The organism is Falsochrobactrum ovis (assembly GCF_003259955.1).
Lineage (GTDB): Bacteria > Pseudomonadota > Alphaproteobacteria > Rhizobiales > Rhizobiaceae > Brucella > Brucella ovis_A.
This window is the reverse complement of the sequence record NZ_QLMK01000006.1, coordinates 1-57671: the sequence shown is the minus strand read 5'-3', so window position 1 is coordinate 57671 and position 57671 is coordinate 1. Positions and strand designations below refer to the sequence as shown.

Below are 57671 nucleotides of genomic sequence, written 5' to 3'. Positions count from 1 at the left end.
GCTTTGAAAATAGGCGGTGAAGGTAACGGCAATGACGATCTGACCAGTCGAGCATGGGTGCCACCGCAAAACGATGATCAGGATAATTGCGATTTTTATTTGTTATTTCAGTCATTTACACAATTACTCTAATAAGTAGATTCATCTTGCCCGGGTCTATATGAGGTTTCAGCAATGCAAAAGCCACAAAGCAGCAGATTATTCAAGTTTCCTAGCCTCATGGCAGATATGAGCTTGACTGCATCACAGCTATATTTGTGACTTTCGGCCGACTGTCATTATATGATTGGTGAACATTATTGACGCCGATTCCTTTCCCCGACATATAAGGAAAATTAGTGTGAGTGATCTCTCTGTTTTCGACACGAGTTTTGATGCCTTCCTGTTTGACATGGATGGCACCATTTTAAGTTCAATTGAGGCGACCGAACGTGTCTGGGGAAAATGGGCCGAAAGGCATGGAATTGACCCAGTCACATTTTTACCCACTGTACATGGTGTTCGCGCGGTTGAAACCGTGCGCAGACTAGGTATGCCGCATCTTGATCCGGAGCATGAAGCCAAAATCCTGCTTGAGGCTGAAATTGCCGACCTTGAAGGCATTGTGCCGATTGATGGGGCCACGGAATTTCTGGCTTCTCTTCCAACGGACCGTTGGGCCATCGTTACTTCAGCACCATTAGAGCTGGCTCGAAGCCGCCTTGGCGCGGCTGGCCTGTCGCTGCCAACCAATATCGTTACATCCGAGGACGTGCAACGCGGCAAGCCAAGCCCGGAATGTTTTCAGCTTGGTGCTAAGCGGTTGGGCTTTGATCCAAAAAACTGTCTGGTTTTTGAAGATGCGACAGCGGGAATTATCGCCGGGGAAACCGCTGGCTGCCACGTGCTCGTCGTAACCGCCACACATGAGACCCCACCTGAGACCTCACATTATTGCATAAAGAGCTATAAAGAGCTTGAGCTTCAGGTAGCTGAGGATGGCAGACTCTCTCTTAGCAAAGCGGTTTAAATAATACGCTGCCCTTCGCGCCAGACGGTGCGGATGATCGGTATGTCATCGATGAGTTGAACGCGTACCAGATCCGCACGTTTTCCCTCTATAATCTCGCCTCTATCTACCAATCCGACAGCTTTTGCAGGGTTGGTAGAAACAAAGCGAATAGCATCAGGCAATGAAATCGTTTCGGACACATTCGCAAGCGCAAACGCGGCTTGCATCATACTGGCGGGGATATAATCGGATGAAATAATATCAAGATGCCCGAGTTCCGCCAGTTCCCGGGCCGAGACATTACCTGAATGGGATGCACCGCGCACCACATTTGGCCCACCCATGAGCACAGACATGCCTGCCTCTTTGGAAGCTTTCGCTGCTATTTGTGTCGTGGGAAATTCAGCGATTTTAACTCCTTGCTCCTGAGCCTCTCTCACATGATCGATGGTTGCGTCGTCATGGCTAGCAAGGATAATGCCGCGCTCATGGCAAGAGTTTGCGATGATTTGGCGGTTCGAAGCGGAATTTTGTCGCGATTGCTCCTGCCGCATTTCGCAATAGTTTTGAAACTCGTCTTCAGATACTTTCAGCTTACGCAAATAATATAGTTTATAGGTTTCAATATCAGTGAACTGGCGTTGCCCCGGCGCGTGGTCCATCAATGAGACAAGCTTGACCAGCGGATGATCGCCAAAACGCTCAAATGCTCCACGACAATCAGGTGCCGAAATCTCACACCGAAGATGTAAAAAGTGGTCGGCCCGCAAGCGCCCAGCAGTTTTTCCTTCTGCAATAGCGGCGGACAGCTTGCGCATATCCTCAATACTGGTTTGGGCTTCATCATCAAAACCGATACGCAATGCATCAAAAACCGTAGTGATTCCCGATGCAGCAATTTGCGCATCATGTGCTTGCACTGCCGCTATCGGATTCCAGCGCACTTTCGGTCTCGGCGCATAATGGCTCTCAAGATGATCTGTGTGCAGCTCAATGAGACCCGGAGTGATGAAATCTCCGTCCATGTCCTTGCCAATGACAGAAGCACCCGAAGAAATATCATCTATTTTTCCATCAACGAGTTTTATGCTGCCTTTGATCACCTCATCAGCCAGCACAATATGGGCATTGGATAGCACGGTTTCAGTCTTCACGCTTTAACACCTCCCCATAGAGCGCACGGGCACTTTGGTCATTTTTTCTCCACCCGTCATAGGATGCAGTGAATGAATTTCGAATGGCGCGCCTGGCTCTTGTTCCACGAAGAGCGCCAGATTAGAAATTTCCAGCGGTTCATTCAAAACAGGTGCGAAAAACTCATCCAAAACACGATGGATTTGTGATTGCCTTGCCGGTTCTACAGCGCCAGTCAGCGTCATATGGAACCGAAACTGATCAAATATATACGGATATCCCCACCGATGTAGATTATGCCGCTGCACTTCATTTAATTGGTCCGGCTGTCGGCGTTCAATATCATAAGCACGCAAGGGTGCACGAAAACGATCGAGGGAAACCACCACATCATTCGCAAGCTGGTTTAGCTCGGGCACGGATGCGGTAGGCACGAGCGCAAAAAAAGAACCCAATGCGGCGATTTCCAGTCGAGGAATTACGAATGGCGCGCATAGGGATGCAAAATGCATAAGTGCAGATAGCAGCTCGCTCTCATCAAAAGCATCATCAAGCCGGAAAGGTGCTTTGAGTGTCGCATGAAAACCATAGCGTGCGGGATCTTTAGTCAGCTTCGCGATTTCATCGGCACTGAGGGCACATAGGGCGGGCCGTTTGACCAGTTCGCCACTAAAAGCGTCTCTTCCCAGCCAGTTAATCGCTACCTTATGAAGCGCATCACTTGGCGGCGGAGTGTAGTAAATCGCATATCGCATGATGATTCCTTTTCTGGCGGATGGTTACATGCGAATTGTGGCATGTCGATAAAGGCAGCACGCAGTGTGGATTCCGCAAGAACGTAATTTACATATCAGTATTTTCATATAGGCGTACATGAGTCAGTAATAAGGAGTGGGACTATTATGGGTGACGTTAAAGGCGGTTTCGCATCCATTGGCGAGTGTATGATCGAGCTTTCAGGCAATCACGGCGACCAATGGCGTATGGGTTTTGCAGGCGATACGCTTAACACTGCTTGGTACATGCGCGCACTGACCGACGAGACCTATCCTGTCGATTATGTAACCGCATTTGGTGAAGATGATTTCTCACGCAAGCAGCTAGCATTTCTCCATTCCAATAACATTGGAACTGCTAATAGTCCCATTATCAAGGGTGCCCATCCTGGGCTCTATGCCATAACGCTCGACGGAGCTGAGCGTTCATTTACCTATTGGCGCAATGATGCGGCGGCACGGCGTCTGGCTACCGATCGTGATGCTTTGAAAGCAAGTCTTGCGGGTCGTGACATTATCTATTTTTCGGGAATATCTATCGCTGTGGTATTTCCTGAACACAGAAATGTATTTTTTGAGGTTTTACGCGAATGTCGCGCAGAAGGTTCGAAAATCGCTTTCGATCCAAATTTCCGGCATCAGCTCTGGCCAGACCACGAAGTTGCTAAACAAACAATTAGCGAAGCCATGCAGCTTACCGATATAGCTCTGCCCACTTTTCCCGACGAACAGGCATTGTTTGGCGACAAAGACGCAACGACGTGCGCAGAACGATTGCAGGGGCTGGGCGTCAAAGAAATTGTTGTTAAAGACGGCACAGAACCCGCTCTTATTGTCGCTGACCGCGAGCGGGATTTTGTACCGTCAGTTAAAGCGAATGCTATTGATACGACGGGCGCTGGAGACAGTTTTAATGGCGGCTATCTTGCAGCGCGACTCAAAGGTTTTGCCCCCATTGAAGCGGCCAAAAAAGCCCATGCGGTGGCGGCCCGCGTTGTTGAAGCGCCAGGCGCCCTCGCCCCGATGGAAATAGCCCGCGCAGCTTTCGCGGGCTAAGTCGCTATTCCTTTGTAAAAGTGAAATGGCTCGTCTGGGCGTATATTTCGCCCGGACGCAAAATTGATTGTGGGAAATAGGGATATTCCAGCGAACCCGGCCAGATTTGTGGCTCAAGGCAAAATCCTGCGTAGTTTGCATAGGGTTTTCCAGTCAAACCGATACAGTCTGCGCCCATGGAGTTGCCGGAATAGAATTGAAGGCCCGGCTCGGTCGTTGCGACATCTAGTCTTACGCCGGAACGCGCAGCCTTGACCGAGGCGCATTTACGTAAAGGACGGCGCGCTGAGGAAAGACAGTAATTATTGTCGTATTCGAGCTGCTTTCCTTCAATCTCGTAGCGTATCTTGCGAAAACTACGAAAATCATAAGGCGTATCCTTAACAGGCAATACGCGCCCATCGGCTATAAGCTCTTCATTGACTGGCAGATATGCATCGGCCTCAATCTGGAGCTGATGTTCCAGAATGTCGCTTTCTCCACCATCATCGAGATTGAAATAGCTGTGATGTAGGAGGTTGCACACGGTCGGTTTATCCGTAACCGCTTCCAGCCGAACAATTAGCGTTCCGCTCTCATTGATCATATAAGTGCAATGCACATTGAGGTTACCGGGAAAGCCCATTTCTCCATCACTGGCTATGGTTGCCAGCGTTACAAAGTCGCGGCCAGTACCAACCACATTCCAGACACGATGGCCCAAACCTTTAGAACCACCATGGAGATTATGTTTGCCATTAAGGTTTGGTTCGACGTGGTAGATTTGGCCGTCAATCTCAAAACTGGCATTGCGAATCCGATTTGAAAAACGCCCGGCAATCGCTCCCAAATGTGGGGAATGTGCGGGATAATCTTCAAAATCACGATAACCAATTACCAATGGCGCAGCGTGTCCTTTGAGACGCAGATCCTGAATCGCGGCCCCCCAAGTGATTATAGTAGCCTCCAAAGCACCGCTGGAGATTGTCAATTTATGGACTGCTTGTCCGTCCGGTGTATAGCCAAATATGCTCGATTTCACGTCAGCCGCCTGTTAAAAAGATAGGACCTTATTGAGCCTGATTGGCTGATGCTACGCAAGGACTAGTTCATATAATCTTGCCCGCCATCGAATTGAAAAAGCGTTTTTAATTGTGTCGCACGAAGAAGATTTTAAATTTTTGCTTTTAGCTTTATGTTGCGTTTCACATGTTACGCACCTTATATGCCGTATTCGAGACTCGGGGATCGTGCAGCGAATAGGCCTTTCCCTGTATGGGGAAAAACGCTAGACACGCGCAGATACTCAGAAAGCATGCCGAAGAGGCATTGCCAGAATAAAGGAATCGAAACTTGTCCTCTACTTTTGACAAAGTCGCCGACATCATTGCTGAAACAAGCGAAATTGATCGTGACACCATCACCCCAGACAGCCACACTATTGATGATCTAGGCATCGACAGTCTGGATTTTCTGGACATTGTGTTTGCTATCGACAAAGCGTTCGGCATCAAGATTCCGCTGGAACAGTGGACGCAGGAAGTGAACGAAGGCAAGGCTCCGACCGAAGAATACTTTGTTCTGAAAAATCTCTGCGCCAAAATCGACGAACTGGTTGCAGCTAAAAAAGCCTGAATCAGGTCGTAATCTGACGGTATTGAAGGGTGAACATCCGTGTTCGCCCTGATTCCGTTTTTGGATCACTCGCAGCATCCACGGACAGAACCGAACCATGCATAGCAATAAAGTCGTCATCACTGGCATTGGCATCATCTCTTCACTGGGTGAAGGGGTCGACGCGCACTGGAACGCTTTTTCAAGCAGCTCGCCCGAGCCGAAATTGGAAAAAGAAGCCTTTGCGCCTTACACGGTTCATCCATTGGGTGAAATCGACTGGAGCCTGCAAATTCCCAAACGGGGCGACCAGCGGCAGATGGAAACCTGGCAAAGACTGGGTACCTATGCGGCAGGCCTTGCGTTACAAGATGCGGGAATCAAGGATGATGAAGCGCTTTGCTCAACAATGGACATGATTGTTGGCGCGGGTGGTGGCGAACGTGACATTGCCGTTGACATGCAAATTCTTGAAGAAGGCCGCACCAGCAATAATCGCGGTGTGATGCTCAACGAGAAGCTTTCCACAGAATTGCGCCCTACTTTGTTTCTCGCGCAGCTTTCCAATCTGCTGGCTGGAAATATTTCCATTGTCCACAAAGTTACCGGTTCCTCGCGCACATTTATGGGCGAGGAAGGATCGGGCATTTCGGCGATCGAAACGGCTGCTGCGCGCATTCGCTCGGGACAAAGCACACATGCGCTGGTCGGCGGATCATACAATGCCGAACATTTCGATATGATTCTCGGCCATGAGCTTGGCGGTCTTCTCAAACATGATGGCTGGTCACCGCTCTGGCAGCGCGAAGGCTCAGCGGGCGGCGGCATGATCTCTGGCTCAGGCGGCGTGTTTTTAGTGCTTGAAAGTGCAGAACATGCGCGGGAGCGTGGCGTGCGCATTTACGCAGAAATCGAAGCGATTGAGAGCGCACAAGTTCGTCGCGAAACAGATGATCTGGCAAAACTCATTCGTGAGCTTATTCTTGCGGTCAATGACGGATCAAAACCTAATTATGTCGTATCGGGTGCCTCGGGTGCACATATGGCAACCGGTGCGGAAAAAGCTGCGCTGAGTGAAATTGGCACAGCATATCGCGGCATTTCTGGCATTACGGGACATTTGCGGGAAGCGCAATTCCCGCTAGCCTTAGCGCTTGGCGCGATTTCGGTTTGGAAAGGTGAAGCTTTAGCTCCGCTTGATAGGACTGAAAAGCTGATTGATGGTCCCATCAGCGACGCAATTGTCACGACTATTGGTGCCACACGCGCAGAAGGCGCTGCAAAGCTGGTGAGAGCATAAGATGACCAAATATACAGACCATCTCGGCCGCCCCATCGTTGCAATAACCGGTGCAGGCGTTGTCTCCGCGCTGGGCCAGGGAAAAGATGACAATTGGTCGGCGCTGACCAGCGGTCGCTCTGGATTGCATGGAATTACCCGTTTTCCAACGGAGAACCTGAATACGCGTTTCGCCGGTACAGTGGATTTTTTACCGGAAAGCGAAATCGGCGCATCGGCGCTCTCTGAAGCGCTGGCACGACTAGCAGGCGAGGAAGCTCTCGCTCAATCTGGTCTTTCCACTACTAATTTTGGCGGTCCGCTGTTTCTCGCGGCTCCGCCGGTAGAACTTGATTGGAAAAGCCGTTTTGCACTGGATGCAAGCGTCAAGGACGAAGGACCGGCAAGCTATCAGCTCTTGCTTGAAGCCTGCCGCCGCATTCGTCAGGATGCCTTGTTTAATACAACGCAATTTGGCTTTCTTGCTGAACGGCTGTCTGAAACTTTTGGCACTCGTGGCCTACCAGTTACACTTTCGACCGCTTGTGCTTCGGGCGCAACAGCAATTCAGCTGGGTGTTGAAGCCATCCGCCGGGGCGAAAGTGATCGCGTTTTAGCTATCGGGACAGACGGCTCAGTTTCTGCGGAAGCCTTGATCCGGTTTTCACTGCTTTCAGCGCTCTCCACGCAGAATGAGAAGCCAGAAAAAGCATCAAAGCCATTTTCAAAAGATCGCGATGGCTTTGCCATGGCCGAAGGTTCTGGCGCATTTGTGATGGAATCGCTCGAAGCTGCAGTGGCTCGTGGCGCCAATGTTTTGGGCATATTGGCTGGTTGCGGCGAGAAAGCCGACGATTTCCATCGCACTCGCTCAAAACCTGATGCATCACCGGCAATCGGCACTGTTCGTGCAGCTTTGGCTGATGCAGGTCTTAGAGAAGATCAGATCACTTATATCAATGCACATGGCACTTCGACGCCTGAAAATGATAAGATGGAATATCTTACGCTTTCCAGTGTGTTTGGTGACGTATTGGATTCGATTCCGGTGTCGTCCAACAAATCGATGATTGGCCATACACTAACCGCCGCCGGTGCGATTGAAGCTGTGTTCTCTCTGCTAACAATACAGACGGGAACACTCCCGCCCACCATCAATTATGATAACCCGGATCCGGCAATTCCGCTTGATGTTGTGCCCAATATAAAGCGTCAAGCAGAGGTTTCTGCGGTTCTTTCTAACTCATTTGGCTTTGGTGGGCAGAATACCAGCCTTGTATTAACGGCAAATCCGAATTAATCGGATCACAATTGAGCACTCTTCGATAATCCCGGGCAGCCAGCGCTCTCCGGGATTATGTCGTAAAAAGGATTTTTCATGCGCGCTCTGCAGCTTCTCGATGACCGTCGCCTCGAAATGACTGAAATTGCTCCGCCCCCTGCCCCCGGCAATGGCGAAGTTACGGTTCGTATTAAGGCCGTCGCGCTCAATCATATTGATGTCTGGGGTTGGCGCGGCATGGCTTTTGCCAAACGCAAAATGCCGCTCGTAATTGGCGCAGAAGCTTCCGGCGTGGTTGATGCAATCGGTCCGGGTGTTTCAAATGTTCTCCCCGGTCAGCTCGTTTCAATTTACGGAGCGCGTACCTGTGGTCTGTGCAAAGCATGCCGAGAAGGTCGGGATAATCTTTGCGAGCATGTCGGCGGCGTGCACGGGTTTCATCTGGATGGATTTGCTTGCGAAGCGGTCAACCTCCCTGCCCGTTTGCTCGTTCCCGCACCTCCGGGCGTTGACGCAATTGGTGCTGCAGTTGCTCCGGTGACCTTTGGCACTGTTGAGCATATGCTCTTTGATAATGCGAAACTGCAGCCGGGTGAAACAATATTGATTCAGGCCGGTGGTTCTGGCATTGGCTCGGCTGCCATTCAGCTCGCCAAAAAAATGGGCTGCACCGTCATCACTACTGTGGGTTCTGACGATAAGATCGAAAAGGCCAAAGCTCTTGGTGCTGATCACGTCATCAACTATCGCGTCGATCGTTTTGAAGGTGTGGTGCGCAAACTCACCAAGAAAAAAGGTGTCGATGTTGTATTCGAGCATGTGGGTGCTGACACTTGGGCTGGTTCCATGCTTTGCATGAAGCGCGGCGGACGTCTGGTTACCTGTGGTTCGACATCTGGCGTATCAACCAATATGAATTTGATGCAGCTTTTCCAGCAGCAACTTAAAATTCTTGGCTCTTTCGGTTGCCGTATGGAAAATATGGCCGATGCAATGCAGAAAATGGCACAGGGCAAGGTTCATCCGGTGATCGACACCATTGTCGGCTTTGATGACATTGACACCGCTTTGAAACGTATGGAAGGCCGCGACGTCTTCGGCAAGATCGTCTTGCAGATCGACTAAGTTTTTGATGTTCAAGTTAAAGCTTCTTCTGTTCAAGTGGTCACGCAAGCTCAAGCAGTTCAACTATTGGCTCTGGGCGCAGATTGTGTTTTTGGCCTTGGCTCTGTTGCGGCTCTTGCCGGCCAAAAGTGCGATCCGCTTTTCTGCTTGGTTTGCGCGCCAGATTGGTCCTTTGACACCGCGCCACAAGGTTGCAATCGATAATTTGCGTCAGGCCTATCCTGAAAAAACCGAAGATGAAATTCAAAAGATCGCTGTCGAAATGTGGGATTCGATGGCGCGCCTTTTTGCAGAATACATCTTTTTGGATGCTATTTTCGACTTCGATCCTCATGCGACCGAACCGGGATTGATCGAAGTTGAAGGTATTCCGATTTTCGAGCGCCTGCGTGATGAGAAAAAACCACATATATTTTTCACGGCCCATACCGGAAATTTCGAGCTGCTGCCTATTTGCGCTGGCACGTATGGTCTTGATGTGACCGCGCTTTTCCGCCCGCCGAATAACCCCTATGTTGCTAAAAAGGTGCTGAAAGCACGACGCACGAATATGGGACATTTGGTGCCGTCAAAGGCTGGAGCGGCATGGTCGCTGGCCCGTATTCTTGATGAAGGCGGCAATGTCGGTATGCTGGTTGATCAAAAGTTTCAGCGCGGCGTGCGTTCGACATTTTTCAATCGTCCGGTAAAGACCAATCCGCTATTAGCCAAATTAGCGCGTCAGTATGATTGCGATGTTTACCCGGCCCGTTGCATCCGCCTGCCCGGTGGGCGATACCGACTTGAACTCTCTGAGCGAATGGAATTGCCACGTGATGAAAGTGGCGAGATTGATATTGCGGCAACAGCTCAGTTACTCAACGATACAGTTGAGAAGTGGGTTCGCGAATATCCCGGCCAGTGGATGTGGTTCCACAAGCGCTGGGGGTGATTATTTTAATTGATGAGCGTGCCTGATAAGCATGCTACCGGCAGTAAAAATGCCAAGGAGACAGCCATGCGTCCTATTGCCATCGCCCCATCTATTCTTTCCGCCGATTTCGCGCGTCTTGGTGAGGAAGTCGATGCCGTGCTAGAGGCAGGTGCCGACTGGATTCACATTGATGTGATGGATGGGCATTTTGTTCCGAATATTACCTTCGGACCGTCAGTGGTGAACGCAATTCGTCCGCGCACAAAAGCAGTTTTCGACACCCATTTGATGATTGCACCGTGCGATGCTTATCTGCCCGCATTTGCGGAAGCAGGCAGCGATCTGATCACTATTCACGCCGAAGCTGGCGCCCATACACATCGTTCGTTGCAATCTATTCGCGCTCTTGGCAAAAAAGCTGGCCTTGCGCTTAATCCAGCGACGCCTGCCGAGGCGCTGACAAATCTCATCGAAGATGTCGATCTGGTGCTCGTCATGACAGTCAATCCCGGTTTTGGCGGGCAGAAATTCATCACGCCGATGCTTGAGAAAATCAAGCGTGTGCGTGAAATGATCGGTGATCGACCGATTGATATTGAAGTTGATGGCGGTATCACACCTGAAACCGCTGGCGCTGTGGTTGCGGCTGGGGCAAATATTCTTGTAGCCGGATCTGCTGTATATAAGGGCAATTCGATCGAAAGCTATCGCGCCAATATTAAGGCAATTCGGGAAGCTGCAGAGGCTGCACGCTAAAGATTGAGGTGCAGCTTCCGCTCTGCTAAACCGCGCTTATTCTTGAACTCTCTCAAGCTGTGGGCCATCAAGAGGGTCCACCAAAACAGGATATAACCATGATCCCGCGCTATTCCCGGCCTGAAATGGTCGCCATCTGGTCCCCAGAAACAAAATTCCGTATTTGGTTTGAAATCGAAGCCTATGCTTGTGAAGCATTGGCAGAACTGGGCGTGATCCCTAAAGAAGCTGCCAAGACCATTTGGGAAAAGGGAAGCGTTGCCAAGTTCGATGTGGCCCGCATTGACGAAATCGAAGCGGTTACGAAACATGACGTAATCGCATTTCTGACCCATTTGGCGGAATTTATCGGACCCGATAGCCGTTTTGTGCATCAGGGCATGACGTCATCTGACGTGCTGGATACGACGCTCAATGTTCAATTGGTTCGGGCGGCTGATCTTTTGCTCGCTGATTTAGATCGCGTACTCGCAGCACTCAAAAAGCGCGCTTTTGAACATAAGGATACAGTGCGCATTGGTCGCAGCCACGGCATTCATGCTGAACCGACCACGATGGGCCTAACCTTCGCTCGCTTTTATGCAGAAATGTCTCGCAACCGTGCGCGTCTTGTTGCAGCACGGGGTGAAATCGCAACCGGCGCAGTTTCTGGCGCGGTTGGTACTTTCGCAAATATTGACCCGCGTGTTGAGGAATATGTTTGCAGCAAGCTGGGCCTTGAGCCTGAGCCGGTTTCGACGCAAATTATCCCACGTGATCGCCATGCAATGTTCTTTGCAACACTGGGCGTAATTGCTTCATCAATTGAGAATATTGCAACCGAAATCCGCCACATGCAGCGCACGGAAGTTCTGGAAGCAGAAGAATTCTTCTCTCCCGGGCAAAAAGGTTCGTCGGCAATGCCGCACAAGCGCAATCCCGTGCTGACCGAAAACCTGACTGGCCTCGCACGTCTGGTTCGCATGTCGGTCACACCAGCGCTTGAAAATGTCACGCTCTGGCACGAACGTGATATTTCACATTCAAGCGTTGAACGTGCGATTGGACCGGACACCACTGTGACTTTGGACTTTGCGCTTAACCGCTTGGCCGGTGTCATTGAAAAGCTGGTGATCTACCCAGAAAACATGCTCAACAACATGAACAAGTTCCGCGGACTGGTTCATTCGCAGCGTGTTCTGCTCGCCCTCACCCAAGCTGGTGTTTCTCGCGAAGATTCCTATCGTCTGGTTCAGCGCAATGCGATGCGGGTTTGGGAACAAGGTGCTGACTTCCTTGAAGAGCTCTTGGCCGATGAGGAAGTTCGTGCGGCACTCTCAGAAGAACAGATTCGTGAAAAATTCGATCTTGGCTATCATACCAAGCATGTTGATACGATTTTCCAACGCGTATTCGGCGAATCATAAGATCATAATTTGATTCAGCAAAAAGCCCCATCTTACTGAAAGTATGGGGCTTTTTTAATTTCCAATTACTCGGGAGATTTGACCGTGCGGATAGTATTTCCCCATGGATCTTCCAGTAATCGAGAATTTCCGCCCCTAGTGTCTTCTAGCTCAATCCAGGCAAGTCCCGACCGGTCTTTATCGCGTTTGGCCGCACCACCACTTTGCCAAGCATTGGCAGCGATGTGGTGGTGATACCCGCCGGTCGAGAGAAATACGGCCTTGTCGCCATAATGATTGACCGTATCAAACCCCATCTGATTGTTCCAAAAAGCTTCTGCGTCAGCTGCATTGCCAACACGCAAGTGTACGTGACCGATGACCGTATTTTGTGGTGCATCACTCCACTCGCCACCCTCGCGGTTTAGGAGATGCATCAAATTATCCACATCAAGCTGAGAATTGGACATCTTCACTTCGCCGTCAGTCCACTCCCATTCTTTAGCTGGTCGATCCACATAGATTTCGATTCCGTTGCCTTCAGGATCGGTTAGATAAAGCGCTTCGCTCACATCGTGATCTGCGGCGCCGCTAACCGGCAATTGCTTATCGATGGCATGGCGTATCCAGCGAGCCAAATCTTTCCGTTGGGGCAACAAAAAAGCGGTGTGATAGAGTCCGGCGCTGCGTGGATCATCCGGTTTTGCCGCAGAAAATTGCTCAATTTCCAGCAACTCCCGATCGCCCGCGCCCAAAATAATGGATGCGTCTCGTCTCGCCATTTCCCGCAAGCTCACCACTTGACGATAATATTCGGCCAAGTGTTCCGCATCTCGTGCTTTCAAGCCGATGCGTGCCACGCGGACTGGCGTTGTCATAGCAAATGGCAGTGGTTTGTTAGAGCCGCTGTTTATCCGGGCATTATTTTGTTGCAATATCGTCATCTCCTTCTCCTTCGGCGGCATATCTGCCGAGCGGATGGGAGGTTGTTCATGACTATTGGCACTGTTCAACCTAACTTAGCCCTACCGCGAACAAGCATGATCTCGTATTTCCCGCCCATTGTTAACCTTTGCGTTAGAGATCACAATTTGCTGAGAATTTCGCAAGATCACATTCAGCGAACAAGCTGTTTCATCATTTGCACCATTTGGCGCGCCAACCGCTTGAAGATGACGCAAAGCCCCTCTAAATGGGGACTATGAAAGTTAAAGACGCAGATATTCTAATCATTCCGGGTTATACCAATTCTGGCCCCGATCACTGGCAAACGCGCTGGGAGCAAAAGCTCTCCACAGCTCGCCGCGTGCAACAGGCGGAATGGAGCAAACCAGTTAAAGAGGACTGGGTTAGAGAATTGGTGAAGGCCGCAGATGAAGCGACCAAACCGATTGTGCTTGTGGCCCATTCACTCGGTGTTGCAACGGCTGTGCATGCCCTGCCGCAGATCGAACATAAGGTCGCTGGAGCATTTTTTGTCGCGCCGCCTGATGTTTCGAACGAAAAGATACGTCCCAAACACTTGATGACTTTTGGGCCTTATCCCCGTGAACGGCTGTCTTTTCCAACGATAGCAGTTGTAAGCCGCAATGATCCTTTTTCAAGCTTTGAAGCAGCAGAAGAAGTGGTCAAAGATTGGGGTGCACTATTGATTGATGCTGGCGAAGCAGGCCACATTAACGCCGAGTCTGGCCACGGGCCATGGCCCGAAGGCTCGATGGTTTTCTCTCAGTTTATGTCCAGACTTGAGCCAAATAAACGACATTAAATCAACATGTTACAGCGCCCTGTTATAAAGTAGATTCACAGGGCGCATGCTGATTTCACTGTCAGGCGTTAATCGCATCCACAATGGATTTTGCACCAATATGCATATAGCCTGCATCGGTACTCAGTGTCAGAAGCTGGTAACCAAGTGGAATATATCGACGGGCAAATTCAGCGGTTGGCGCATAGATGGCGGCAAATTTACCAGCCGCCGCAGCCTTTTTGGCAATCTTCGCCAAAGGTTCAACGATAGCATCGGAACTGGCATTAACTTCGCGTCCATTGCTCCAAGCAATCGAAAAATCTGACGGGCCGACAAAAACCCCATCAATACCGCGCACATCAAGAATCTCGTCCAATGCGTCGAGGGCTTCTTGTGTTTCAATCATCGCAAAGGCAAGTGTATCGCGATTGGTTCTGGTCAGAAAATCGTCCGATTGTGCAGCGCCATAATCTGCCGCTGGCCGGAACACACCGTAAGAACGCTCCCCAACTGGCGGATATTTCACTGAGGCCGCAAATTTTTGCGCGTCTTCAACGCTATTGATCATCGGCGCAATGACAGCTTCGGCACCGAAATCAAGCGCTCGACTGGCCATATCAAATCGCCCGACCGGAATGCGCACTAAAGCTGGTTTTTGCGCACTGATTACCGCGCCGATGCTGCTGAGAACGCTGCGTTCATCGTGGCCACCATGTTGCATATCCATCAGTACCGAATCAAATGCGGTACGGGCAAGTACTTCGACAGTCATGGGTTCAGGCAGTGAGGACCAAGCGGACAGAATGGTTTCCCCGTTACGCAGCCGTGAGGATAAAGACATTTTAGTTCCCTAAAAATGGACGCAGATAGTTACCTATACCGCTCTATAGTTCGGTTTTAGCTCTGTTTGACTTGCTGAATGGCCTCTTCGAGAAATGCCAACATTTTTTCGCGAATGGTCTCATCGGATTGTGAGACGCCAGCTGCATCAAAATCAGCCCTTATTTTACGAAAAACGTCTTCGTCTCCAGCTTCTTCAAAATCGGAAGCCACAACTTCAGCGGCGTAGGCCTCTGCATCTGCCGCTGTTTTGCCAAGCTGTTCTGCTGCCCACAGGCCAAGAAGCTTGTTGCGGCGCGCTTCTGCTTTGAAACGCAGTTCTGAATCAAGCGCGAATTTTTTCTCAAAAGCTTCACGGCGGCGGTCCATACCAGTGGTCATTATCAAGGCTCCCAGTCTTTAAATTATTCCCACAATGTCGAAGCATTCACTTGCCTAAAGCTGGAGCGCGGCGCAAAATTATGCAAGAGCGCAGATCTATTTTCTTGCTATGTTTGCTCCAAAAGGCGGAAAACAGGGATGCGTTCATAATGCAGGATTGTTAAAAGCACTTATTTGCTATAGGTAGCCCGCGAGAATAGCGGCTAATGCCGATCATTACAGTTTTGGAAATCCGAGAAAAGCCATGAACCGTCGCCGCCGTATTTACGAGGGTAAGGCCAAAATTCTTTATGAAGGTCCTGAGCCCGGCACACTTGTCCAGTTTTTCAAGGACGATGCTACTGCTTTCAATAAAAAGAAGCATGAGGTCGTTGATGGAAAAGGTGTGCTGAATAATAGAATTTCGGAGCATATCTTCACCCAGCTCAATCGCATCGGAATTCCGACTCACTTCATCCGCCGCCTCAATATGCGCGAGCAACTGATCAGAGAAGTAGAAATTATTCCTCTGGAAGTTGTCGTACGTAACGTTGCCGCAGGTTCGCTTGCCAAGCGTCTGGGCCTTGAAGAAGGCACGGTTCTGCCGCGCTCCATCATTGAGTTTTATTATAAGGCCGATGCTCTGGACGACCCGATGGTGACCGAAGAGCATATTACCGCTTTTGGTTGGGCCAGCCCGGCAGAAATCGATGATATTATGGCGCTGGCCATTCGTGTGAATGACTTCCTTACCGGATTGTTCCTCGGAATTGGTATTCAGCTCGTGGATTTCAAAATCGAATGCGGACGACTTTGGGAAGGCGACATGATGCGGATCGTAGTTGCCGACGAAATTTCGCCCGATTCGGCTCGTCTTTGGGATCTCAACACCAATGACAAGCTCGACAAAGACCGTTTCCGGCGTGATATGGGCGGATTGGTGGAAGCCTATCAGGAAGTTGCACGCCGTCTGGGCATTATGAACGAGAATGATACGCCTCGTCCTTCCGGCCCGACGCTGGTTAAATAATTAGATATAACAGCCCGGATAAAGAATCCGGGCTGCGCTTTTTCGGACAACAAACAGCAGGAACTATCAAGTGATCAAGGCACGCGTCACCGTTACACTTAAAAACGGCGTTTTGGACCCGCAAGGCAAAGCAATTGTCGGCGCACTCAGAAGCCTGGGTTTTGACGGAGTGGATTCCGTACGTCAGGGCAAGGTTTTTGATATTGAGCTCAATGGTACTGACAAGGCCAAAGCCGAAGCTGAACTCAAAGAAATGTGTGAGAAATTGCTGGCCAATACGGTAATTGAAAACTACAGCATCGCCATCGATTGATGATATAATAGCTGTCGCTACAACGGGCACCGACTAAATTGCCTGTTTATTTTCTGTTATCCCGCATGTTTCCAAAACATGCTTTTACGGGTTTTTGATCGTCATGAAATCAGCCGTTATCCTCCTCCCGGGCCTCAATCGTGACCGTGATATGATCGCGGCTCTGACCAAGATCAGCGGACGAGAGCCTGCTACTATCTGGCAAACGGATACTTCTATTCCAGACGATATTGATCTGATAGTGATCCCTGGCGGATACTCTTATGGAGATTATCTGCGTTGCGGTGCCATTGCTGCACGGATGCCTGTCATGCAGGCGGTTCGTGAAAAAGCCGAAAAAGGGGTCATGGTAATGGGGGTTTGCAACGGGTTCCAGATCTTGCTGGAAGCAGGATTATTGCCCGGCGCTTTGATGCGTAATACCTCGCTTAAGTTTGTCTGTCGGGAAGTGAAACTCGAAGTTTCGAATGCAAATACCTCCTTCACCCGCGGCTATACGCCTGGGCAAATCATTCGTTGCCCCGTGGCCCATCATGACGGCAACTATTTCGCCGATGCTGAAACACTCAACCGTATCGAAGGCGAAGGACAGGTCGTGTTCCGCTATGCGGAAGGTACCAATCCCAATGGGTCAGTTAACAATATTGCGGGTATTGTAAGTGCGCGTGGAAATGTCCTTGGCATGATGCCGCATCCGGAAAATCTGATCGAAACAGCCCATGGCGGTGATGATGGTCGTGCATTGTTTGCGGGTGCTCTGGGCATTGCAGCATAATTTATTGCGCTGATCAGTTTAAGAGTTTTCAATAACGGTCTCGTCACATGAACGGGGCCGTTATTTTTTAATAAGGCCGGGTTTTCAATTCTGCTTCTGTGGGTAAGAAGGACTGGCGCATGCATCAATTTCATGGCAGCCTATCGGTTGGAGATTTCGTTCTGCAATCAATAGGGGGAACATATCGATGCAATTATATACGCGGCCGCTCTCCCCCTATAGTGCGTTTGTCAGAAGCGTGCTTTATCTAAAGGATCTGAGCTTTAAACCGATTGTGCCGCCCTACCCTTTGCCGGCTGATTTTGGTGAAATAACACCTTTGAAGCGGCTACCGGTTCTGATCACCAATTCCGGCGAAACGCTTTTTGAGGCCGCTATTATCGCGGAATATATTGAAGAACATTATCCAAACCCGTCATTACTTCCAGGTTCCCCCCGCGAGCGGGCCGTTATTCGCCTGCTGGCGAGGCTTTGTGAGCTGGAGGTTCTTGGCCCGGCAATGAAGCTCTTTATTCTGCTTTCCAAAACCGAAAAAGACACGGCTTCCATCGAACAGCTGTTCAGCAAATTAGATAAAGGATTGCAGATTATCGAAACTCGCCTTTCGGATCAGGATTTTGCGATTGGCAATGAACCAACATTGGCAGATGCATGGTTGCTTCCAGTTCGCTTTCTGATGAATCCGCTCGGTAGACTCTCAGGAGTATCCGATCTTCTTCACGACTATCCGAAATTCGATGATTACAGTGCAAAAGCCGTTCAACTCCCGCCGCTCGAACGTGTCTGGAATGAAATGAGCGATGGCCTAAAGAATTTTATGCCAAATCTGGCTTAAAATCGCGGCTGCCACGATTAAACCGAATTTTCCAGCATAGCGAGAATTCTGTTTCTATCCGAAATTATCAGCAATTTTGCCTGCAATCCGCGTGAATGGAGTTTCCTCCTTGTCGTTCAAATACCGCCAATTCTTTGCAATTTCCTGCCTCATATTTCTTGCAGCTTGCAACAGTCGATCAGCGCCCGGACCCATTGCCATTGATTCCACAAAAGGCGCGTTGCCGACGATGGAACGCATCGCGCTCGGTGCGAATAAATGCTGGTTTAAGTCAAAGGACAAAGATTTCCGTGGCTATACTTTGGCGCCAGAACTCAACTCCTTTACCGGCCGCCCCCGAATTCTCCTCGTGCCTTCGCGTCAGCTTGCCGGACGTCCGTTACTGGTCGTACAGGCACAGGGCAATCCAGCTCGCGTTGAAGCCTTCGGCCCATTGATGCAGCAGGATCAGGGAATCCGCATCGCAGATGACGTCAATCGATGGGCTTCAGGACAATCGGGATGCTGAAGTTTGACTATTGGAGCTCTGATTTTAGCCAAAATGCGGGAAAAAACTTCAAATTCATGATAGTTGAGTATCAAAATAGCATTTTCCTGTCGCGCTTCCAGCAGAGTTGAGCTAAAGAGACCCCTTGAAACCTTAGGTGTCCGCCCTTCGGCAGAAGGTTTTGGATGCCGCATCCTGCGACGGGGTCCCTCATCCTCATGACTAATTCCAATCAGCGCGACATCACACCAGAACTGATCGAAGCGCACGGCCTGAAGCCAGACGAATATCAACGTATTCTCGATCTTATTGGACGCGAGCCAAGTTTTACAGAGCTGGGTATATTTTCAGCCATGTGGAACGAGCACTGCTCCTACAAATCATCTAAAAAATGGTTGCGGACTTTGCCGACAACAGGCCCCCGCGTTATTCAGGGTCCTGGCGAAAATGCTGGCGTTGTTGACATTGGCGATGGTGATTGCGTGGTCTTTAAAATGGAAAGCCACAACCACCCGTCCTATATTGAGCCCTATCAGGGTGCTGCCACGGGCGTAGGCGGTATTCTTCGCGACGTGTTTACCATGGGTGCGCGGCCAGTTGCCGCTATGAATGCGCTGCGCTTTGGCGAACCTGATCATCCGAAAACCCGCCACCTTGTTTCTGGCGTTGTCTCGGGTGTCGGCGGTTATGGCAATGCTTTTGGTGTTCCTACCGTTGGTGGTGAAGTCGAATTCGACAAGCGTTATAATGGCAATATTCTGGTCAACGCTTTTGCTGCTGGCCTGGCCAAGACTGACAGTATTTTCTATTCAAAGGCCGAAGGCGTAGGTCTCCCCGTTGTTTATCTGGGGGCTAAAACCGGTCGCGACGGTGTTGGCGGCGCGACTATGGCTTCGGCGGAATTTGACGAGACCATCGACGAAAAGCGCCCTACAGTTCAAGTCGGCGATCCGTTCACTGAAAAATGCCTGCTTGAAGCTTGTCTTGAACTGATGGCGTCTGGTGCGGTTATCGCAATTCAGGACATGGGCGCTGCGGGACTAACCTGCTCTGCGGTAGAAATGGGCGCTAAGGGTGATCTGGGCATTGAGCTTACGCTCGATAATGTTCCCGTTCGCGAAGAAAATATGACGGCGTATGAAATGATGCTGTCGGAGAGCCAAGAGCGAATGCTGATGGTTCTTAAACCGGAAAAAGAAGCGGAAGCTGAAGCTATTTTCCGCAAGTGGGGTCTGGATTTTGCTATTGTCGGCAAGACGACTGATGATCTGCGTTTTCGTGTTCTGCATCAAGGTGAGGAAGTTGCTAATCTTCCGATTAAAGAACTTGGCGATGAAGCTCCGGAATATGATCGTCCATGGTTGGAGCCGGGCAAGCATGGTCCGCTTCCAGCATCCAATGTGCCAGAAGTTGAAGACTACTCCGCTGCTCTTCTTAAACTGATCGGGTCTGCCAATCTTTGCTCGCGCCGCTGGGTTTATGAGCAATATGACACGATTATTCAGGGCAATTCCTTGCAGCTTCCCGGTGGTGATGCGGGAGTCATTCGTGTCGAAGGGCATGAAACCAAGGCATTGGCCTTCTCGTCTGACGTAACACCGCGCTATTGCGAAGCTGATCCGTTTGAGGGCGGCAAGCAGGCCGTGGCGGAATGCTGGCGTAATATTACAGCGACTGGCGCTGAGCCATTGGCAGCGACGGATAATCTGAATTTCGGCAATCCCGAACGCCCCGAGATCATGGGGCAATTGGTTAAGTCCATTGAAGGCATTGGCGAGGCTTGCCGCGCTCTGGATTTCCCAATCGTATCGGGTAATGTTTCACTCTATAATGAAACGAATGGTCAGGCGATCTTACCAACACCGACCATTGCTGGCGTCGGACTCATTCCCGATTGGTCGGTCATGGCTACTATTGGTGGCATGCAGGATGGCGACACTCTGGTGCTCCTAGGTGGAGATGGCACGCATTTGGGCCAGTCCGTTTATCTGCGCGATCTCTTTGATCGCGCTGACGGCCCTGCTCCGACGGTTGACCTGCTTCAGGAAAAGCGGAACGGTGATTTTGTACGCTCTGCCATTCGCAATGGACAAGTCACTGCCTGTCATGATCTTTCAGATGGTGGTCTTGCTATTGCTCTTGCGGAAATGGCAATTAAATCTGGCAAAGGTGCATCGGTTGAAATCGGCGACGGATCGCCGCATGCATTATTGTTCGGTGAAGATCAAGCCCGTTATGTCATCGCCGCGACACCTGAATTTGCCAAGCTGATTGCTTTGAATGCTGAGGGTGCTGGCGTACCATTCCGCATATTGGGTACTGTTGGCGGTGACCGTCTTAAACTTGATCAATATTGCGATGTCGCCGTAGCTGATCTGACGAAAGCCTATGAAGGTTGGTTCCCAACTTTCATGCAATAGCTGACAATCAAAGCCGCACTAATCACACCCTTGAACCGCTCGATTTGCTTTGCATATCGGGCGGTTTGCTTGTCGGCATATTAGACGATAGATTGTGAGCATTGACGTATCCGAATGGTACGATACGATTCGTCTGAGAATAACTAACAGCCGGAAGTGGCGGGAGAGTTTTGCATGGCTATGGATGCTCACGAGATCGAAAAACTGATACGCGAAGGTATACCCGACGCAAAGGTGACGATCCGTGACCTTGCCGGTGACGGCGACCATTATGCAGCAGAAGTGGTAGCCGAAAGTTTTCGCGGCAAGTCCCGTGTTCAGCAGCACCAGATGGTATATGACGCGCTGAAAGGAAATATGGGGGGCGCATTGCATGCCCTCGCCCTACAAACCAGCGTGCCAGATTAAGAAATCGCCGCCAGATCTGGCGGCGCTTTTCGTTCCGCAATGATCATATTTCCGCTTCGACACAAAAGTCGCGAGAATTTGACTTGCATCCCCATTATAGGGTGATAACCAACAAATAAATCGCTATATAAAGGGACCACCCCCTCCCTACACCAGCCGGTTTTTGACCCGGCGTGCTGAAAGGAAATTTGAATGACCGGGATTAACGACTTTATCGATAATGAAGTGAAGACCAATGATGTTGTGCTTTTCATGAAAGGCACACCTGGTTTTCCTCAATGTGGGTTCTCTGGACAGGTCGTTCAGATTCTTGACTATCTCGGCGTTGAGTATAAGGGCATTAACGTCCTCACTTCAGACGAAATGCGTCAGGGTATCAAGGACTACTCTAACTGGCCGACCATCCCGCAGCTTTATATAAAAGGCGAGTTCATTGGCGGCTGTGATATTGTCCGTGAAATGTTTCAGTCCAACGAATTGCAAACCCTTTTGAGCGATAAAGGTATCGCAACTAAGGCTGCCTGATCTGCACTGCCCTTTTACGGTTTTTCCGTATCGTGTTTAAAGGGCGCCGTTCAGCGGCGCCTTTTAGATTCTGTCGCAATTTCAGCTTATTGCGAGCGGCTCTCTGCCGCCTAAACCTCTTTATGCGTGCAACCAATATATTCGTTTCCAGGGAACTTAGTTTATGCCGCTTGATATTCAGTCTGGCTTAATGGATCAAAAGAAATCCACGCGCAGACGTACCGAATTTATCGGGCTGATTGCCGCAATAATGGCGATCAACGCTCTCGCCGTGGATATTATGTTGCCCGGCCTACCGCAAATCGGTGCTAGTCTTGGGGTTCAATCCGAAAATCATGTCCAGTTTATAATAACTGCCTATCTTTTTGGATTTGGTGTTTCGCAATTATTTTACGGCCCTTTGAGTGATCGGTTTGGTAGAAGAATCCCGCTTTTCTGCGGGTTTGCGATATTCATTGTTACTGCAATCTGTGCTGCATTTGTAACGAGTTTTGCGGCTCTGATTGTGTTACGCGCTTTGCAAGGCTTAGGTGCAGCCGCCACGCGCGTTATTGCGGTCTCGATTGTCCGTGACCGGTTTGCCGGGCGTCAAATGGCTGAAGTGATGTCGCTGGTGATGGTTGTATTTATGATACTTCCCATCATTGCTCCCGGTGCGGGTCAGATCATCATGTTTTTTGGCGATTGGCACCTGATCTTTTTAGGAATGGCGGTTTTCGCAGCCGTGGTATTTGTCTGGGCTTTTATCCGGCTTCCAGAAACTTTGTCAGTGGAACAGAGGCGACCCCTCACGGTGAGAAGTGTTGCGAGCGGTTTTAAAATCGTTCTTACCAACAGAACCGCTCTCTTTTACATGCTCGCCACATCTTTCATACTGGGCGCATTGTTTGGCTATATCAATTCAGCGCAACAAATATTCGTAGGTATTTACGAATTAGGGCCGCTGTTCCCACTCGCATTTGCTGGAGTGGCGATCACCTTATCATTGGCATCATTCCTAAATTCGCGGCTGGTCGGTCGCTTTGGAATGCGTCGCATTTCGCAGACAATGCTGCTTGTATTTACAACGGTAAGTCTAATCTGGATGGTACTTTCTATCTTGCAAGATGGTCACCTACCATTCGGATTATTGATGGCACTTTATATGACCATCATGTTTTCCTTTGGCCTTGCAACGGCAAATTTCAACGCCCTTGCCATGGAACCATTGGGCAGGGTTGCTGGCACGGCTTCCTCAGTGCTCGGCTTCACGCAAACGGTTATCGGAGCTGCACTTGGTGCCATCATTGGCCAAGCTTTTGATGGGACAACCACCCCAGTCGCTATCGGTTATTGTGTGCTAGGCTTTGTATCTCTCGCTTGCGTTATAATAGCGGAGCGAGGCAGGTTGTTTAATGCGCCAAACCAAGCTGAATGAATAAGACCCGCATGAAAAGGCCCGCGTGAAGCGGGCCTTTTCATTATTCTTGCCAGAGTGCAGTTTGGATCTCAAGCCAGCTTTCTTTATCAGGCGCAACCAATAGGCCTCCATCGACATGCGAGGGAAGATAGGCGCTGCCGTCCCAACGTGCCAAATATCCGCCGGCTTCCTGATGGATTAACGCTCCTGGCAGATGATCCCAAGGCATCAGCTTATTATAGACCGCAAAATGCGCTCCACCGGTCGCTATAATCCGGTATTCATGGGCGGCACAGCGGTAGCCAATTTGCGACAGGAATTTGGAATGATTACGAGCAAGACGAGAGCGCAATGGTTCCGCCGTATATTGCCAAGAAATCGAACCCGTCATCTGATCAATTGCAGCAGCTGGGGCAACCTTAACCGCACTCATATCGCCATTGATCTGGCGAATATGAGCGCCGCTACCTTTGGACGCCAGCAGCCAGTCTTTGCCCATTGGATCATAAATAATGCCAGCTACGGTTTCTCCTTTAACCACAACCGCCAGCATGACACCAAACAACGGAACGCCCGAAGCAAAATTGAATGTGCCGTCCACAGGGTCAATCGTGAAAGCCAAATCGGCTTCACCTAAGCCTTTGAGCAAATCCGGATTATCCGAACAGGCTTCCTCGCCAACAATCACTGCGTCAGGAAAACGTGACTTGAGTTCGGCTGTGATAAAAAGCTCTGCATTAACGTCGGCTTCGGTTACCAGATCAGCGGCTGAGGTCTTGAGGCGAATATCTCCCTGACCAAGCTTTCGAAAACGCGGCATGATTTCTTTTTCAGCCGCGTTTGACAGTAATTCCGCCAGCCAATCAATCTGCTTTTCATCGAAACGCAATCTTACTCTCCATTACCATCAAGGCTGGTTTGCAATCCAGCAAAGTCAAACAGTTTGCGATCAAGCAGATGACTTGGTCGCACATTGGTCATAGCACGAATCATCGTATCTTTTCGGCCTGGCATCCGCTTTTCAATATCGGCCAGCATTGCTTTCATTGCGTTGCGCTGAAGTCCATCCTGACTGCCGCAGAGATCACAGGGGATGATCGGAAATTGCATAGCATTGGAGAATTTCTGAAGATCCTCCTCGGCAACATAGGCAAGCGGACGAAAAAGCATCAGATCGCCTTCATCATTCAGCAATTTGGGCGGCATTGAAGCGAGCCGCCCGCCATGAAACAGGTTCATAAAAAAGGTTTCAAGAATATCTTCACGGTGATGACCTAGCACAATAGCCGAACAGCCCTCTTCGCGGGCAATTCGATAAAGATTTCCACGACGCAGACGAGAGCATAGCGAACAATAGGTCTGAGACTGAGGAACTTTCTCAGTCACGATTGAATAAGTGTCCTGATATTCTATCCGATGGGCAATCCCATATTTATTGAGAAAATCGGGAAGAATATGTTTGGGAAAATTTGGCTGTCCCTGATCAAGATTACAGGCAAGCAGCTCGACAGGCAGCAAACCGCGCCATTTTAAATCAAGTAGCACGGCAAGAAGAGCGTAGGAGTCTTTCCCCCCTGAAAGGCAGATCATCCAGCGCTCACCCGATTTGACCATGGAGAAATCTTCAATCGCTTGACGGGTCAAACGCAAAAGCCGCTTGCGTAATTTATTGAATTCAACGGATGTTGGGACATCACGAAATAATGGGTGGCAGCCGTCACTGCTCTTTTCTTCCGCGATTAATGGATCGAAAGCGTCCATGTTGCTTCCTGCGAATTGATGCAAACTGGGGTCTTCATACAGAAAAGCCGCCCATGAGGAAACCATGGGCGGCTAATTCTATATTTATTTGTGTTAATCGAGCTAAATGCTCAAGCTTAACGTGAGTAGTATTCGACTACGAGGTTCGGTTCCATCTGTACTGCATAGGGCACGTCAGAAAGAAGTGGAACGCGATTATAGGTAGCGACCATCTTATTGTGATCGACTTCGATATAATCAGGAACATCACGCTCAGCGAGCTGAACAGCTTCAAGAACGATAGCAAGCTGCTTTGACTTTTCGCGGACTTCAACAACATCACCGACCTTGAGGCGGTAGGACTGAATGTTGACGCGACGGCCATTCACATTCACGTGACCATGGTTGATGAACTGGCGTGCGGCAAAAATAGTCGGAACGAACTTTGCACGATACACGACTGCATCCAGACGCGATTCAAGAAGACCGATCAGGTTTTCACCAGTATCGCCCTTGCGACGAGCTGCTTCGTCGTAGGTCTTGCGGAACTGCTTTTCAGAAATATCGCCGTAGAAGCCTTTCAGCTTCTGCTTTGCACGAAGCTGGATACCGAAGTCAGAAAGCTTACCCTTACGGCGCTGACCGTGCTGGCCGGGACCATATTCACGACGGTTAACCGGGGACTTAGGACGACCCCAGATGTTTTCCCCAAGACGGCGGTCAATTTTATACTTAGCGGATTCGCGCTTACTCATCGCATTTCCTTCAAAATGTTAGGCGTCAATGACGCAGAGGAAACGCGCCCTCCTCTGCCCTTGATATTTCAAGAACTGACAGGACGAAGCGCGCGAGCTGCGACCTTCATCCACGGGACACGTCAAATGAAACGCCGGAGACGAACTCAAGCGATGGCGGCTTTTAGTCATGAGATGTAGGGATTGTCAAGGCGTTAAGCAGCTTTCCCAGCTTTTTAGCATGGTCGCGCTATTAAGGAAAATGTTTCCGGCCCAAAGTCCATAAAAGCAGTTGTACCATAACATGACAATTATTGAACCTGATGAGAATGGAGCACATAAAATCAATATGCATCTAGATTAAGCTTGCCATGAGAACGCTTGTCTTGCCACAATTTGCCAATAAACTAAGACCGCGCAAGAGATGAGCGCCAATATTGAGTAGTTCAGTATCCGCTAATGAATATTTATTTTGAGGAGTGATCCATTGAAATTAAGATATTCCCTTCTTTCTGTATTTTGTGCTTTTAGTATTGGGACATTAGCACATGCTGATCCGGCACCTCAACATAGTGCAGACTTCAACGCCAATTACGAGACTCTGACAAAAGATCAGAATGCTTCCCCTGCCGTGGCAGAATGTATTGCGTCCGCCTATGATTTTGTGAAGCAAAGCAAAGAGTTTGACCGTCTTGGCTTCACTGCGGGCGATATATCCGCAGCAAAAACCATTAATAAGACGGCTTCTTTCAGCAAGAGCGACCCTCGAAAAATATCAAAAGTGATAGAGGTTTCGGGAGAAGCGCGCCCGAAAAAAGCCAGCACGAAATGGAAATCGATTAAACTTCGTTGTGGCCTTAAAAGTGGAAAACTCAAAGCGATCGAGCTTAAGTCCTCATAGGCCGGCTAGGTAGCTAGCCGAACTATTTAGGCTCAGCTCAGACCAATTCCACTTCAACAACGCCGGGCACTGCCTTGATTGCACTAGCTAATTGAGGGCTCACGCGATAACGATGCGGCAGTTCAATCTCGATCTCGCGCTGCCCATCATCTTTAATAACAATCAAACTGACTTGCCCATCGCCTCGCGTATTAAAATGCTGGGTGATATATTTTACCGCTTCTGCTGAGCGCAGATAAAGGCGCAAAGCCTTTTGCATTCGGCATGCTTCGTCCTCAAGCGATTGGACTGTTTGGATTCTTAAACCAATACCTTCGGGTCTGTTTTCAGCGGCAACGGTAATCACCACTGATTTTCCGCTTTCGAGCAGATCCCGATATTGAGCCAGACCTTCAGAAAACAGCACTGCTTCATACTGCCCGCTGGCATCAGAGAGCTGCACAATCCCCATTTTGTTGCCGGTACGGGTCTTACGCTCTTGCCGAGCTGTGACGGTACCAGCAAGCCGTCCTGCATTGGCGCCACGTTTAACTGCAGCTGAAAAATCTGCCCAACTCTGCACCCGCATCCGATCAAGGACTGTGCGATATTCATCAAGTGGATGGGCTGAAAGATAAAAGCCCACGGCCTGAAATTCCCGGTGCAGTTTTTCCGACGGGAGCCATGGAGCTGCTTGGGGCAAGATCAATTTTTCTTTCGGCGCGCCGGACATTCCGAAAATGTCCGCCTGCCCGCTCGCAGCATTTTCCTGAGTACGTTGCGCAAAACCCATAATCCGGTCCATGCCAGCGCTCATCGCTGCTCTATCCCTGCCAAAGCAATCCATAGCGCCGGCATTGATAAGGCTTTCAAGCACGCGACGGTTTACGATACGAGGATCGATGCGATCACAGAAATCTTCTAGGCTTTCAAAAGGCTTTTCACCTCTGGCCTCGACAATGTGATCCACTGCTGCTTCGCCCACCCCTTTAATGGCTGCGAGAGAATAGAAAATTTTTCTCTCACCCACTTCAAACGTTCGGAAAGAAGTCTGAACTGAAGGCGGTACCACATCTATGCCGAGACGGTTGGCTTCACGACGGAAATCGTTGAGCTTATCAGTATTCGACATATCATATGTCATAGAAGCGGCCAAAAACTCGACCGGATAATGCGCCTTTATATAGGCGGTCTGATAGGAAACGATTGCGTAGGCGGCAGCGTGCGATTTGTTGAAGCCATAGTCAGCGAATTTTGCCAGCAAGTCGAAAATCATATTCGCCTGTGCTTTATCGACCCCACCTTCGACTGCACCTTTGACGAAACGCACCCGCTGCTGGTCCATTTCCGCGCGAATTTTCTTACCCATCGCGCGGCGTAGCAAGTCTGCTTCTCCGAGAGAATAGCCCGATAGCACCTGCGCAATCTGCATCACCTGTTCTTGATAAACGATGACGCCCTGAGTTTCCTCTATCAGGTGATCGATCTTCGGATGGATCGAGGCAATTTCCTCTTCACCATTTTTACGCGCATTATAGGTGGGGATGTTCTCCATCGGCCCGGGTCGATAGAGGGCAACCAACGCGATAATATCTTCGATACGGTCCGGCTTCATGCCAAGCAGCGCTTTACGCATGCCAGCACTTTCCACCTGGAAGACGCCTACCGTTTCGCCTCGCGAAAGCATTTCATAGGTGAGCTCGTCATCAAGGGGTAGATGAGTGAGATCGACCTGGATTCCCTTGCGCGCAACAAGATTGACCGCTGTCTGCAGAACAGTGAGTGTTTTAAGGCCCAAAAAGTCGAATTTTACCAGACCTGCCTGTTCCACCCATTTCATATTGAACTGGGTAACGGGCATATCGGATCGGGGATCGCGATACATCGGCACAAGTTCCGACAACGGTCTGTCGCCGATGACAATCCCGGCCGCGTGGGTAGAAGCGTGTCGATAAAGCCCCTCAAGCTTCATAGCCATGTCAAGAAGCCGTCCGACGACTGGCTCCTTCTCACGCTCTTCACCTATTTTGGGTTCTGTCTCTATTGCCTGGGCAAGCGAAACGGGATTGGCGGGATTTTGAGGTACGAGCTTACAGAGCCGGTCCACCTGACCATAGGGCATCTCCAGCACGCGCCCGACATCTCGCAAAACAGCTCGGGCTTGAAGTGTTCCGAACGTGATAATCTGGGCAACCTGATCGCGCCCATATTTTTCCTGCACATAGCGGATGACTTCTTCACGTCGATCCTGACAGAAATCAATATCAAAGTCGGGCATTGAGACGCGATCTGGATTGAGAAAGCGCTCGAAAAGGAGCGAAAAACGCAAAGGATCGACGTCGGTAATTGTCAGCGCATAGGCAACCAGTGACCCCGCACCAGAACCACGACCGGGACCAACCGGAATTCCCTGAGCCTTAGCCCATTTGATAAAATCCGCAACAATCAGAAAATAGCCGGGAAATTTCATCCGGGTGATGATACCGATCTCATATTCAAGCCGTTCAGTATACTGTTCCTGAGTATATCCTTCTGCCAACCCAACGGTGTCGAGACGCATTTTAAGACCTTCGCGAGCCTGTCGCGCAAGTTCTTCTGCTTCTGCGTGTAGCGCTCTCTCCGGGTCTTCTGAATCGCCGGTAAAGCGAGGCAAAATGGGCTTTCGCGTTTGCGTAAACCAGCTGCATCTTTCGGCTATTTCGACGGTATTATCTAAAGCCTCGGGAAGATCATGAAAGAGTTCGACCATCTCCGCTCGGCTTTTGAGATAATGATCGGGGGTCACACGCCGCCGGTCATCATTGGATATGATCTGCCCTTCTGCGATGGCTAAAAGCGCATCATGGGCTTCAAAATCTTCGGCTTTCAAGAAAAAAGCTTCGTTGGTCGCGACCAATGGAATATCCATTGCATAGGCCAATTCCACCGTTTTCGCTTCAAGACCGCGATCATAACCTCTATGCCGCTGAAGTTCGACATAAAGCCGGTCAGCAAATATTTGTTTCAGAAAATTAAGCCGCGCCTCGGCACGATCGGGCCTGTCGGCGGAAAAGGCGCGTCCGATAGGACCAAGCGGACCGCCCGAAAGCGCAATAAGATCTCCCGATAAATCTTTGAGCCAGCTTGCATTAATATGAACCGGGTCTCCAGCCGGGTTTTCCAAAAAGGCCCGGCTAACCAGGCGAACAAGATTGGTATAGCCTTGCTCGGTGGATGCCAACAGCACCACCGGAGCTAGATCAAGTACCAGCCTTCTATTATTGCTCCGGCTATTATCATTATGATCATTAAAAGCGATATCTAACTGACAACCAATAATCGGTTGCAAACCCTCTTTTGAGGCTTTTTGCGCAAATTCAAGGGCACCAAAAAGATTGTTAGTATCGGTGACCGCTATTGCTGGCGCGTCATCGGCGAGAGCTTGATTAATAATTTTGCCAATCGGCAGCGCGCCTTCCAGCAAAGAGAAAGCGGAGTGAACGCGCAGATGAACGAACCCCGGTGATAAACGGTTCTCACCCGCAGCACTGTTCATTCCTTCGCACATAACATTCCCGATCCTGCTTAACCTGATAAATGCTGGCCGCAAACGCGCCTTCGGGGCGATGCAATATCATTGCTAAACCAGCAGTGAAAGCGACTCTCAACGCTTTCACGCAGTTTCGAAGAACCGAACAATAAAGTCCAGTGCTGGCTATGCAGCCATAGCAGGATATGGGGATAACGGCGGTTAAATTGCACTCACCCAGATGGCAAAAGTAGCAATGAAGAGACTGATCGAAATAAATGACAAAATGTCATGGATGAGATCGGCCATAGGAAAAACTCCTCGTTGTTCACCTATGTTTGCAGTTTGTTCTAATTTTGTTCGGACGTCAAGCCCTTCTATCGCAGGATTTCAATAGGGTTTACAAAATATAAAACGCCGGAAAGGGCGTCATCCTTCCCGGCGTTTGCGTGATTTGAAATTCAAGTTTTCGTTGAGGTTAGATCTCTACGATTTTACCTTCACTCAGCGTGACCCGCCGATCCATTCTCTTTGCAAGTTCATGATTATGCGTTGCAATAAGCGCCGCCAAACCTGATTGACGGACCAAGGCCTCCAACGCACCGAAAACGTAGGATGACGTTGTGGGATCCAAATTGCCGGTCGGCTCATCCGCTAGCAAAACCAGCGGCGCATTGGCTACCGCCCGGGCGATGGCTACTCGCTGCTGCTCACCACCGGAAAGCTCAGCGGGACGGTGAGAAGCACGCTTGCCAATTTTCATATATTCCAGCAATTGTTGGGCACGGTCTGCCGCCTGCTTTTTGGTCAGACCGCGGATCATCTGCGGCATCATTACGTTTTCCAAAGCAGAAAACTCAGGCAGCAGATGATGAAACTGATAGACAAATCCTAGATCGTTGCGTCGGATTGCGGTGCGTTCGTCGTCCGAAAGCGCGCTGCACGAACGTCCGTCGAGTATCACATCACCCTGATCCGGACGTTCTAAAAGCCCTGCCGTATGCAGCAAGGTCGATTTACCTGCGCCTGAAGGCGCAACCAGAGCGACCATTTCGCCACGCCGCAACGTGAAATCGGCCTCCTTGAGGATAACCAATTCACGATCGACTTCTTTATAAGCGCGGCTGACCCGTTCTAACCGCAGAATAGGTTCTGCCGCCATTATTCATACCTCAATGCTTCGACCGGATCGAGTTTGGCGGCACGCCATGCCGGAAAAATTGTAGCGATAAATGAAAGGACCAACGCCATAACGATGACAGAAATCGTTTCACCTGGGTCCATCCGGGCGGGAAGTTGGCTTAAAAAATAAAGCTCTGGATTGAAAAGAGAGGTTCCCGAAAGCCATGAAAAGAACTCTCGCAACCGCTCGATATTGAGACAGACCACCACGCCCAGGGCGACGCCAGCGACGGTTCCGGTCACACCGATGGCGGCTCCGGTCATTAAGAATATGCGCATAATGGCGCCCCGTGTTGCACCCATTGTACGCAAAATCGCGATATCATGCCCCTTGTCTTTCACCAGCATAATCAGGCCAGAAATAATATTGAGCGCAGCAACCAGAACTATCAGCGTTAGGATCATGAACATGACATTTCGTTCGACCTGAAGCGCTGAAAAAAACGTCTGATTGCGCTGTCGCCAATCGACAAGCGACACTTGACGGCCAGAAGCTTCTTCTACTGGTGCGCGTAATGCATCGACACGATCCGGATCGTTGATAAAGATTTCCAGGGACTGAACCTGACCTTCCTGATTGAAGAAGAGCTGTGCTTCCGATAACGGCATCATGACGATCGACGCGTCATATTCAGACATGCCGATTTCAAAAATTGCGTCAATAGGATAGGCTTTTACCCGGGGGTTCACGCCAAAAGGTGTCACATCCCCATCAGGCGAGATTACCCGTAATGAATCTCCGATCGACAATCCGAGATTTTCCGCCATGCGCGTACCGATGGCTACCCCGCCGCTATTATCAAATCCTGCAATTGTGCCTTGCTTAATATTGCTCGAAATGAGCTTGAGCTTGTCCAAATCCTCTTCACGAAGTCCGCGCACCAAGGCTCCAGTGCCTGCACCGATATTGCCTTGAACAAGCGCCTGACCTTCAACCACTGGAATGGCGAATTGCACGCCCTGAAGGCCGTCTATCCGTTTAATCAGCTCTGCATAATCATCCAGCGGTCGATCAATCGGCTGCATGATGAGATGGCCATTAATGCCCAGTATCCGCGTTAGAAGTTCGGCACGAAAGCCGTTCATCACCGCCATGACGATAATGAGGGTCGCCACGCCTAGCATAATACCGGTGAAGGAAAATCCGGCAATCACAGAAATGAACGTCTCGCGCCGGCGCGCCCGCAGGTAGCGCCAAGCGATCATGCGCTCAAAAGCTGAGAACGGGCCGGAGGAAGGGGGTATGCCGTGCCCTTCCTTTAGTCCTGAAGTCTGTGCGGTCGTGGCGCTCTTCATGTTTTAAGCCGTCAACATTTTGATGGCAGCTTCAACAGACAAGTTCTGCCGTTCGCCAGTCTTTCGATCTTTGACTTCGACCTCTCCTGAGGCGATGCCACGTGGTCCGATAATGACTTGATAAGGCAGGCCGATAAGATCCATCGTTGCGAATTTGGAGCCCGGACGATTGTCTGTATCGTCGAGCAGCGGGTCCAAACCGGCATTTGTGAGAGCCTCATAAAGCTTTTCACTCACGCTGTCGCACGCCTCATCCCCGGTTTTCATATTGATGATCCCTACTCCGAACGGAGCGATGGCCTTTGGCCAAATAATGCCAGCATCATCGTGAAAAGCTTCGATAGCAGCAGCTACGAGTCGTGATGGACCAATGCCGTAAGAACCCATAGAGACAAAATGTTCCTTACCGTCCGGTCCTTGAACTTTTGCACCCATCGGCTCTGAATATTTGGTCCCAAAGTGGAAAATATGGCCAACCTCAATCCCGCGTGCTGAGAGCTGGCTAGCTGCATCGACCTGCGCCCATGCGGCTTCGTCGTGCATTTCGTCAGTGGCGGCGTAAGGCTTTGTCCAGCGTTCGACAATATCGGTCAGCTGCGCATCATTGCGGAAATCGGTATCCGCACCTGGGACCTCAAGGTCGAGATAGGCACGATCGCAATAGACTTGGCTTTCCCCGGTATCAGCGAGAATAATAAATTCGTGGCTCAACTCCCCGCCGATGGGGCCAGTGTCGGCTCGCATTGGTATGGCTTTGAGACCCGCGCGCTCAAACGTCCGTAGATAAGAAACGAACATGCGGTAATAAGCCATTTTCGCGCCTTCATAATCAAGGTCAAACGAATAGGCGTCTTTCATCAAGAATTCGCGCGAACGCATCACACCAAAACGCGGGCGCACTTCGTCACGAAATTTCCATTGAATATGATAAAGGTTGAGCGGCAGATCTTTATATGAGCGAACATAGGAACGGAAAATATCCGTTACCATTTCCTCATTGGTGGGGCCGAACAGCATTTCACGCTCTTGCCGGTCTTCAATGCGCAGCATTTCCTTACCATAAGCATCATAGCGACCACTTTCGCGCCAAAGATCGGCGGATTGGATTGTCGGCATCAGAATTTCATTTGCACCAGCGCGGTTCTGTTCCTCGCGAATAATGTTGCAAACTTTATTGAGAACCTTGAGCCCTATCGGCAGCCAAGAATAAATCCCAGCCGATTGTTGGCGAATCATGCCCGCGCGCAACATCAGCCTATGGGAGACAATTTCTGCCTCCTTGGGATTTTCTTTTAGAATTGGCAAGAAATATTGCGAAAGACGCATAGTGACCACCGATCAAGATAATGCCTGAATGCCCGCACAACGCTCACATAGAATCAGGCAAAAATTAAGCAAACTCCAAGGTTTCTTAACGGGTTCTACCGCTAATGAAAACCCGCCACACCCGGCTTTGAACGCGCTAAAGTTTCATTCCACAGAAGCCGTGATGAAAATTGTAATAAAGATAGCTAATGCGAAACGGAAAAATCATATTAATTTTCAGTACATTAAAATAATCAAGGCGGTTTTGGACCAAAATTACAGAGGTTTTGTGTCGGAATAGAATATTCTTGATGACAAATGATGTGTAGTACGCTATTTTTTCAATAATAAGCCTAACAACGGAACAAACCGTTGGTTCACGCGGTCAAGTCTTGGGAGGATGGATCCGGGCGCGATTTTCCGCAGCCGCCAGTAATTGGAATGGATCGAACGCGTATTTAAATTCAGCAAGGCGCAAGCCTTGCTTTTTTTTTAAGCACTCAAATATTTTGCTTTTGCATTAGTCCATAATGCTGCATCTATATTTGTAAGCATGGCGGTCGACCACAACTTACAGCTCGGTTGCCCAAAGCTTTCATAGTTATCTTTAATTTCTTGTCAGCTTTATGGAATGCTTAAAGGTCGGGATAAAAATGTGGAATATCATCCAGACCAAAACCCATAATTTGGGTCAAATAATAATAAAGTCCAAAAATCAAACTTGCTACGATGGTGGTACGGAAAAATGCCAATCCCACCCGTGGTTTCGCTGGCGCGCTAGGAACAGTTCCCAAAGTGACATTATCGTCTTCTGCTTGAGTCCGTAGCCCCAGCGGTAACAGCGCAAAAAGCGCCGTCCACCAGATTACAAAATAAATAGCTATTCCGGACATCAAAGACATGGTTACACCTCCTCTAACTCGATCAGCGTACCATTAAAGTCTTTTGGGTGCAGAAATAAGACCGGCTTGCCATGAGCGCCGCTTTTTGGTTCGCCGTCACCGAGGATACGTGCGCCTTGTTCTATCAGCCGATCCCGCGCAGCAATAATATCTTCAACTTCATAACAAAGATGATGCATCCCACCGGACGGGTTCTTTGCAAGGAAGGCTGCAATTGGCGACCCCTCGCCCAGCGGCTCCAGCAACTCAATCTTGGTGTTACCGACGTCAATAAAGACAACGGTTACGCCATGCTCCGGCAGTTGCTGAGGCTGGGAAATCTTGGCACCAAGCTTATCACGATATAGAGCTGATGCAGAATTAATATCCGGCACTGCAATGGCAACATGGTTTAGTCGTCCCAGCATCGGCGCCTTCCTTTCGGTTATCAAATGCGGTTAAGAAACACAGTTACAACTGGCTTTTTACCCCAAATCTCATTTGCGGCTGAACGAACTGCCCGGCGGGCTGCTTCCCTAACGACTTCGAGGTCTTTGCGCCGAGCCCGGGGGATGCTGTCAACCGCATTTATGACAGCATCGAGCAGTAGTTCTTCAAGCAGATCGCCATGCTGATCTTCTTCTGGTAATCCGAACGCCACTAAATCTGGTTCATCGAGCAGTTTGTAATCACGATCCAACAAGATCGATACTGACACATGTCCAACATAGGCGAGCTTGCGGCGTTCGACCATGCCGATCTCATCTTCGTCACCGATTAGCTTGCCGTCTTTATAGATACGGCCAACCGGTGCTTCATCGATAATTTCGGCTTTTCCTGGTGCTAATCGCAGAATATCACCGTCGCGGATCTGTGCAATTTCCTCAATGCCCGCCATTGCGCCAAGCGAGCCTTGGGCGACCAAATGTGCTGCTTCACCATGAACGGGCACAAGAATTTTTGGCCGAACCCATGCATACATTTGCTGAAGCTCGTTTCTACGCGGATGGCCGGAAACGTGCACAAGTGCGTCCTCGTCACTGATCAATTTAATGCCGCGATCGATCAGCTTATTCTTAATATCAAGAATAGCTTTTTCATTGCCCGGAATTGGACGCGAGGAAAAAATAACGGTGTCGCCAGGTGAAAGTGCGAGACTGCGCATTTCGTCGCGTGCAAGCTTAGCCAGTGCTGCTCTCGGCTCGCCCTGGCTACCTGTAAGGATCATCACGACATTTTCACGCGGAATATAGCCATAATCATCTTCGCTCAAAAATTCCGGCAGGCCTTCCATATAGCCTAGCTCGGCTGCGACTGCGATTGTTCGCTTCATTGAACGGCCAACCACCAGAACCTGCCGTCCAGCATCACGCGCAGCTTCGGTAATGGAACGAATGCGTCCGACATTTGATGAGAAGGTTGTAACAGCCACACGGCCACGCGCGTTTTCTATCAAATCACGCAGGCTGTCACCAACCTCACGCTCTGATGGAGAGACGCCGTCACGCATAGCGTTGGTCGAATCGCAAATGAGTGCAAGGACGCCCTCGTCACCCAATTGACGAAACCGCGCTTCGTCAATCAACGGACCCATAGCTGGGTCAGGATCCATTTTCCAATCGCCGGTATGAATTACCGTACCCAACTGGGTTGTTATCGCCAGCGATACAGGCTCAGGGATCGAGTGTGTAACCGCCAGCGCCTCGAATTTAAACGGGCCTATCTCGAAAGTTTCGCCTGCTTTATAAAGCGTTACCGGAATTTCCGGAGCATTATGTTCGGACTGGCGTTTTGCCTCAAGCAAGCCGGCTGCAAATGGTGTCGCGTAGACGGGGACCTTCAACCGCGGCCAAAGATCGAGCAAAGCGCCATAGTGATCTTCATGAGCATGAGTGATCACGATAGCGCGTAAATTGTGTTTTTCGGCTTCCAGAAAACGAATATCAGGCAGGATGAGATCAGCGCCCGGGTGTTCTGGTCCGGCGAAACTTACGCCCATATCGACCACAACCCATTCACGGTTATGTTCAGGACCATAACCGTACATGGCAAGATTCATACCGATTTCGCCGACGCCACCTAAGGGGAGAAAAACGAATTGCGTCGAAGGTGAGCGGGGCATAACGCCTCCTTGTTTGCCTTAGAGCCTTTCTCCAAACATTAAAGAATGGCTCTAACTAAATGATATCTCTGCAACGTGAGCGCAGCTTGTGCGCTCCTAATGGTGCTCATACGAATTAATATACGACCCACTATAGCTACAACTAATTGTTGCTAGCGCGTCCTTGGAGCTATTGGCATTATTTGTGCACAATATTCAATCAATAAGACGCTTTTACCGAAGCCGCATTTCCGAAATACACATCACCTGCCGTGATTGTTGTACAAATTCCATCGTCTTCCCGGATAACAAGCCGACATTCCGAATCAATTGTTTCAAACAACCCTTCAACGATGCGCTCGTTGAACCGAATTGCAACCGGCTCACCTAAACGATAAGCTTTTTTCAACCATTCGCTTCGGATGGCAGCCAGACCGTTGCCACCATCCCATAAACGATAATAATGGCACCATGCATCAGAAAGGGCGAGAAAAAGTGCAGCTGCATCCCTAGTACAGCCAAATTCTCTCAGAGAAGCAGCAGTCGACGGCAATCCTTCCGGTACGCCTACAACATTCGTGCCCATACCTATGGCAAGGGCGATCTTTCGGCCTTGCAACAATGCCGATTCAAGCAAAATGCCAGACAACTTAGCATCATTCAGCAACAGATCATTGGGCCATTTGAGGCTAAGTTTTACCGGATTGGCTACCCCCTGCGGCAGGATAGCTTCGACCGCGTCAGCTACAGCAAGGCCCGCGACGAAACCCAATGTCGCAGCGCTTGCAGGTTCAAATTCATCGATAAGGAGTAAGGTTGCCGCGAGATTTCCATCAGGCGCTGTCCAACTGCGACCTCGGCGTCCTTTTCCACTTTTTTGCGATGTGGTGACAAACCAGTGTAAACCCTGGTCACCATTTAGCGCCGATTGAATTGCTTCAGCATTGGTAGAACCGATTGAAGGAAAAACCTTCAGCCGGTAACCTAAAGTTGAAGCTACGGGGGCGAGTGTGAACTCCTCCCCCGTACCCGAAGTCTCTTGTATCTGCATATCAGAACAGTGTTTTCGCGGCAGTTAGCGCCAGACTACCCAGCCATCCACTGAACAGACCATAGAGAATTATGAACAGGCCGCTCGCTCCAAGAACCAGGCGCAGTTCCATAGCTGGAGCTACAAATCCCGCCGCGGGTTCATCGAACCACATGATTTTGATCAGACGGAGATAGTAGAATGCACCCACGACCGACGCGACGATACCAATGATCGCAAGCGGCAACAGGCCCGCTTCAACCGCGGCCATAAAGGTATACCACTTACCAAAAAAGCCAGCGAGCGGAGGAATACCTGCAAGCGAGAACAATACCGCTGTCATGATCACTGCGATCACGGGATTGGTGCGGGAAAGTCCAGCCAGATCGTCGATCTGTTCGACATTGCCTTCCTTGGTACGCATCATGAGAATGAACGCAAAGCTTGCAAGCGTCATGGCAAGATAAATCACCATATAAAGAATAACGCCCCTCACGCCGACCACGGTACCCGCAGCCAGACCTACCAGAGCGTAACCCATATGACTGATTGAAGAATATGCCATCAGACGCTTAATATTGCGCTGACCAATCGCTGCAAATGCACCCAGCACCATCGAAGCAATCGCCACGAAAGTGACAATTTGCTGCCAGTCGGAAGTGATCGGTGCAAAAGCATCTTCTACGACCCGAACAATCAGTGCAATTGCAGCCATTTTCGGGGCGGTAGCAAAGAAAGCAGTTACCGGCGTGGGCGAGCCTTCATAGACGTCAGGCGTCCACATATGGAATGGTACAGCAGAAATCTTGAAGCAGAGACCTGCGAGAATAAACACCAGACCAAATACGAGGCCGAGCTGACGGTTACCATCAGAAACGGCAGCTGCAATTTCTGCAAAACCAATGTGACCGGTATAGCCGTAAACAAGCGAGATACCATAAAGCATCATGCCCGAAGACAGCGAACCCAGCACAAAATATTTCAAACCAGCTTCGGTGGAACGCAGATTCTGCCGGTTGAACGCAGCCAACACATAAAGCGAAAGCGACTGAAGTTCGAGGCCCATGTAGAGTGTCAGCATATTGGACGCCGACACCATGATGAGCATTCCCAGGGTTGAAATAACAACCAGAACCGGGAATTCAAACTTATCGAGTTTTTCCTCGCGGGCAAAGCCGACGGACATAATCAGCGTCACGATGGAGCCGATTAGCGTCAGAACCTTCATGAAACGCGTGAATGCGTCACTGACTAAACTACCGCCAAAGGCTACGCCATTATTTGGGAAAATAACGACCATTGCCAGCGCAGCAATCAGAACAGCAGTCGCAAGTCCATTGACGAGGGTGGTGGCGCGCTCTCCGGAGAACACGCCGATCATTAGCAATGCCAGCCCGCTCAGCGCGAGGAAAACCTCGGGAGCTGCGAGAGACAGGGAAGCAATCAGGTCGGTTTGCATCGGGCCTTCGCCTTTACTTACTGCGCCAGCGTAGCGCTAACGGCATTGCCCAGCGCTGCGTCATATTGATTAATCAGAGCGTGCACGGCACCCGCGGTCACATCAAGGACCGGTACCGGATACACACCAAAGAAAATGGTGAGAACCACGAGCGGATAGAGAATGAACTTCTCACGCGGGCTCAGATCAAGAAGGGCCTTGAGGCTCTCCTTGGTCAGCGCACCAAACACCACCTTGCGGTAGAGCCAAAGTGCATAGCAAGCCGAGAAGATCACGCCGCTGGTTGCAAATACAGCAACCCATGTGTTCACACGGAACACACCAAACAGGGTCAGGAATTCACCAATAAAGCCAGAGGTACCCGGTAGGCCAACATTTGCCATTGTGAAGACCATAAAGGCCACCGCATATTTTGGCATATTGTTGACCAGCCCACCAAAGGCAGCAATCTCGCGGGTATGCATACGATCATAGATCACACCCACGCAAAGGAACAATGCACTGGATACGATACCATGCGAAAGCATTTGGAAGATCGCACCCTGTACGCCCTGTTCATTGGCGGCAAAGATACCCATCGTAACATAGCCCATGTGAGCAACGGACGAATAGGCGATCAGTTTCTTCATGTCGTCTTGTACCAATGCGACAAGCGACGTGTAGATGATGCCAATTACCGAGAGTACAAAGATAAATGGTGCAAAATCAGCGGAGGCCAGTGGGAACATTGGTAGCGAGAAGCGCAGGAAGCCATAGCCGCCGAGCTTCAATAATATACCGGCCAGAATAACCGAACCCGCTGTAGGTGCTTCAACGTGAGCATCGGGCAACCAGGTATGAACTGGCCACATCGGCATCTTCACTGCAAAGGACGCGAAGAATGCCAGCCACAGCCAAGTCTGCATATTTGCAGGGAAATCATGCTGAAGAAGCTCAACGATATTCAGTGTTCCAGCCTGCCAATACATCGCCATGATTGCGATGAGCATAAGCACCGAACCAAGCAAGGTGTAGAGGAAGAATTTGAAGCTGGCATAAACCCGGCGTTCGCCTCCCCATACCCCAATGATGATGAACATCGGAATAAGGCTTGCTTCAAAGAAGACATAGAACAGGAAGAGGTCGAGCGCGCAGAATACGCCGATCAGAAGCGTTTCCAGAATAAGAAACGCCACCATATATTCTTTGACGCGCTTATCGACGGATTGCCAACTAGCCAGAATACAGAACGGCATCAAAAATGCAGACAGCACCACGAATAGCACCGAGATACCGTCAACACCCATATGATAGGATATGCCGTTGTCGAACCAGCTAAACTGTTCGACCATCTGGAAGCCGGGATTTCCGTTATCGAAACCGGCCCAAATAACAAGTGTCAGGATAAAAACGAAAACTGTGGTGAGCAGCGCAACATTTTTGATGTTGCGACGCGCAGCTTCGCTGTCATCCTTAATGAGAAGGATCAACAAGGCGCCGACGAGCGGCAGAAATGTGACCGTAGAAAGAATTGGCCAGTCGGTCATCAGAAAGAGCTCCCGAGCATCATCCAGGTGACGAGCGCGGCGACGCCGATTAGCATCGCGAATGCGTAATGATAGAGATAGCCGGACTGTAACTTCACAATACGGCCCGTTACATCGAGGACGCGTGCAGAGATGCCATCAGGTCCAAGCCCATCGATGATTTTACCGTCGCCCACTTTCCAGAACAGCCGTCCAAGACAACGGGCAGGACGTACAAAAATGAGATCGTACAATTCGTCAAAGTACCATTTGTTCAAAAGGAACTGGTAGAGGCCGCGATGGCGCGCTGCGAGTTCCTTCGGAATTTGTGGTGAACGAATATAGAAGACCCATGCGGTGAAGAGACCAACTGCCATGGCGACAAATGGCGACCACTTAACCCAAAGCGGCACGTGGTGGTATTCTTCCAAGATCTGGTTATCAGGCAGAGTGAACAATGCACCTTTCCAGAACTCGCTATAATCGTTGCCGAAGAAGTAGCCGACGAAAATAACACCAGCAAACAGAGCTCCCGCACCCAGAATGAACAGTGGAACCAACATTACCGCAGGAGAATCATGAACATGTTTCATCACTTCTACAGAAGCGCGTGGCTTACCAAAGAAAGTCATGAAAATCAGACGCCATGAATAGAAGCTCGTAAACAGTGCGGAAATCACCAGCAAGGTGAACGCATATCCGCTCGCCGCACTTTGCGACGCGAAAGCGGATTCAATGATCGCATCTTTCGAGAAGAAGCCAGCGGTTCCGATCACAGTTCCCGGAATACCGACACCAGTGATAGCAATCGTACCGATGATCATCATCCAATAGGTTGTCGGGATCAGTTTGCGCAATCCGCCCATGCGACGCATATCCTGCTCATCGGACACCGCATGGATAACAGAGCCTGCACCCAGGAACAGCAATGCTTTAAAGAATGCGTGCGTAAACAGATGGAACACAGCCGCACCGTAAGCGCCTACACCAAGCGCAACGAACATATAGCCCAGCTGCGAACAGGTTGAGTAAGCAATCACGCGCTTGATGTCGTTCTGCACCAAAGCAACCGTCGCAGCAAAGAATGCAGTGGTTGCACCGATAATAGTTACGACCAGCAGAGCATCCTGCGACTGTTCAAAAAGCGGCGTCATGCGCGCGACCATGAACACGCCAGCGGTGACCATTGTCGCTGCGTGAATGAGTGCTGAAACCGGCGTTGGGCCTTCCATCGCATCAGGCAACCAGGTGTGCAGCAAGAACTGCGCCGATTTACCCATCGCACCCATAAAGAGCAGCAAGCAGACAACCGTCAGGCCAGTCTCTTTATGCAGTTCATAGCCAAGGAAGTTCAAAACAACCGCCTCGGAACCATCTGCAGGCAGGTAATTAGCGGCAGCTGCAAAAATCGTCGTGTAATCCACAGACTGGAACAGAACGAATACGCCGAAAATACCCAGCAGAAAACCGAAGTCACCGACGCGGTTAACGACAAACGCCTTCATCGAAGCTGCATTGGCAGATGGCCTTTGGAACCAGAAACCAATCAACAGATAGGATGCCAGACCAACGCCTTCCCAGCCAAAGAACATCTGCACCAGATTGTCAGATGTGACGAGCGTCAACATCGCAAAAGTAAAGAGCGACAGATAGGCAAAGAAACGCGGACGGTGCGGATCATTGTGCATATATCCAATCGAATAAATATGCACCAATGCCGATACCGAGTTAATGACGACGAGCATTACACCCGTCAGCGTATCTATGCGAAGAGCCCAATCGAAGGAAAGCGCCCCAGACGTCACCCATTCAAGTACCGTGATACGAACCAGTTCTGTTTCGCCCAACGGGATTTGAAAGAATGCAATCCAGGAGAAGATGGCAACAATGACCATCAAGCCTGAAGTAACGTATTCGCTCGCTCTAGCGCCAATCTTATTGCCGAAAAGCCCAGCAATAAGAAAGCCGATAAGCGGAAGGAAGACGATCGCGTAATAGAGCATCTGCCCGTCAACCTTTCATAACACTGACGTCTTCCACCGCGATCGAACCGCGATTACGGAAGAATACAACGAGAATGGATAGACCAATTGCCGCTTCAGCTGCGGCAACAGTCAGTACGAAAAGGGCGAAAACCTGCCCGACCATATCGCCGAGTACTGAAGAAAACGCCACCAAGTTAATATTGACCGAGAGAAGAATGAGTTCGACCGACATCAGAATAACGATGACGTTCTTGCGGTTTAAAAAGATACCGAAAACGCCAAGCGTAAACAGGATCGCCGAAACGGTCAGATAATGAGCAATACCGATTTCCATATGTTTGTCCTCAGATGCCTTTACCGGTTTCGACCTTTTTGATCTCAATAGCCGTTTCCGGCGTGCGAGCAACCTGATCAGGAATTGACTGGCGTTTGACATCAGGCTTGTGACGCAAGGTCAGAACAATCGCGCCAATCATCGCTACCAGCAGAATTATTCCAGCAATCTGGAACTGGAAGACGTAATCCGTGTAAAGAATGTCACCCAGAGCTGCGGTATTGGTACGTTCAGCAAGATCCGGGATCGGAACAGCCCCCTGCCCTAGTTCAGGTTTGAACATGGAACCAGCAAAAACGACTATCAGCTCACCCAGCAGAATCAGACCGACCAAAGCCCCAACCGGCGCATATTGAAGCGCGCCGCGCTTAAGCTCAGCAAAATCCACATCCAGCATCATCACGACGAAGAGGAACAGAACTGCCACTGCACCGACGTAAATGACGAGCAAAATCATGGCGAGGAACTCTGCACCCGTCAGTAGGAACAGCGCCGCACCGTTAAAGAATGCAAGGATAAGAAACAGCACCGAATGCACGGGGTTACGTGCCGCAATGACCATGAACGCACTTGCGATCATGATAAAAGCGAACAGATAAAAAAACGCTGCCGCAATACCTGTCAGCATGGGGAACCCCCAACACCTTTCCGTGAGCAAAGCCCTATTGCCCTGCCCGCTCTGTTTTCGCAATACCAAAGAAAAGCTCGGCTTTTCCTGCATTGCACGAATTCTTCGCGAATCCCGCGAAACTCAAGTTAAGACAGTAATCTGGTTATCCTGATTACCGTCATGATTTCACAAACCGATCTCGAAACATTTTCCCTCGAAACTTTGCTCCAACGAGACCGGATTAACGATAAGGCGCATCCATCGCGATATTGCGCGCAATTTCACGCTCCCAACGGTCACCATTCGCAAGAAGCTTTTCCTTATCATAGTAAAGCTCTTCACGGGTTTCCGTCGCGAACTCGAAATTTGGTCCTTCCACAATTGCATCAACCGGGCATGCCTCCTGGCAGAAACCACAATAAATGCATTTCACCATATCGATGTCGTAACGCACCGTGCGGCGCGTCCCGTCATTGCGGCGCGGACCTGCTTCAATAGTGATCGCCTGTGCGGGGCAGATTGCTTCACACAATTTACACGCGATGCAGCGCTCTTCACCGTTGGGATAACGGCGAAGTGCATGCTCACCACGAAAGCGCGGAGAAATCGGACCCTTTTCATGCGGATAGTTCAGTGTCGCCCTTGGCGAAACAAACTGACGCATTGCAAGGAAGAAAGCCGAAAAGAATTCCTTGAGTAGGAGCGATTTTGCGGCTTGGGCAATTGAAGCCATTTTCTTTTACTCCTTACGCCAGACCGAAGACTTTGAGGAAGGTTGCTGTAGCAACAACCATGAACAATGAGATCGGCAGAAACACTTTCCAGCCCAAACGCATCAACTGGTCATAGCGGTAGCGTGGGACGATTGCCTTTGCCATTGCGAAGAGGAAGAAGCAGAAGCAAAGCTTCAGCATGAACCAGATAACACCCGGCACCCAATTGAGGAACCAAACATCAACCGGAGGCAACCAGCCGCCAAGGAACAGGATGGTCATCAATGCGCACATCAGGGTGATGGCTACATATTCGCCGAGGAAGAAGAGCAGGAACGGCGTGGAGGAATATTCGATCATATGACCAGCCACGAGTTCCGATTCCGCCTCTACAAGGTCAAAGGGTGGACGGTTGGTTTCGGCAAGTGCCGAAATATAGAAAATCACGAACATCGGGAACAGGCAGAGCCAGTTCCAATCAAGGAACGAATTTGGCAAGCCAATCATGGTTCCAAGTCCGGTGTTCTGCGAAAGAACAATATCCGTCAGATTCAACGAGCCAACAGTCAGCAATACGGTCACAATTACAAAGCCGATTGAGACTTCGTAAGAAACCATTTGCGCAGCCGAGCGAAGTGCGCCCAAGAATGGGTATTTCGAGTTCGAAGCCCAGCCGCCCATAATCACACCATAAACTTCAAGGGAAGAAATGGCGAAAATATAGAGAATGCCGACATTAATATTGGCAATCGCCCAGCCTTCATTGACGGGGATAACCGCCCAAGTAGCTAGCGCCAAAACCGCTGAAATAAACGGTGCCAGCAAGAAAACTGCTTTATTGGCTCCCGATGGAATAACCGGCTCTTTGAACACAAACTTAAGCAAGTCTGCAAAAGCCTGAAGCAATCCCCACGGGCCAACCACGTTTGGCCCACGACGGAGCTGAACAGCGGCCCAGATCTTGCGGTCTGCGTAAAGCAGGTAAGCCACAACGATCAACAATACGACAAGCAAAACGGCAGACTTCAGCGCTATCCAAAGCGCTGGCAAGACGTATGCTGCAAAAATACCTTCCATTGGTCCGTCTCTCTCTCGCTTTACTCAGCCGCTTGTTGGAAGCCGCCGGCCGCGAGCGCCGAACATTCGGCCATCACAGCAGAAGCGCGGGCAATCGGGTTCGTCAGATAAAAATCCTTGATCGGCGAAACGAAATCACCGTTGCCAGGATTTGATGCTTTGGCTGCCAGCGCGATAAGATCATCACTGGAAGCTGTTGCAATCGAGTCAATTGCCATCATATGCGGATAGTCTGCATAAAGGCGTGCCCGTAATTGCGCAAGTGAATCGAACGGCAAACGTTTTCCGAGGCTATCGGATAGAGCACGCAGAATTGCCCAGTCTTCCTTAGCTTCACCCGGCGCAAAAGCTGCACGATTACCCATCTGAACACGTCCTTCCGTATTCAGCCAAGTACCTGATTTTTCAGTATAGGTAGCAGCGGGCAAGATGACATCAGCTGCATGAGCGCCAGCATCACCATGAGTTCCTATATAGACGACAAAGCTCGAAGCTTTTTTGCTCATGTCGAGTTCATCTGCACCAAGAAGGAACACAACATCGAGGTTACCCAGCATTTCGCCAGCTGATTTACCGCCCTCACCCGGCACAAAGCCAAGATCCAGCGCGCCAACTCGGGATGCCGCAGTGTGAAGAACTGAAAAACCGTTCCAGTCTTCGTTAATTGCGCCAACATCTTGGGCAAGTTTGGCAGCGGTTGCGAGAACTTCACGACCGTTTTCGCCAATAAGCGCACCTTGGCCGATAATAATCAGCGGACGTTCTGCTTTGGCCAGCACTTCTCGGAATGCATTTTTGCCGGAGGCAAGTGCTGCCAATGATTCTGCACCTGCGCCCAAATATTCATAGTCGTAGCGCAATTCAGCCTGTTCGCCGATCAAAGCAATCGGGAAATGGCCCATGCGCTGACGCTTGAGTATACGAGCATTCAGAACCGCGGCCTCAATGCGTGGATTTGCTCCGATGATGAGCAAAGCATCAGCATCTTCAATGCCTTCGATAGTCGAGTTAAACAAATAGGTTGCGCGGCCTAATGCCGGATCCAACGCTGTACCATCCTGACGGCAATCCATATTGGCTGTGCCGATAGAAGCCATCAATGATTTAAGAGCGTAGATTTCCTCAACTGATGCCAGATCACCGGCAATTGCACCGATTTTATCAGCAGAAGTGCTGGAAACTTTCGCTGCAATAGCAGCAAATGCTTCTGGCCAGCTTGCAGCAACCAGACGACCATCTTTGCGCACATAGGGGCGGTCTAGACGCTGGGTACGAAGCCCATCCCAAATGAAGCGGGTTTTGTCGGAAATCCACTCTTCATTCACATGTTCGTTGATGCGCGGCATTACACGCATAACTTCACGACCGCGGGTATCTACACGGATATTCGAACCAACTGCGTCCATCACGTCGATGGTTTCAGTCTTGTTCAGCTCCCAAGGACGAGCCTGGAACGCATAGGGGCGCGAAGTCAATGCGCCAACAGGGCAAAGATCGATAACGTTACCCTGCAATTCAGAAGTCATGGCGCGTTCGAGATAGGTCGTAATCTCGGCATCTTCACCCCGACCGATCAGGCCAAGCTCAGAAATACCTGCCACTTCCGTCGTGAACCGAACACAACGCGTGCAGTGGATGCAGCGCGTCATTACGGTTTTGACGAGAGCGCCGATATATTTGTTTTCAACGGCACGCTTGTTTTCGCGGAAGCGCGAACCATCAGTGCCAAAAGCCATTGCCTGATCTTGAAGATCGCACTCACCGCCCTGATCGCAGATTGGGCAATCAAGCGGGTGATTGATCAACAGAAATTCCATCACGCCTTCACGGGCCTTCTTGACCATTGGCGTATTGGTGAAAATTTCAGGTACTTCGCCATTTGGTCCCGGACGTAGGTCGCGTACACCCATGGCGCAGGACGCAGCCGGTTTTGGCGGTCCACCTTTTACTTCAACCAGGCACATGCGGCAGTTTCCGGCGATGGAAAGCCGTTCATGGAAACAGAAACGCGGAACTTCAGCGCCCGCAGCTTCGGCAGCCTGAAGGAGCGTATAGTGATCGGGTACTTCGATCTCTCTGCCGTCAACCTTAATATTTGCCATCGCTTAATCCAAACCTGCGGTTCCACACCGCATTTTCCAGATATCAAACTTTTCCGCCTGCCCCCAATGGGCAAGCTCACAAAAACCATTCACGTCTTATTCCGCAGCTTCCAGACGGATGTTGCGGCTCTGAACAGCGTTGTGTGTATATTCATCAATCCGCTTTTCAATTTCCGGACGGAAATTACGGATCAAGCCCTGAATCGGCCATGCAGCAGCATCACCCAAAGCGCAGATCGTATGACCTTCAATTTGTTTGGTGACGTCCAAAAGCATGTCAATTTCACGCTTTTGTGCATTGCCCTTGACCATGCGTTCCATCACACGCCACATCCAGCCGGTGCCTTCACGGCAAGGCGTGCACTGGCCGCAGCTTTCATGTTTGAAGAAAGCTGACAGGCGCGCAATAGCCTTGATGATGTCGGTGGACTTATCCATGACGATCACGCCTCCGGTACCAAACGATGATTTAACATCACGCATACCGTCGAAGTCCATGATGGCATCCATCATATCTTCGCCTTTTACAACTGGACACGATGCACCACCGGGGATAACCCCCAGCAGGTTATCCCAGCCGCCACGAATGCCGCCTGCGTGCTTTTCGATCAGTTCACGGAAAGAAATACCCATACCCTCTTCTACGGTGCAGGGTGTGTTTACGTGACCTGAAATCTGAAAAAGCTTAGTGCCGACATTGTTTGGACGACCAATCGATGAGAACCAAGAAGCACCACGTCGCAAAATAGTTGGCGCTACAGCAATCGACTCAACATTGTTAACGGTTGTCGGGCAACCATAGAGCCCCACATTGGCCGGGAACGGTGGCTTCAGCCGTGGCTGACCTTTTTTGCCTTCAAGGCTTTCAAGCAATGCGGTTTCTTCACCGCAAATATAAGCACCTGCACCGTGGGAAACGAATATATCCATATCCCAGCCGCATTTATTATTTTTGCCGAGAAGTCCTGCCGCATAGCATTCATCAATGGCAGCCTGGAGTGCTTCACGCTCACGCCAGAATTCACCGCGCAGATAAATATACGCTGTGTGAGCGCCCATGGCGCAACCCGCGATGACGCAGCCTTCGATCAGCGTATGTGGATCGTGACGCAGAATTTCACGGTCCTTACACGTGCCCGGCTCGGATTCGTCAGCATTTACGACTAGATAATGCGGACGACCATCAGTCTGCTTAGGCATAAACGACCATTTAAGACCGGTGGGAAAGCCAGCGCCTCCACGGCCACGCAGACCTGAGGCTTTCATTTCCTCGATGATCCAATCACGGCCTTTATCGATGAAACCCTTGGTATTGTCCCAATGGCCGCGCGCCATGGCACCCTTCAAGGATTTATCCTTTAAACCGTAAATATTGGTGAAGATGCGATCTTTATCAGCCAGCATGTCTCACCTGCTTCCGTTCGAGTTCGTAACTATAACCGACCATGGCAAAGAGCTCATCATACCGGCTTCTTCCCGAATACCCTGACATATTCTTCAACGCCACCCTTCGCCAGAGCATCTGCTTGCTTTACCCATTCCTCGCGGTCAATGCGACCGCGGAAGTTGAGATAGCCATCAATCCATTTACGCTCGGCTTCAGTCCACTCAGAAATCTGTTTGAAGGTGAAAACACCCAACTCGTGAAGGATGGTTTCAATCTTCGGGCCAATGCCTGAGATAAGCTTCAAATCATCAACGATTTCTGGACGTTCTATCGCTTGTGGACGATTAGCGTCCTCTAGCTTGACATCAGGATTAATCTTAATCGTAACGTCATCTTCCTGCGCATCTGCCACCTTAACATTCGATGGCTCTTTCAGAGCAGTGGAAGTTTCCGGCGCATTTGTCACCGGCCGACCTGTATTGGAGGGAGCAACGGTTTTTGCTTCTTCAGTAGCCTTAGCTTCGGCCTCCGCCTTGGCTTGTGCGGCAGCTTCATCTGAAGCTTTATGCGTTTCAAGCCCAATCTTTTTGTAATCTAGATCTTCGGTCAGCGAAGTTAGGCCATTAATTGGTTCCGAATTCGCTCGATCGCTTTGTGGGCCGGGTTTGATTGTATCGCCCTTGCCTGCCTCAAACGCGTCGATAATTTCGGCCAGACGTTCGGGCGTCAAATCTTCATAGGCGTCCTTGAAAATCATCACCATTGGTGCGTTCACACATGCACCCTGACACTCAACCTCTTCCCAAGAAAGGGTTCCATTGGCATTGAGTTCATGTGGATCTTGGTGGATTTTGTGACGACACACGTCCATCAATGCTTCCGAACCGCGCAACATGCATGGCGTCGTCCCGCAAACCTGAATGTGAGCACGCGTGCCCACCGGCTTAAGCTGGAACTGCGTATAGAAAGTAGCCACTTCAAGTACGCGGATCAAAGGCATGTCAAGCATTTCAGCGACATGCTCAATGGCGGCTTTGGTTACCCAACCTTCTTGCTCTTGCGCACGCATGAGCAATGGGATCACAGCTGACTGCTGACGGCCTTCTGGGAATTTTGCAATCGTCTGTTGCGCCCATACCTGATTTTCCGCGCTAAAGGCGAAAGCGGCTGGTTGGACGGCATCATCTGCTAAACGGCGAACGGACATCAGCGGTCAACCTCACCAAACACAATATCAAGCGAACCAAGAATTGCTGACACGTCGGCCAGCATATGGCCGCGGCACAGAAAATCCATGGCCTGAAGATGGGCAAAGCCCGGTGCGCGCAGCTTACAGCGATATGGTTTGTTGGTACCATCTGAAACCAGATATACCCCAAATTCACCTTTCGGCGCTTCAACCGCTGCATAAACTTCGCCTGCCGGCACGTGATAGCCTTCAGTGTAAAGTTTAAAGTGATGGATGAGCGCTTCCATGGAACGCTTCATCTCGCCACGCTTTGGAGGAACGATCTTGTTATCCGTATTGGATACAGGACCGACCCGCTCTTTGCCCAAAAGAAGATCAACGCACTGGCGCATAATGCGCGCAGACTGACGCATTTCTTCCATACGGATCAGATAGCGATCATAACAGTCGCCATTTTTTCCAATTGGAATGTCAAATTCCAATTCATCGTAGCATTCATAGGGCTGCGATTTACGCAAATCCCAAGCAGCGCCGGAACCACGAACCATCACACCGGAAAAACCACGGGCCCAGGCATCATCAAGATCGACAACGCCAATATCAACGTTACGCTGCTTGAAAATACGATTCCCTGTTAGCAAATCGTCCAAGTTTTTGACGGTTTGCAAAAACGGATCAATCCATTTTCCAATATCTTCAACGAGTTGATCTGGTAAATCCTGATGAACCCCGCCCGGGCGGAAATAGGCCGCGTGCATACGAGCGCCAGATGCGCGCTCATAAAAGACCATTAATTTTTCACGTTCCTCAAAGCCCCAGAGCGGAGGTGTCAAAGCACCAACGTCCATGGCTTGTGTCGTCACGTTCATCAAGTGGTTAAGAATGCGCCCCATTTCAGAATAAAGCACACGAATGAGCTGGCCGCGCTTAGGAACATCAATACCAAGCAAACGCTCAACTGCCAGGCAATATGCATGCTCCTGATTCATCGGCGCGACGTAGTCGAGACGATCAAGATAAGGCAGTGCCTGAAGATATGTCTTGGTTTCCATCAGCTTTTCGGTGCCGCGATGCAGCAAGCCGATATGCGGATCAACGCGTTCGACGATTTCACCGTCGAGTTCAAGAACCAGACGCAAAACACCGTGCGCTGCAGGGTGCTGCGGACCAAAGTTGATATTAAAATTGCGGACCTGAGTCTCAGCCATGTTAAGCTTCCTGTCGCTCAGTTCGTCTTGGCTTTTTCATCGCCAGGAAGAACGTAATCCGTCCCCTCCCACGGCGAGAGAAAGTCAAAGTTACGGAATTCCTGTCGCAATTCGACAGGCTCATAGATCACACGCTTAAGCTCGTCGCTGTAACGAACTTCAACAAAGCCAGTAAGCGGGAAATCTTTACGCAGAGGATGGCCTTCAAAACCATAATCGGTGAGAATTCGGCGCAGATCCGGGTGACCCGAGAACAGAATGCCATACATGTCATAGGCTTCGCGCTCAAACCAATCAGCGCCGGTAAAGACCGACACCGCCGAAGGAACAAGCGTATCTTCATCTGTTTGAAGTTTTACGCGAATACGCAGATTCTGACGCGGAGACAGCAGCTGATAGACGACATCAAAGCGCTTGGCGCGCTGAGGATAGTCGACGCCGGAAATGTCAGTCAAATTCACGAACTGGCACTGAACATCATCGCGCAGGAAAGTCAGGACAGGAATAATGCTTGTAACAGGAACAGTCAGCGTCAACTCGCCATAGGCAAGTTTAGCTTCTTCGACAGCATCGCCGAGCCGCTCCATGAGATATTCGGAAAGTTCACCGAGAGCTTCTTCGCTCATTTTCCTAACTTCCTCTTTTAGAGAGCCACCTTCATTAAAATATGAGATGACCTCTCTAATCATTTATATTCGCTGTATAAATACACAGCAGACCTAGTCAGAACGCTTAGCTTGCATATGCAGCTTGAAAGACAGCCGCAGTGAAAGCGGCGTCAGCGTTCAATCGTTCCAGTACGGCGAATTTTTTTCTGCAAAAGCAGAATTCCGTAAAGCAAAGCCTCTGCTGTGGGCGGGCAGCCCGGCACATAAATGTCGACCGGAACCACGCGATCGCAGCCACGCACCACGGAATAGGAATAGTGGTAATAACCACCACCATTCGCGCATGAACCCATGGAAATGACATAACGCGGTTCAGGCATTTGGTCATAGACCTTGCGCAGAGCCGGTGCCATTTTGTTGGTCAATGTGCCAGCGACAATCATCACGTCCGATTGGCGTGGAGATGCACGCGGAGCAATACCGAAACGTTCGGCATCATAGCGCGGCATGGAAATGTGCATCATCTCCACCGCGCAGCAAGCCAGACCGAAAGTCATCCACATCAGTGAACCGGTACGCGCCCAGGTGATCAGCGCATCCGCGGAAGTGACAATGAATCCTTTGTCGGAAAGCTCCTCATTCAGCCCATTGAAGAACGCATCATCCGAGCCTATTGGCTTTCCGGTATGTGGATCCAGAATACCCTTTGGCTGCGAAGCCACGAGCGTCGAGTTGGTATTGATCAATCCCATTCCAGCGCTCCTTTCTTCCACTCATATATGAAGCCAATGGTCAAAATGCCAAGAAAGACCATCATCGACAGGAAACCGAACCAGCCTATATCCCCGAACGAGACCGCCCATGGGAAGAGAAAAGCAACTTCCAGATCGAAAATGATAAAGAGAATTGACACCAGATAGAACCGGATATCGAATTTCATACGGGCGTCATCAAAGGCATTAAAGCCGCACTCGTAAGCGGAAAGCTTTTCCGGGTCTGGCTGCCTATAGGCGACAAGAAACGGCGCAATCAAAAGCGCTGCACCAATGATGATCGCGATACCCAGAAAGATGATTATCGGCAAATAGGAATTTAAAAGCTCGTTCATGATCCTTATCCGGCTGGAATACGAGGCACGTCGCCTGTCATAAGCTTTTTCGAACTTAGGACCATGCGACACATTGCATCTGTTGCCACCTCGTCGCTCGCGCAGCTTCAAAAGGCATGCCGTGCGAACTCAGCTATGGCGGGACGGTTAGCGCAGCACGGCCACAAGCGCAAGCCCTCTACGCAGAACAGTGGGCTCAAGCTTGAATTGTTGCCACAAAATCACGCAATAGAGCCTAGATAGCCTGTTAATGTATAGCACATTGCGAAATTTTACCGACTATATGATTAGACAAAAGTCAGTTTGCAACGATTCCAAATGAGAATCAATTTTTCTAAAATTTGAATTTGTGGCGCTGAATTAGCATTTTTTCCGCCGCCTTCGCATTCGCTGCTCACCAAGCTGTGAGGATCGCGGAATTCAAATTACCGCAAAATAGTGAAAACCAATGGTTTCGAAATTAGGGAAGGCGTAAATTTACCCCTCCTTTCAGCGAGTAGAGCCTCGATTCGACAGATTGAGAAAATAGGAATCACACCTAGGAATCACGCCAGTTCAGCGAGCATTAAACTGCGGACTGCTGCTTTGACGATAAAGCTGATAGCGCGCCGGATTCTCTTTAATTCTTATAGCATAGCCGCACATCAGATAATACGTTATACGTGACGCTTAACCTAGCACGGATTATAAAGTGAATACTGGGGAGAACGACGGTTTATAACCGCGAACATTCGCGAGTTGCACCATTTTCATCAGAAGTTTTAGATAATGATCTGATGAAAATGGCGCGAGTGACGGGGCTCGAACCCGCGACCTCCGGCGTGACAGGCCGGCACTCTAACCAACTGAGCTACACCCGCGCATTTCATTTTCAGCCGTTTGGCTGTTTGGCCACCGGCGTTTCCGTCCAGTGTGAGAGGGCGTTTAAGGGGTTCTTTCGCTAGTGTCAAGCGAGACCTTAGAAGAAAATCGAAAAAACGTGCATTTTCCCAAAAACTACCGGTTTTATTGGCTTTTTTCCGCTAACACGCTCTCCACTCCCCGCGATAACGGACTAAAACTTGCTTGTGAAAACAAAGTTTTTTGGAATCACTAAGAGCGATTCTGACCGATTCAATAAACTGCCCTGCCCTAGTCCTAGAATTTTGGTGCATCGAGTTTTTGACGCTGGATAATTATAGTCCCTTATAAGTACTACCAAGAGACCAATTTTTTGAACGTTTGGGCCGTTCACATTAATCCGCACTCGGACCAGTTGTGAAAAAGCACAAAAAAAATGAAAATAGCGCTTGCACTATTCCTACGAATTGCCTAAACGGCTCTCACAGCGGCTGACAAATCAGTCGGGCGATTAGCTCAGTTGGTAGAGCGCTTCGTTTACACCGAAGATGTCGGGAGTTCGAGTCTCTCATCGCCCACCATGTCCTTTCCGGAATATCACTGTTTTTATAATATATATCAAAGTGATAGCTATATTTAGCTTTCTTTAAATCCCCTCACCTAACACCCCAAAACCCCCATTGATTCTATTGGGAAACTCAAAACGGTTCCCTCACCTTTTCGCGGTCGTTGATAGTGCAATCGCTGCACTGTTATTTCGATCATTTACGTGAGGGCGGCATCATTCAAAAAATAGACGGTCCCCTCTGAATTCATTTGACTCCTCTTAAGCGCCAGAACATTTATAGAACACTAGTAACCTTAAGAGACGCATATCTGCGAGTTGAGATGATGCAGCTGAAATGGAAGCGAACCGTTATCGGCGGTCAAACCGCCCCTTATGATTTCCTCGCCTATACTGATTGGGGAACATTCTGTCGGGTCATTAAGAGGCCCTTTGGTCCTAGTGAGGGACGTTGGCACTGGGCGTTGACGTGCAATCAAAGCCCATTTCACCAAGTGCCCTATGGTGATTGTGACAGCAGGGATGAAGTCATAGACCTTGTGAAAAGAATGTTTGAGGAACTTCGCATCACAAACAAGTTGGAGTTTCATCGTCCGTATGTGTGGAATGACAGCAAGATCTGGTATTGATATCGCCGTTTGCCAATTGTCACGGTCTATCATCGGTCCCACTCTGCCGCTGTTCATAAGCAATTAAAAACGCAATACAGCAGGCAGCGTGCCAAAGGTGCGATTTACCTGTTTCAGGATCATTCGGCTCTTTCCGCCACCATGCCCACATATGGCGCATGAGGGCTGCAAATACCCGGCCCCAAGACATGCCCTTCTCCCAATTGCGGTCGCCATATTTACCAGCACCGAAGGCGAGAATGTCAGCGGTGGCAAATAAGAACTCAGGCGGCAGTAGGTCCATACGAGCTTTGCCATCATCAAGTTTTTTACCTTCACTCATAGGTTCACCTTTACGCTCGACGCCATGCGGCCAGTCACATCATATGTGTCCGAATAGACCGAGCGACCTGATCGATATTTGCTGAATGAATGATAGGCGTCCTTTGCAACCGGTGAGCGCATCGAGGTAACAACGACGCCACCCTCCTCAACAGCGCTTTCATGATGAATATGCCCGGTATAAATACGCCTGTAGGTGCTATCGGCCCAGTCCTGCGGGTTGTCAGCTGCCATGACCAAAGGCAGGTCGCGCATCTTGGTCTTGTCGCCATGGGTGGCACCTAGAAAGACCTTGCCTATCCGTCTCCACCAAAACCGTGACGGGCTATCATCAAAGATGACGCGCTCGTTATTCTCATAAAACAAACTAAACGCGAGCGAGAGCGCTATTGCTGATCGATCATCATGATTGCCAGGAAGAATGCGAACTTCAACAGTTTGAAATCGCTGTAACGCCAGATCAATGGTTTCACGAACCATATCAAGGGCCGTTTTGAGCACCTTGGGATAGCGGCCATCAGCATCGAGGAAGTTGCCTGAGCGTGCCGTGACCGGCTCATAGCCATCAAAGTGCAGCATATCACCAAGACCAAGTATGATCCCGTGTGATGAAGGCGGCGACTGCGCAATAACACTGGCCATTGCTTGCATGATGACTTTCCGAGCTATTTTTAGATCGTAATTCTCGCCAGTTTCACGGGCCCATGACATCAACCCGATATGCCAATCAACCAAGGGAATGACGGTGAAGGTGTTTTCTTGGGTTTGATCTGGGCTGGGAATGAAGTGAGATGTTCCGGCATAATCCGCAATCACATCGCGGACGGCTTCCACAATATCAATGGCGTTCGGGTCTAATCCCGTTTTGAACCATTGCTGTTTAACATTACCCTCAGCATCAACCAGAGCAGACACGCCCTTAACAAAGTGTCCGTCAGGAATACTGAAACGTGGAGCATCAACTTCCGGCGTTTGCTGAAAGCTCTCTGAAACAATGCGGCCATCTTTTACCGTAGAAGAATATTTGGCTATTCGATAGCCAGGGAGCGGCTCAGCCGGATCGACAATGCCCGCCACCTTTGCTTTGAATACCCGCTCTTGGAGGGTGGACCTTGGAATGCCGGAAGCTCTTGCTGCTGCAGCAATAGTTCTATGCTCGCGGACCAGTTCAACGGCCTGCGTCAACTGCGCTGGGGTGAGAACCATGTCAGCTATTTCTCACTTCGAACTTTGTAGTAAATCTGGATCAGCAACCAAATGATGCCGAGAACCGAGAGCGTGACGGATAAAGCGTGCTCAATATGCGGCATCCACCAAGGGTTCATCGCTGCTCCTGTCGCTACTGCTGCTGTTACACGGTCCGCTACCTGATCGTTCATTTCCAACAGCCCCGCGATTTTCCGTAAGAATTATGTGATGCTACACCCTGCCCCGCAGCCAGATCATTCTGTGTCAGATACACTGCTGTGTCGGGCTTCATGCTAATTCGCTTCCAGCCGGCGCAATTGTTTGCATCCGTCTGGCAAGCCGCCAAGCTCAAGGCACAGCCGATAACTATCCATGCCGATAATCTTTTCATCGATTTCTGCCCTTTTCTGTATAGCGCGCGCAGTTGCCTCTGCCGCAGCCAACGCGACCCGCTGGCGCTCTTTCATGGTGCCGTAGGCATAACCGGCCCCAAATACGAAAAACGCCGCCAGTAAGGCAGCGAGCGTAAGTTTCAACCAATTGGGAATGAGAGCCATCATAGCGCATCAACCAGCTGTTCAAGCTTGGCCTTGGCCTGTGGCATGGTGAAGATGGCATAGGCAGCCAAAAGCAGGACAAAAACCACGAGCACCATCTGAACGCGCCAATCGACAAACGGGATTGCGGCACCTGCCCCGCCACTACCGATCCACGACCAGAACCGCGATGATTTGGAAATAGGCTTTTCAACGAC

Annotated in this window: 56 protein-coding genes, 2 tRNA genes and 1 pseudogene (1 of these 59 running past the window's edge); 21 read left to right on the top strand and 38 right to left on the bottom strand. The window is 50.1% G+C overall.

Going from position 1 to position 57671, the window contains the following annotated elements:
• Positions 1 to 115, bottom strand: the 5' portion of a protein-coding gene (gene dusA, locus C7374_RS09450) for a tRNA dihydrouridine(20/20a) synthase DusA (protein ID WP_111575384.1). Its footprint begins 899 nt before the window's first position; 115 of the gene's 1014 nt are visible here — the first part of the coding sequence; its start codon is at positions 113 to 115; its stop codon lies beyond the left edge, outside the window.
• 225 nt (positions 116 to 340) lie between these two features.
• Here dusA and C7374_RS09445 point away from each other — a divergent pair, with 225 nt between their 5' ends.
• A complete protein-coding gene (locus tag C7374_RS09445) occupies positions 341 to 1009 on the top strand; it encodes an HAD family hydrolase (RefSeq protein WP_111575383.1) in 669 nt (222 codons plus the stop codon).
• Here C7374_RS09445 and C7374_RS09440 read toward each other — a convergent pair.
• Both C7374_RS09440 and C7374_RS09435 read right to left on the bottom strand, forming a co-directional pair.
• Positions 1006 to 2145 (bottom strand): alpha-D-ribose 1-methylphosphonate 5-triphosphate diphosphatase, encoded by a 1140-nt coding sequence (locus C7374_RS09440; protein WP_111575382.1) that lies wholly within the window; start codon positions 2143 to 2145, stop codon positions 1006 to 1008. The two genes, C7374_RS09445 and C7374_RS09440, sit on opposite strands and share 4 nt — an antisense overlap.
• Positions 2146 to 2148: 3 nt before the next feature.
• Complete coding sequence (locus tag C7374_RS09435) at positions 2149 to 2880, bottom strand: DUF1045 domain-containing protein (protein WP_111575381.1); 732 nt, start codon at positions 2878 to 2880, stop codon at positions 2149 to 2151.
• Between the two features lie 147 nt (positions 2881 to 3027).
• On the opposite strand from C7374_RS09435, the gene C7374_RS09430 reads away from it, so the two are divergent.
• Positions 3028 to 3957: a sugar kinase gene (locus C7374_RS09430; RefSeq protein WP_111575380.1), complete on the top strand. Its 930-nt coding sequence runs from the start codon at positions 3028 to 3030 to the stop codon at positions 3955 to 3957.
• A gap of 4 nt (positions 3958 to 3961) precedes the next feature.
• Here the strand turns inward: C7374_RS09430 and C7374_RS09425 are convergent, their stop codons facing one another.
• Positions 3962 to 4978, bottom strand: a complete 1017-nt coding sequence (locus C7374_RS09425; protein ID WP_111575379.1) for an aldose epimerase family protein — start codon at positions 4976 to 4978, stop codon at positions 3962 to 3964.
• A gap of 311 nt (positions 4979 to 5289) precedes the next feature.
• Between C7374_RS09425 and C7374_RS09420 the strand changes: the two genes are divergently transcribed.
• From C7374_RS09420 to purB, 7 genes are all read left to right on the top strand, one after another.
• Complete coding sequence (locus tag C7374_RS09420; RefSeq protein WP_111575378.1) at positions 5290 to 5571, top strand: acyl carrier protein; 282 nt, start codon at positions 5290 to 5292, stop codon at positions 5569 to 5571.
• A gap of 97 nt (positions 5572 to 5668) precedes the next feature.
• The gene (locus C7374_RS09415) at positions 5669 to 6850 is read left to right on the top strand and encodes a beta-ketoacyl-ACP synthase (protein ID WP_111575377.1); all 1182 of its coding nucleotides are present in this window, start codon (positions 5669 to 5671) and stop codon (positions 6848 to 6850) included.
• Position 6851: 1 nt separating this feature from the next.
• On the top strand, positions 6852 to 8129 hold the full coding sequence (locus tag C7374_RS09410) for a beta-ketoacyl-ACP synthase (RefSeq protein WP_111575376.1): 1278 nt from the start codon (positions 6852 to 6854) through the stop codon (positions 8127 to 8129).
• Between the two features lie 78 nt (positions 8130 to 8207).
• A complete protein-coding gene (locus C7374_RS09405; RefSeq protein WP_111575375.1) occupies positions 8208 to 9236 on the top strand; it encodes a zinc-binding dehydrogenase in 1029 nt (342 codons plus the stop codon).
• A gap of 4 nt (positions 9237 to 9240) precedes the next feature.
• The gene (locus C7374_RS09400) at positions 9241 to 10167 is read left to right on the top strand and encodes a lipid A biosynthesis lauroyl acyltransferase (RefSeq protein ID WP_111575374.1); all 927 of its coding nucleotides are present in this window, start codon (positions 9241 to 9243) and stop codon (positions 10165 to 10167) included.
• Positions 10168 to 10233: 66 nt separating this feature from the next.
• A complete protein-coding gene (gene rpe, locus C7374_RS09395) occupies positions 10234 to 10905 on the top strand; it encodes a ribulose-phosphate 3-epimerase (protein ID WP_111575445.1) in 672 nt (223 codons plus the stop codon).
• A gap of 98 nt (positions 10906 to 11003) precedes the next feature.
• The gene (gene purB, locus C7374_RS09390; protein WP_111575373.1) at positions 11004 to 12311 is read left to right on the top strand and encodes an adenylosuccinate lyase; all 1308 of its coding nucleotides are present in this window, start codon (positions 11004 to 11006) and stop codon (positions 12309 to 12311) included.
• Positions 12312 to 12376: 65 nt separating this feature from the next.
• Here purB and C7374_RS09385 read toward each other — a convergent pair whose 3' ends face one another.
• Complete coding sequence (locus tag C7374_RS09385) at positions 12377 to 13234, bottom strand: VOC family protein (RefSeq protein WP_342634718.1); 858 nt, start codon at positions 13232 to 13234, stop codon at positions 12377 to 12379.
• 257 nt (positions 13235 to 13491) lie between these two features.
• Here C7374_RS09385 and C7374_RS09380 point away from each other — a divergent pair, with 257 nt between their 5' ends.
• The gene (locus C7374_RS09380) at positions 13492 to 14058 is read left to right on the top strand and encodes an alpha/beta hydrolase (protein WP_111575372.1); all 567 of its coding nucleotides are present in this window, start codon (positions 13492 to 13494) and stop codon (positions 14056 to 14058) included.
• 61 nt (positions 14059 to 14119) lie between these two features.
• On the opposite strand, the gene C7374_RS09375 is transcribed toward C7374_RS09380, so the two are convergent.
• Positions 14120 to 14881 carry an HpcH/HpaI aldolase family protein gene (locus C7374_RS09375; protein ID WP_111575371.1) on the bottom strand — a complete coding sequence of 254 codons (762 nt, stop codon included), beginning with the start codon at positions 14879 to 14881 and terminating at the stop codon, positions 14120 to 14122.
• 56 nt (positions 14882 to 14937) lie between these two features.
• Entirely contained in the window at positions 14938 to 15261 is a 324-nt protein-coding gene (locus tag C7374_RS09370; RefSeq protein ID WP_111575370.1) for a DUF1476 domain-containing protein, read from the bottom strand.
• 244 nt (positions 15262 to 15505) lie between these two features.
• Between C7374_RS09370 and purC the strand changes: the two genes are divergently transcribed.
• The 9 genes from purC (at position 15506) to C7374_RS09325 (ending at position 23450) form a co-directional block, all read left to right on the top strand.
• Positions 15506 to 16270 (top strand): phosphoribosylaminoimidazolesuccinocarboxamide synthase, encoded by a 765-nt coding sequence (purC, locus tag C7374_RS09365; RefSeq protein ID WP_111575369.1) that lies wholly within the window; start codon positions 15506 to 15508, stop codon positions 16268 to 16270.
• A gap of 70 nt (positions 16271 to 16340) precedes the next feature.
• Entirely contained in the window at positions 16341 to 16583 is a 243-nt protein-coding gene (gene purS, locus C7374_RS09360) for a phosphoribosylformylglycinamidine synthase subunit PurS (RefSeq protein WP_111575368.1), read from the top strand.
• Positions 16584 to 16686: 103 nt separating this feature from the next.
• Positions 16687 to 17358, top strand: coding sequence for a phosphoribosylformylglycinamidine synthase subunit PurQ (purQ, locus tag C7374_RS09355; RefSeq protein WP_111575367.1), 672 nt, complete (start codon positions 16687 to 16689; stop codon positions 17356 to 17358).
• A gap of 187 nt (positions 17359 to 17545) precedes the next feature.
• On the top strand, positions 17546 to 18193 hold the full coding sequence (locus tag C7374_RS09350) for a glutathione S-transferase family protein (RefSeq protein ID WP_111575366.1): 648 nt from the start codon (positions 17546 to 17548) through the stop codon (positions 18191 to 18193).
• Between the two features lie 109 nt (positions 18194 to 18302).
• Positions 18303 to 18701, top strand: coding sequence for a hypothetical protein (locus tag C7374_RS09345; RefSeq protein ID WP_111575365.1), 399 nt, complete (start codon positions 18303 to 18305; stop codon positions 18699 to 18701).
• Positions 18702 to 18898: 197 nt separating this feature from the next.
• Positions 18899 to 21100: a phosphoribosylformylglycinamidine synthase subunit PurL gene (purL, locus tag C7374_RS09340; protein ID WP_111575364.1), complete on the top strand. Its 2202-nt coding sequence runs from the start codon at positions 18899 to 18901 to the stop codon at positions 21098 to 21100.
• Between the two features lie 174 nt (positions 21101 to 21274).
• Entirely contained in the window at positions 21275 to 21508 is a 234-nt protein-coding gene (locus tag C7374_RS09335; protein WP_111575363.1) for a BolA/IbaG family iron-sulfur metabolism protein, read from the top strand.
• A 192-nt stretch (positions 21509 to 21700) separates the two neighbouring features.
• Positions 21701 to 22033: a Grx4 family monothiol glutaredoxin gene (gene grxD, locus C7374_RS09330; RefSeq protein ID WP_111575362.1), complete on the top strand. Its 333-nt coding sequence runs from the start codon at positions 21701 to 21703 to the stop codon at positions 22031 to 22033.
• A gap of 163 nt (positions 22034 to 22196) precedes the next feature.
• The gene (locus tag C7374_RS09325) at positions 22197 to 23450 is read left to right on the top strand and encodes a multidrug effflux MFS transporter (protein ID WP_111575361.1); all 1254 of its coding nucleotides are present in this window, start codon (positions 22197 to 22199) and stop codon (positions 23448 to 23450) included.
• 43 nt (positions 23451 to 23493) lie between these two features.
• Here the strand turns inward: C7374_RS09325 and C7374_RS09320 are convergent, their stop codons facing one another.
• The 3 genes from C7374_RS09320 to rpsD all read right to left on the bottom strand — a co-directional run bounded on the left by C7374_RS09320 (position 23494) and on the right by rpsD (position 25927).
• Positions 23494 to 24321 carry an inositol monophosphatase family protein gene (locus C7374_RS09320; protein WP_111575360.1) on the bottom strand — a complete coding sequence of 276 codons (828 nt, stop codon included), beginning with the start codon at positions 24319 to 24321 and terminating at the stop codon, positions 23494 to 23496.
• Between the two features lie 2 nt (positions 24322 to 24323).
• Positions 24324 to 25193, bottom strand: a complete 870-nt coding sequence (gene ttcA / locus C7374_RS09315) for a tRNA 2-thiocytidine(32) synthetase TtcA (protein ID WP_111575359.1) — start codon at positions 25191 to 25193, stop codon at positions 24324 to 24326.
• Positions 25194 to 25309: 116 nt separating this feature from the next.
• The gene (gene rpsD / locus C7374_RS09310; protein WP_111575358.1) at positions 25310 to 25927 is read right to left on the bottom strand and encodes a 30S ribosomal protein S4; all 618 of its coding nucleotides are present in this window, start codon (positions 25925 to 25927) and stop codon (positions 25310 to 25312) included.
• Between the two features lie 466 nt (positions 25928 to 26393).
• On the opposite strand from rpsD, the gene bspC reads away from it, so the two are divergent.
• A complete protein-coding gene (bspC, locus tag C7374_RS09305; RefSeq protein WP_111575357.1) occupies positions 26394 to 26807 on the top strand; it encodes a type IV secretion system effector BspC in 414 nt (137 codons plus the stop codon).
• Positions 26808 to 26844: 37 nt separating this feature from the next.
• Here bspC and dnaE read toward each other — a convergent pair whose 3' ends face one another.
• The 23 genes from dnaE to C7374_RS09185 form a co-directional block, all read right to left on the bottom strand.
• Positions 26845 to 30321, bottom strand: coding sequence for a DNA polymerase III subunit alpha (gene dnaE / locus C7374_RS09300; protein ID WP_245412618.1), 3477 nt, complete (start codon positions 30319 to 30321; stop codon positions 26845 to 26847).
• A gap of 451 nt (positions 30322 to 30772) precedes the next feature.
• Positions 30773 to 31456 (bottom strand): ABC transporter ATP-binding protein, encoded by a 684-nt coding sequence (locus C7374_RS09295; protein WP_111575355.1) that lies wholly within the window; start codon positions 31454 to 31456, stop codon positions 30773 to 30775.
• The gene (locus C7374_RS09290) at positions 31456 to 32772 is read right to left on the bottom strand and encodes a lipoprotein-releasing ABC transporter permease subunit (protein ID WP_111575354.1); all 1317 of its coding nucleotides are present in this window, start codon (positions 32770 to 32772) and stop codon (positions 31456 to 31458) included. Before C7374_RS09290 ends, C7374_RS09295 begins: the two co-directional genes overlap by 1 nt.
• A gap of 3 nt (positions 32773 to 32775) precedes the next feature.
• Positions 32776 to 34098, bottom strand: a complete 1323-nt coding sequence (gene proS, locus C7374_RS09285) for a proline--tRNA ligase (RefSeq protein ID WP_111575353.1) — start codon at positions 34096 to 34098, stop codon at positions 32776 to 32778.
• A gap of 614 nt (positions 34099 to 34712) precedes the next feature.
• Positions 34713 to 34979, bottom strand: a complete 267-nt coding sequence (locus C7374_RS09275; protein WP_111575351.1) for a DUF1467 family protein — start codon at positions 34977 to 34979, stop codon at positions 34713 to 34715.
• Between the two features lie 2 nt (positions 34980 to 34981).
• Positions 34982 to 35386, bottom strand: a complete 405-nt coding sequence (gene mce / locus C7374_RS09270) for a methylmalonyl-CoA epimerase (RefSeq protein ID WP_111575350.1) — start codon at positions 35384 to 35386, stop codon at positions 34982 to 34984.
• Positions 35387 to 35406: 20 nt separating this feature from the next.
• Positions 35407 to 37080: a ribonuclease J gene (locus C7374_RS09265; RefSeq protein ID WP_111575349.1), complete on the bottom strand. Its 1674-nt coding sequence runs from the start codon at positions 37078 to 37080 to the stop codon at positions 35407 to 35409.
• A 199-nt stretch (positions 37081 to 37279) separates the two neighbouring features.
• Positions 37280 to 38110 carry a biotin--[acetyl-CoA-carboxylase] ligase gene (locus C7374_RS09260; protein WP_111575348.1) on the bottom strand — a complete coding sequence of 277 codons (831 nt, stop codon included), beginning with the start codon at positions 38108 to 38110 and terminating at the stop codon, positions 37280 to 37282.
• Position 38111: 1 nt separating this feature from the next.
• Positions 38112 to 39548, bottom strand: a complete 1437-nt coding sequence (gene nuoN, locus C7374_RS09255; RefSeq protein ID WP_111575347.1) for an NADH-quinone oxidoreductase subunit NuoN — start codon at positions 39546 to 39548, stop codon at positions 38112 to 38114.
• 17 nt (positions 39549 to 39565) lie between these two features.
• Positions 39566 to 41074 (bottom strand): NADH-quinone oxidoreductase subunit M, encoded by a 1509-nt coding sequence (locus C7374_RS09250; protein ID WP_111575346.1) that lies wholly within the window; start codon positions 41072 to 41074, stop codon positions 39566 to 39568.
• Entirely contained in the window at positions 41074 to 43056 is a 1983-nt protein-coding gene (gene nuoL, locus C7374_RS09245; protein ID WP_111575345.1) for an NADH-quinone oxidoreductase subunit L, read from the bottom strand. Before nuoL ends, C7374_RS09250 begins: the two co-directional genes overlap by 1 nt.
• 7 nt (positions 43057 to 43063) lie before the next feature.
• The gene (nuoK, locus tag C7374_RS09240) at positions 43064 to 43372 is read right to left on the bottom strand and encodes an NADH-quinone oxidoreductase subunit NuoK (protein ID WP_111575344.1); all 309 of its coding nucleotides are present in this window, start codon (positions 43370 to 43372) and stop codon (positions 43064 to 43066) included.
• A 10-nt stretch (positions 43373 to 43382) separates the two neighbouring features.
• Positions 43383 to 44000 carry an NADH-quinone oxidoreductase subunit J gene (locus tag C7374_RS09235; protein WP_111575343.1) on the bottom strand — a complete coding sequence of 206 codons (618 nt, stop codon included), beginning with the start codon at positions 43998 to 44000 and terminating at the stop codon, positions 43383 to 43385.
• Between the two features lie 223 nt (positions 44001 to 44223).
• On the bottom strand, positions 44224 to 44715 hold the full coding sequence (gene nuoI, locus C7374_RS09230; RefSeq protein WP_111575342.1) for an NADH-quinone oxidoreductase subunit NuoI: 492 nt from the start codon (positions 44713 to 44715) through the stop codon (positions 44224 to 44226).
• A gap of 13 nt (positions 44716 to 44728) precedes the next feature.
• The gene (gene nuoH / locus C7374_RS09225; protein ID WP_111575341.1) at positions 44729 to 45772 is read right to left on the bottom strand and encodes an NADH-quinone oxidoreductase subunit NuoH; all 1044 of its coding nucleotides are present in this window, start codon (positions 45770 to 45772) and stop codon (positions 44729 to 44731) included.
• A gap of 20 nt (positions 45773 to 45792) precedes the next feature.
• Positions 45793 to 47874 (bottom strand): NADH-quinone oxidoreductase subunit NuoG, encoded by a 2082-nt coding sequence (nuoG, locus tag C7374_RS09220; RefSeq protein ID WP_111575340.1) that lies wholly within the window; start codon positions 47872 to 47874, stop codon positions 45793 to 45795.
• A 96-nt stretch (positions 47875 to 47970) separates the two neighbouring features.
• Positions 47971 to 49278 carry an NADH-quinone oxidoreductase subunit NuoF gene (gene nuoF / locus C7374_RS09215; RefSeq protein WP_111575339.1) on the bottom strand — a complete coding sequence of 436 codons (1308 nt, stop codon included), beginning with the start codon at positions 49276 to 49278 and terminating at the stop codon, positions 47971 to 47973.
• A gap of 56 nt (positions 49279 to 49334) precedes the next feature.
• Positions 49335 to 50468: an NADH-quinone oxidoreductase subunit NuoE gene (nuoE, locus tag C7374_RS09210; protein ID WP_111575338.1), complete on the bottom strand. Its 1134-nt coding sequence runs from the start codon at positions 50466 to 50468 to the stop codon at positions 49335 to 49337.
• A complete protein-coding gene (locus C7374_RS09205) occupies positions 50468 to 51658 on the bottom strand; it encodes an NADH-quinone oxidoreductase subunit D (RefSeq protein WP_111575337.1) in 1191 nt (396 codons plus the stop codon). Before C7374_RS09205 ends, nuoE begins: the two co-directional genes overlap by 1 nt.
• Before the next feature lie 17 nt (positions 51659 to 51675).
• The gene (locus C7374_RS09200) at positions 51676 to 52284 is read right to left on the bottom strand and encodes an NADH-quinone oxidoreductase subunit C (protein WP_111575336.1); all 609 of its coding nucleotides are present in this window, start codon (positions 52282 to 52284) and stop codon (positions 51676 to 51678) included.
• 152 nt (positions 52285 to 52436) lie between these two features.
• A complete protein-coding gene (locus C7374_RS09195) occupies positions 52437 to 53018 on the bottom strand; it encodes a NuoB/complex I 20 kDa subunit family protein (RefSeq protein ID WP_111575335.1) in 582 nt (193 codons plus the stop codon).
• On the bottom strand, positions 53009 to 53374 hold the full coding sequence (locus C7374_RS09190) for an NADH-quinone oxidoreductase subunit A (RefSeq protein WP_111575334.1): 366 nt from the start codon (positions 53372 to 53374) through the stop codon (positions 53009 to 53011). The genes C7374_RS09195 and C7374_RS09190 overlap by 10 nt, the downstream gene beginning before the upstream one ends.
• A 783-nt stretch (positions 53375 to 54157) precedes the next feature.
• Positions 54158 to 54234 (bottom strand) — tRNA-Asp (locus C7374_RS09185).
• Positions 54235 to 54719: 485 nt separating this feature from the next.
• Here C7374_RS09185 and C7374_RS09180 point away from each other — a divergent pair.
• A tRNA-Val gene (locus tag C7374_RS09180) sits at positions 54720 to 54795 on the top strand.
• Between the two features lie 632 nt (positions 54796 to 55427).
• Here the strand turns inward: C7374_RS09180 and C7374_RS09170 are convergent.
• The 5 genes and pseudogenes from C7374_RS09170 to C7374_RS09155 form a co-directional block, all read right to left on the bottom strand.
• Complete coding sequence (locus C7374_RS09170) at positions 55428 to 55730, bottom strand: dATP/dGTP diphosphohydrolase domain-containing protein (protein ID WP_111575333.1); 303 nt, start codon at positions 55728 to 55730, stop codon at positions 55428 to 55430.
• Positions 55727 to 56935 carry a helix-turn-helix domain-containing protein gene (locus C7374_RS09165; protein WP_111575332.1) on the bottom strand — a complete coding sequence of 403 codons (1209 nt, stop codon included), beginning with the start codon at positions 56933 to 56935 and terminating at the stop codon, positions 55727 to 55729. Before C7374_RS09165 ends, C7374_RS09170 begins: the two co-directional genes overlap by 4 nt.
• A 5-nt stretch (positions 56936 to 56940) precedes the next feature.
• Entirely contained in the window at positions 56941 to 57108 is a 168-nt protein-coding gene (locus tag C7374_RS15955) for a hypothetical protein (protein ID WP_158527826.1), read from the bottom strand.
• A gap of 102 nt (positions 57109 to 57210) precedes the next feature.
• Positions 57211 to 57477, bottom strand: a complete 267-nt coding sequence (locus tag C7374_RS09160; protein ID WP_111575331.1) for a hypothetical protein — start codon at positions 57475 to 57477, stop codon at positions 57211 to 57213.
• Positions 57474 to 57671 (bottom strand): annotated as a pseudogene (locus tag C7374_RS09155) (glycoside hydrolase family 19 protein); the annotation flags it as partial. The gene C7374_RS09160 and the pseudogene C7374_RS09155, both read right to left, overlap by 4 nt.

Excerpts from the sequence above, each read along its gene's own strand:
- C7374_RS09405 (WP_111575375.1), top strand. The coding sequence starts at position 8,208 with ATGCGCGCTCTGCAGCTTCTCGATGACCGTCGCCTCGAAATGACTGAA.
- C7374_RS09200 (WP_111575336.1), bottom strand. The coding sequence starts at position 52,284 with ATGAGCGAAGAAGCTCTCGGTGAACTTTCCGAATATCTCATGGAGCGG.
- C7374_RS09265 (WP_111575349.1), bottom strand. The coding sequence starts at position 37,080 with ATGCCCCGCTCACCTTCGACGCAATTCGTTTTTCTCCCCTTAGGTGGC.
- purL (WP_111575364.1), top strand. The coding sequence starts at position 18,899 with ATGACTAATTCCAATCAGCGCGACATCACACCAGAACTGATCGAAGCG.
- nuoN (WP_111575347.1), bottom strand. The coding sequence starts at position 39,548 with ATGCAAACCGACCTGATTGCTTCCCTGTCTCTCGCAGCTCCCGAGGTT.
- C7374_RS09250 (WP_111575346.1), bottom strand. The coding sequence starts at position 41,074 with ATGACCGACTGGCCAATTCTTTCTACGGTCACATTTCTGCCGCTCGTC.
- ttcA (WP_111575359.1), bottom strand. The coding sequence starts at position 25,193 with ATGGACGCTTTCGATCCATTAATCGCGGAAGAAAAGAGCAGTGACGGC.
- C7374_RS09235 (WP_111575343.1), bottom strand. The coding sequence starts at position 44,000 with ATGCTGACAGGTATTGCGGCAGCGTTTTTTTATCTGTTCGCTTTTATC.
- nuoK (WP_111575344.1), bottom strand. The coding sequence starts at position 43,372 with ATGGAAATCGGTATTGCTCATTATCTGACCGTTTCGGCGATCCTGTTT.
- C7374_RS09410 (WP_111575376.1), top strand. The coding sequence starts at position 6,852 with ATGACCAAATATACAGACCATCTCGGCCGCCCCATCGTTGCAATAACC.
- C7374_RS09165 (WP_111575332.1), bottom strand. The coding sequence starts at position 56,935 with ATGGTTCTCACCCCAGCGCAGTTGACGCAGGCCGTTGAACTGGTCCGC.
- C7374_RS09275 (WP_111575351.1), bottom strand. The coding sequence starts at position 34,979 with ATGTCTTTGATGTCCGGAATAGCTATTTATTTTGTAATCTGGTGGACG.
- C7374_RS09385 (WP_342634718.1), bottom strand. The coding sequence starts at position 13,234 with ATGACGATATTGCAACAAAATAATGCCCGGATAAACAGCGGCTCTAAC.
- C7374_RS09170 (WP_111575333.1), bottom strand. The coding sequence starts at position 55,730 with ATGAGTGAAGGTAAAAAACTTGATGATGGCAAAGCTCGTATGGACCTA.
- C7374_RS09380 (WP_111575372.1), top strand. The coding sequence starts at position 13,492 with ATGAAAGTTAAAGACGCAGATATTCTAATCATTCCGGGTTATACCAAT.
- C7374_RS09295 (WP_111575355.1), bottom strand. The coding sequence starts at position 31,456 with ATGGCGGCAGAACCTATTCTGCGGTTAGAACGGGTCAGCCGCGCTTAT.
- C7374_RS09430 (WP_111575380.1), top strand. The coding sequence starts at position 3,028 with ATGGGTGACGTTAAAGGCGGTTTCGCATCCATTGGCGAGTGTATGATC.
- nuoG (WP_111575340.1), bottom strand. The coding sequence starts at position 47,874 with ATGGCAAATATTAAGGTTGACGGCAGAGAGATCGAAGTACCCGATCAC.
- C7374_RS09160 (WP_111575331.1), bottom strand. The coding sequence starts at position 57,477 with ATGATGGCTCTCATTCCCAATTGGTTGAAACTTACGCTCGCTGCCTTA.
- C7374_RS09375 (WP_111575371.1), bottom strand. The coding sequence starts at position 14,881 with ATGTCTTTATCCTCACGGCTGCGTAACGGGGAAACCATTCTGTCCGCT.
- C7374_RS09335 (WP_111575363.1), top strand. The coding sequence starts at position 21,275 with ATGGCTATGGATGCTCACGAGATCGAAAAACTGATACGCGAAGGTATA.
- C7374_RS09325 (WP_111575361.1), top strand. The coding sequence starts at position 22,197 with ATGCCGCTTGATATTCAGTCTGGCTTAATGGATCAAAAGAAATCCACG.
- rpe (WP_111575445.1), top strand. The coding sequence starts at position 10,234 with ATGCGTCCTATTGCCATCGCCCCATCTATTCTTTCCGCCGATTTCGCG.
- dnaE (WP_245412618.1), bottom strand. The coding sequence starts at position 30,321 with ATGAACAGTGCTGCGGGTGAGAACCGTTTATCACCGGGGTTCGTTCAT.
- nuoF (WP_111575339.1), bottom strand. The coding sequence starts at position 49,278 with ATGCTGGCTGATAAAGATCGCATCTTCACCAATATTTACGGTTTAAAG.
- C7374_RS09350 (WP_111575366.1), top strand. The coding sequence starts at position 17,546 with ATGCAATTATATACGCGGCCGCTCTCCCCCTATAGTGCGTTTGTCAGA.
- C7374_RS09205 (WP_111575337.1), bottom strand. The coding sequence starts at position 51,658 with ATGGCTGAGACTCAGGTCCGCAATTTTAATATCAACTTTGGTCCGCAG.
- C7374_RS09290 (WP_111575354.1), bottom strand. The coding sequence starts at position 32,772 with ATGAAGAGCGCCACGACCGCACAGACTTCAGGACTAAAGGAAGGGCAC.
- purC (WP_111575369.1), top strand. The coding sequence starts at position 15,506 with ATGAACCGTCGCCGCCGTATTTACGAGGGTAAGGCCAAAATTCTTTAT.
- nuoI (WP_111575342.1), bottom strand. The coding sequence starts at position 44,715 with ATGGCTTCAATTGCCCAAGCCGCAAAATCGCTCCTACTCAAGGAATTC.
- purQ (WP_111575367.1), top strand. The coding sequence starts at position 16,687 with ATGAAATCAGCCGTTATCCTCCTCCCGGGCCTCAATCGTGACCGTGAT.
- rpsD (WP_111575358.1), bottom strand. The coding sequence starts at position 25,927 with ATGAGTAAGCGCGAATCCGCTAAGTATAAAATTGACCGCCGTCTTGGG.
- nuoL (WP_111575345.1), bottom strand. The coding sequence starts at position 43,056 with ATGCTCTATTACGCGATCGTCTTCCTTCCGCTTATCGGCTTTCTTATT.
- C7374_RS09260 (WP_111575348.1), bottom strand. The coding sequence starts at position 38,110 with ATGCAGATACAAGAGACTTCGGGTACGGGGGAGGAGTTCACACTCGCC.
- C7374_RS09195 (WP_111575335.1), bottom strand. The coding sequence starts at position 53,018 with ATGGGATTGATCAATACCAACTCGACGCTCGTGGCTTCGCAGCCAAAG.
- C7374_RS15955 (WP_158527826.1), bottom strand. The coding sequence starts at position 57,108 with ATGAACGATCAGGTAGCGGACCGTGTAACAGCAGCAGTAGCGACAGGA.
- C7374_RS09370 (WP_111575370.1), bottom strand. The coding sequence starts at position 15,261 with ATGACCACTGGTATGGACCGCCGCCGTGAAGCTTTTGAGAAAAAATTC.
- grxD (WP_111575362.1), top strand. The coding sequence starts at position 21,701 with ATGACCGGGATTAACGACTTTATCGATAATGAAGTGAAGACCAATGAT.
- nuoH (WP_111575341.1), bottom strand. The coding sequence starts at position 45,772 with ATGGAAGGTATTTTTGCAGCATACGTCTTGCCAGCGCTTTGGATAGCG.
- purB (WP_111575373.1), top strand. The coding sequence starts at position 11,004 with ATGATCCCGCGCTATTCCCGGCCTGAAATGGTCGCCATCTGGTCCCCA.
- mce (WP_111575350.1), bottom strand. The coding sequence starts at position 35,386 with ATGCTGGGACGACTAAACCATGTTGCCATTGCAGTGCCGGATATTAAT.
- C7374_RS09190 (WP_111575334.1), bottom strand. The coding sequence starts at position 53,374 with ATGAACGAGCTTTTAAATTCCTATTTGCCGATAATCATCTTTCTGGGT.
- nuoE (WP_111575338.1), bottom strand. The coding sequence starts at position 50,468 with ATGTCCGTTCGCCGTTTAGCAGATGATGCCGTCCAACCAGCCGCTTTC.
- C7374_RS09435 (WP_111575381.1), bottom strand. The coding sequence starts at position 2,880 with ATGCGATATGCGATTTACTACACTCCGCCGCCAAGTGATGCGCTTCAT.
- C7374_RS09415 (WP_111575377.1), top strand. The coding sequence starts at position 5,669 with ATGCATAGCAATAAAGTCGTCATCACTGGCATTGGCATCATCTCTTCA.
- proS (WP_111575353.1), bottom strand. The coding sequence starts at position 34,098 with ATGCGTCTTTCGCAATATTTCTTGCCAATTCTAAAAGAAAATCCCAAG.